Source organism: Streptomyces sp. NBC_01237 (assembly GCF_035917275.1).
GTDB lineage: Bacteria > Actinomycetota > Actinomycetes > Streptomycetales > Streptomycetaceae > Streptomyces.
This window is the reverse complement of sequence record NZ_CP108508.1, coordinates 7,106,904-7,164,574: the sequence shown is the minus strand read 5'-3', so window position 1 is coordinate 7,164,574 and position 57,671 is coordinate 7,106,904. Positions and strand designations below refer to the sequence as shown.

General features: G+C 71.2%; 47 protein-coding genes and 3 pseudogenes (2 of these 50 cut by a window edge). 27 read left to right on the top strand and 23 right to left on the bottom strand.

Annotated features, from left to right (window positions below):
* The 6 genes from OG251_RS31800 to OG251_RS31775 all read right to left on the bottom strand — a co-directional run.
* On the bottom strand, positions 1-1,095 hold the 5' portion of the coding sequence (locus OG251_RS31800) for a glycine C-acetyltransferase (protein ID WP_073719135.1). 99 nt of this gene lie to the left of the window's left edge; the window shows 1,095 of its 1,194 coding nt (coding positions 1-1,095); the start codon lies at positions 1,093-1,095; its stop codon lies off the left edge, out of view.
* 17 nt (positions 1,096-1,112) lie between these two features.
* Entirely contained in the window at positions 1,113-2,141 is a 1,029-nt protein-coding gene (gene tdh / locus OG251_RS31795) for an L-threonine 3-dehydrogenase (RefSeq protein WP_326680326.1), read from the bottom strand.
* Positions 2,142-2,380: 239 nt separating this feature from the next.
* On the bottom strand, positions 2,381-4,687 hold the full coding sequence (locus OG251_RS31790; RefSeq protein WP_326680325.1) for a protein kinase domain-containing protein: 2,307 nt from the start codon (positions 4,685-4,687) through the stop codon (positions 2,381-2,383).
* Position 4,688: 1 nt separating this feature from the next.
* Positions 4,689-6,989 carry a bifunctional serine/threonine-protein kinase/ABC transporter substrate-binding protein gene (locus OG251_RS31785; protein ID WP_326680324.1) on the bottom strand — a complete coding sequence of 767 codons (2,301 nt, stop codon included), beginning with the start codon at positions 6,987-6,989 and terminating at the stop codon, positions 4,689-4,691.
* A 10-nt stretch (positions 6,990-6,999) separates the two neighbouring features.
* The gene (locus OG251_RS31780; protein ID WP_326681480.1) at positions 7,000-7,833 is read right to left on the bottom strand and encodes a hypothetical protein; all 834 of its coding nucleotides are present in this window, start codon (positions 7,831-7,833) and stop codon (positions 7,000-7,002) included.
* A gap of 440 nt (positions 7,834-8,273) precedes the next feature.
* Positions 8,274-9,119 (bottom strand): alpha/beta fold hydrolase, encoded by an 846-nt coding sequence (locus OG251_RS31775; protein ID WP_326680323.1) that lies wholly within the window; start codon positions 9,117-9,119, stop codon positions 8,274-8,276.
* Between the two features lie 431 nt (positions 9,120-9,550).
* Between OG251_RS31775 and OG251_RS31770 the strand changes: the two genes are divergently transcribed.
* Together OG251_RS31770 and OG251_RS31765 are read left to right on the top strand one after the other, a co-directional pair.
* Positions 9,551-12,490 carry a family 16 glycoside hydrolase gene (locus OG251_RS31770; RefSeq protein WP_326681479.1) on the top strand — a complete coding sequence of 980 codons (2,940 nt, stop codon included), beginning with the start codon at positions 9,551-9,553 and terminating at the stop codon, positions 12,488-12,490.
* A gap of 369 nt (positions 12,491-12,859) precedes the next feature.
* Positions 12,860-14,125, top strand: a pseudogene (locus OG251_RS31765) (MFS transporter); the annotation flags it as partial.
* Between the two features lie 58 nt (positions 14,126-14,183).
* On the opposite strand, the pseudogene OG251_RS31760 reads toward OG251_RS31765, so the two are convergent.
* From OG251_RS31760 to OG251_RS31730, 7 genes and pseudogenes are all read right to left on the bottom strand, one after another.
* A pseudogene (locus OG251_RS31760) lies at positions 14,184-14,285 on the bottom strand (hypothetical protein); the annotation flags it as partial.
* A gap of 48 nt (positions 14,286-14,333) precedes the next feature.
* Positions 14,334-14,501: a hypothetical protein gene (locus tag OG251_RS31755; protein WP_326680322.1), complete on the bottom strand. Its 168-nt coding sequence runs from the start codon at positions 14,499-14,501 to the stop codon at positions 14,334-14,336.
* A gap of 156 nt (positions 14,502-14,657) precedes the next feature.
* Positions 14,658-16,175 (bottom strand): FAD/NAD(P)-binding protein, encoded by a 1,518-nt coding sequence (locus tag OG251_RS31750; RefSeq protein ID WP_326680321.1) that lies wholly within the window; start codon positions 16,173-16,175, stop codon positions 14,658-14,660.
* Between the two features lie 9 nt (positions 16,176-16,184).
* A complete protein-coding gene (locus OG251_RS31745; protein ID WP_326680320.1) occupies positions 16,185-17,012 on the bottom strand; it encodes a methyltransferase domain-containing protein in 828 nt (275 codons plus the stop codon).
* Positions 17,009-18,277, bottom strand: coding sequence for an ATP-grasp domain-containing protein (locus OG251_RS31740; protein ID WP_326680319.1), 1,269 nt, complete (start codon positions 18,275-18,277; stop codon positions 17,009-17,011). The genes OG251_RS31745 and OG251_RS31740 overlap by 4 nt, the downstream gene beginning before the upstream one ends.
* A gap of 420 nt (positions 18,278-18,697) precedes the next feature.
* Positions 18,698-19,159 (bottom strand): ATP-binding protein, encoded by a 462-nt coding sequence (locus OG251_RS31735; RefSeq protein ID WP_326680318.1) that lies wholly within the window; start codon positions 19,157-19,159, stop codon positions 18,698-18,700.
* Positions 19,160-19,442: 283 nt separating this feature from the next.
* Entirely contained in the window at positions 19,443-20,381 is a 939-nt protein-coding gene (locus OG251_RS31730; RefSeq protein ID WP_326680317.1) for a LysR family transcriptional regulator, read from the bottom strand.
* A gap of 116 nt (positions 20,382-20,497) precedes the next feature.
* On the opposite strand from OG251_RS31730, the gene OG251_RS31725 reads away from it, so the two are divergent.
* From OG251_RS31725 to OG251_RS31680, 10 genes are all read left to right on the top strand, one after another.
* Complete coding sequence (locus tag OG251_RS31725; protein WP_326680316.1) at positions 20,498-21,412, top strand: NAD(P)H-binding protein; 915 nt, start codon at positions 20,498-20,500, stop codon at positions 21,410-21,412.
* Complete coding sequence (locus OG251_RS31720) at positions 21,402-21,767, top strand: darcynin family protein (RefSeq protein WP_326680315.1); 366 nt, start codon at positions 21,402-21,404, stop codon at positions 21,765-21,767. The genes OG251_RS31725 and OG251_RS31720 overlap by 11 nt, the downstream gene beginning before the upstream one ends.
* Positions 21,768-21,910: 143 nt before the next feature.
* Positions 21,911-22,333 (top strand): hypothetical protein, encoded by a 423-nt coding sequence (locus OG251_RS31715; RefSeq protein ID WP_326680314.1) that lies wholly within the window; start codon positions 21,911-21,913, stop codon positions 22,331-22,333.
* A gap of 492 nt (positions 22,334-22,825) precedes the next feature.
* Positions 22,826-23,881 carry a MarR family transcriptional regulator gene (locus tag OG251_RS31710; protein ID WP_326680313.1) on the top strand — a complete coding sequence of 352 codons (1,056 nt, stop codon included), beginning with the start codon at positions 22,826-22,828 and terminating at the stop codon, positions 23,879-23,881.
* Between the two features lie 153 nt (positions 23,882-24,034).
* Complete coding sequence (locus OG251_RS31705) at positions 24,035-24,901, top strand: helix-turn-helix domain-containing protein (RefSeq protein ID WP_326680312.1); 867 nt, start codon at positions 24,035-24,037, stop codon at positions 24,899-24,901.
* Entirely contained in the window at positions 24,898-25,143 is a 246-nt protein-coding gene (locus OG251_RS31700; RefSeq protein WP_326680311.1) for a DUF397 domain-containing protein, read from the top strand. Before OG251_RS31705 ends, OG251_RS31700 begins: the two co-directional genes overlap by 4 nt.
* A 165-nt stretch (positions 25,144-25,308) precedes the next feature.
* Positions 25,309-27,732, top strand: coding sequence for a GTPase-associated protein 1-related protein (locus tag OG251_RS31695; protein WP_326680310.1), 2,424 nt, complete (start codon positions 25,309-25,311; stop codon positions 27,730-27,732).
* 129 nt (positions 27,733-27,861) lie between these two features.
* Positions 27,862-30,141, top strand: coding sequence for a hypothetical protein (locus tag OG251_RS31690; protein WP_326680309.1), 2,280 nt, complete (start codon positions 27,862-27,864; stop codon positions 30,139-30,141).
* Positions 30,142-30,154: 13 nt separating this feature from the next.
* Entirely contained in the window at positions 30,155-30,703 is a 549-nt protein-coding gene (locus OG251_RS31685; protein WP_326680308.1) for a hypothetical protein, read from the top strand.
* A gap of 196 nt (positions 30,704-30,899) precedes the next feature.
* On the top strand, positions 30,900-31,370 hold the full coding sequence (locus OG251_RS31680; protein WP_326680307.1) for a hypothetical protein: 471 nt from the start codon (positions 30,900-30,902) through the stop codon (positions 31,368-31,370).
* A 33-nt stretch (positions 31,371-31,403) separates the two neighbouring features.
* Here OG251_RS31680 and msrB read toward each other — a convergent pair whose 3' ends face one another.
* The 4 genes from msrB to OG251_RS31660 form a co-directional block, all read right to left on the bottom strand.
* On the bottom strand, positions 31,404-31,811 hold the full coding sequence (msrB, locus tag OG251_RS31675) for a peptide-methionine (R)-S-oxide reductase MsrB (RefSeq protein ID WP_326680306.1): 408 nt from the start codon (positions 31,809-31,811) through the stop codon (positions 31,404-31,406).
* A gap of 10 nt (positions 31,812-31,821) precedes the next feature.
* Positions 31,822-33,216 (bottom strand): UDP-N-acetylmuramate--L-alanine ligase, encoded by a 1,395-nt coding sequence (gene murC, locus OG251_RS31670; RefSeq protein WP_326680305.1) that lies wholly within the window; start codon positions 33,214-33,216, stop codon positions 31,822-31,824.
* A gap of 75 nt (positions 33,217-33,291) precedes the next feature.
* Positions 33,292-33,744, bottom strand: a complete 453-nt coding sequence (locus OG251_RS31665; protein WP_326680304.1) for an indole-3-glycerol phosphate synthase — start codon at positions 33,742-33,744, stop codon at positions 33,292-33,294.
* A 170-nt stretch (positions 33,745-33,914) separates the two neighbouring features.
* Complete coding sequence (locus OG251_RS31660) at positions 33,915-34,766, bottom strand: pyrimidine reductase family protein (protein WP_326680303.1); 852 nt, start codon at positions 34,764-34,766, stop codon at positions 33,915-33,917.
* Positions 34,767-34,803: 37 nt separating this feature from the next.
* On the opposite strand from OG251_RS31660, the gene zapE reads away from it, so the two are divergent.
* The 5 genes from zapE (at position 34,804) to OG251_RS31635 (ending at position 40,637) form a co-directional block, all read left to right on the top strand.
* On the top strand, positions 34,804-35,895 hold the full coding sequence (zapE, locus tag OG251_RS31655; RefSeq protein ID WP_326680302.1) for a cell division protein ZapE: 1,092 nt from the start codon (positions 34,804-34,806) through the stop codon (positions 35,893-35,895).
* Between the two features lie 83 nt (positions 35,896-35,978).
* Entirely contained in the window at positions 35,979-36,404 is a 426-nt protein-coding gene (locus OG251_RS31650) for an OsmC family protein (RefSeq protein WP_266812738.1), read from the top strand.
* A 365-nt stretch (positions 36,405-36,769) separates the two neighbouring features.
* Entirely contained in the window at positions 36,770-38,146 is a 1,377-nt protein-coding gene (locus OG251_RS31645; protein ID WP_326680301.1) for an alkaline phosphatase PhoX, read from the top strand.
* Between the two features lie 174 nt (positions 38,147-38,320).
* Complete coding sequence (locus tag OG251_RS31640; protein ID WP_326680300.1) at positions 38,321-39,745, top strand: nucleobase:cation symporter-2 family protein; 1,425 nt, start codon at positions 38,321-38,323, stop codon at positions 39,743-39,745.
* 55 nt (positions 39,746-39,800) lie between these two features.
* On the top strand, positions 39,801-40,637 hold the full coding sequence (locus tag OG251_RS31635; RefSeq protein WP_326680299.1) for a polysaccharide deacetylase family protein: 837 nt from the start codon (positions 39,801-39,803) through the stop codon (positions 40,635-40,637).
* A 67-nt stretch (positions 40,638-40,704) separates the two neighbouring features.
* Here the strand turns inward: OG251_RS31635 and OG251_RS31630 are convergent, their stop codons facing one another.
* The 3 genes and pseudogenes from OG251_RS31630 to OG251_RS31615 form a co-directional block, all read right to left on the bottom strand.
* Positions 40,705-40,896 carry a hypothetical protein gene (locus OG251_RS31630; RefSeq protein WP_326680298.1) on the bottom strand — a complete coding sequence of 64 codons (192 nt, stop codon included), beginning with the start codon at positions 40,894-40,896 and terminating at the stop codon, positions 40,705-40,707.
* Between the two features lie 860 nt (positions 40,897-41,756).
* Positions 41,757-42,620: pseudogene (locus tag OG251_RS31620) on the bottom strand (ABC transporter ATP-binding protein); the annotation flags it as partial.
* Positions 42,621-42,633: 13 nt separating this feature from the next.
* Positions 42,634-43,308, bottom strand: coding sequence for an AIM24 family protein (locus tag OG251_RS31615; RefSeq protein ID WP_326680297.1), 675 nt, complete (start codon positions 43,306-43,308; stop codon positions 42,634-42,636).
* A gap of 92 nt (positions 43,309-43,400) precedes the next feature.
* On the opposite strand from OG251_RS31615, the gene OG251_RS31610 reads away from it, so the two are divergent.
* The 4 genes from OG251_RS31610 (at position 43,401) to OG251_RS31595 (ending at position 47,647) form a co-directional block, all read left to right on the top strand.
* Positions 43,401-44,141, top strand: a complete 741-nt coding sequence (locus tag OG251_RS31610; protein WP_326680296.1) for a peptidyl-tRNA hydrolase — start codon at positions 43,401-43,403, stop codon at positions 44,139-44,141.
* A 182-nt stretch (positions 44,142-44,323) separates the two neighbouring features.
* A complete protein-coding gene (locus tag OG251_RS31605; protein ID WP_326680295.1) occupies positions 44,324-45,715 on the top strand; it encodes a DUF692 domain-containing protein in 1,392 nt (463 codons plus the stop codon).
* A gap of 6 nt (positions 45,716-45,721) precedes the next feature.
* Entirely contained in the window at positions 45,722-46,795 is a 1,074-nt protein-coding gene (locus tag OG251_RS31600; RefSeq protein ID WP_326680294.1) for a TIGR04222 domain-containing membrane protein, read from the top strand.
* Between the two features lie 78 nt (positions 46,796-46,873).
* Complete coding sequence (locus tag OG251_RS31595; RefSeq protein ID WP_326680293.1) at positions 46,874-47,647, top strand: TIGR04222 domain-containing membrane protein; 774 nt, start codon at positions 46,874-46,876, stop codon at positions 47,645-47,647.
* Positions 47,648-47,898: 251 nt separating this feature from the next.
* Here OG251_RS31595 and hemQ read toward each other — a convergent pair whose 3' ends face one another.
* Together hemQ and hemG are read right to left on the bottom strand one after the other, a co-directional pair.
* A complete protein-coding gene (gene hemQ, locus OG251_RS31590; RefSeq protein WP_326680292.1) occupies positions 47,899-48,627 on the bottom strand; it encodes a hydrogen peroxide-dependent heme synthase in 729 nt (242 codons plus the stop codon).
* Complete coding sequence (gene hemG, locus OG251_RS31585) at positions 48,624-50,192, bottom strand: protoporphyrinogen oxidase (RefSeq protein WP_442818388.1); 1,569 nt, start codon at positions 50,190-50,192, stop codon at positions 48,624-48,626. The genes hemQ and hemG overlap by 4 nt, the downstream gene beginning before the upstream one ends.
* Positions 50,193-50,319: 127 nt before the next feature.
* Between hemG and OG251_RS31580 the strand changes: the two genes are divergently transcribed.
* Together OG251_RS31580 and OG251_RS31575 are read left to right on the top strand one after the other, a co-directional pair.
* On the top strand, positions 50,320-51,336 hold the full coding sequence (locus OG251_RS31580) for a DUF4349 domain-containing protein (protein ID WP_326680291.1): 1,017 nt from the start codon (positions 50,320-50,322) through the stop codon (positions 51,334-51,336).
* A gap of 42 nt (positions 51,337-51,378) precedes the next feature.
* Positions 51,379-52,761 (top strand): FAD-dependent oxidoreductase, encoded by a 1,383-nt coding sequence (locus OG251_RS31575; protein ID WP_326680290.1) that lies wholly within the window; start codon positions 51,379-51,381, stop codon positions 52,759-52,761.
* 120 nt (positions 52,762-52,881) lie between these two features.
* On the opposite strand, the gene hemE is transcribed toward OG251_RS31575, so the two are convergent.
* Positions 52,882-53,955 (bottom strand): uroporphyrinogen decarboxylase, encoded by a 1,074-nt coding sequence (gene hemE, locus OG251_RS31570; protein WP_073719340.1) that lies wholly within the window; start codon positions 53,953-53,955, stop codon positions 52,882-52,884.
* A 92-nt stretch (positions 53,956-54,047) separates the two neighbouring features.
* Between hemE and OG251_RS31565 the strand changes: the two genes are divergently transcribed.
* The 4 genes from OG251_RS31565 to OG251_RS31550 all read left to right on the top strand — a co-directional run.
* Complete coding sequence (locus OG251_RS31565; RefSeq protein ID WP_326680289.1) at positions 54,048-54,707, top strand: DUF3000 domain-containing protein; 660 nt, start codon at positions 54,048-54,050, stop codon at positions 54,705-54,707.
* Between the two features lie 209 nt (positions 54,708-54,916).
* Positions 54,917-55,579, top strand: coding sequence for a helix-turn-helix transcriptional regulator (locus OG251_RS31560; protein ID WP_033300087.1), 663 nt, complete (start codon positions 54,917-54,919; stop codon positions 55,577-55,579).
* A 115-nt stretch (positions 55,580-55,694) separates the two neighbouring features.
* A complete protein-coding gene (locus OG251_RS31555) occupies positions 55,695-56,969 on the top strand; it encodes a ribonuclease D (protein WP_326680288.1) in 1,275 nt (424 codons plus the stop codon).
* Positions 56,970-57,337: 368 nt separating this feature from the next.
* On the top strand, positions 57,338-57,671 hold the start of the coding sequence (locus OG251_RS31550) for a thiolase family protein (RefSeq protein WP_326680287.1). It continues 896 nt past the right edge of the window; 334 of the gene's 1,230 nt are visible here — the first part of the coding sequence; its start codon is at positions 57,338-57,340; its stop codon lies beyond the right edge, outside the window.

Here is a 57,671-nt window from a genome sequence, read left to right as displayed (position 1 = left end):
CGCGCCGTCGGGGACGACCGGGTACGAGAACCCGATCACGTACACACCGCGCTCCAGGAGCAGTTCCGCCATCCGGCCTGCCTTCGCCGCGTCCCCGATCATGACGGGGGCGATGGCGTGGTCGCCGGGCAGGATGTCGAAGCCCTCCTCGGTCATCCGGGTACGGAAGAGCGCGGTGTTGGCGTTCAGCTGCTCGCGCAGGTCACCGGCGGACTCCAGCAGGTCGATGACCTTGAGGGAGGCGGCGGCGATGACCGGGGCGAGGGAGTTGGAGAAGAGGTACGGGCGCGAGCGCTGGCGCAGCAGCGCGACGATCTCGGCGCGGGCCGCGACATAGCCGCCGGACGCACCGCCGAGCGCCTTGCCGAGGGTGCCCGTGATGATGTCGACGCGGTCCATGACGCCGTGCAGTTCGGGGGTGCCGCGCCCGCCGGGTCCGACGAAGCCGACGGCGTGCGAGTCGTCGACCATCACCATGGCGTCGTAGCGGTCGGCCAGGTCGCAGATCTCGCGCAGCGGGGCGACGTATCCGTCCATGGAGAACACGCCGTCGGTGACGACGAGCCGGCGCCGGGCTCCGGACGCCTCCTTGAGCTGCTGCTCCAGGTCGGCCATGTCGCGGTTGGCGTAGCGGAAGCGCTTGGCCTTGGAGAGGCGGATGCCGTCGATGATCGAGGCGTGGTTGAGGGCGTCGGAGATGACCGCGTCCTCGGGGCCGAGCAGGGTCTCGAACACGCCGCCGTTGGCGTCGAAGCAGGAGGAGTAGAGGATCGTGTCCTCCTGGCCGAGGAACGACGACAGCCGCTGCTCCAGCTCCTTGTGGACCTCCTGGGTGCCGCAGATGAAGCGGACCGAGGCCAGCCCGTAGCCCCAGCGGTCCAGCGCCTCGTGGGCGGCGGCGACGACCTCGGGGTGGTCGGCGAGGCCCAGGTAGTTGTTGGCGCAGAAGTTGAGCACCTCACCGGGACGGCCGCCGGAGGTGACGGCCACGGTGGCGGACTGCGGGGTGCCGATCACGCGCTCGGGCTTGTGCAGCCCGGCGGCCCTGATCTCGTCGAGGGTGGTGCGCAGGTCGTCGCGTACGGAGTCGAACATGCGTGAATCCTTAGGGTTCAGGAGGTCCAGTCGAGGATGACCTTGCCGCCGAGACCGCTCGCGGCGTCGTCGAAGGCCGCTTCGAAGTCGCGGTAGTCGTACCGTCCGGTGATCACGGGGGCGAGGTCGAGACCGCCCTCCAGCAGTACGGACATGGCGTACCAGGTCTCGTACATCTCCCGGCCGTAGATGCCCTTGATCGTGATCATCGAGGTGACGACACGGGACCAGTCGACGGCGAACTCCTCGGACGGCAGTCCGAGCATGGCGATCCGGCCGCCGTGCGTCATGTTCGCGATCATGTCGCGCATCGCCTCGGGGCGGCCGGACATCTCCAGTCCGATGTCGAAGCCCTCCCGCAGCCCGAGGTGGCGCTGCCCGTCGGCGATGGTCTCCTCGCCGACGTTGAGGGCCAGGCTGACACCGACCTTGCGGGCCAGTTCCAGCCGGGCCTCGCTGACGTCGGTGATGACGACGTTGCGGGCGCCGGCGTGCCGGGCGACGGCCGCGGCCATGATCCCGATGGGGCCCGCGCCGGTGATGAGGACGTCCTCGCCGACCAGCGGGAAGGACAGCGCGGTGTGGACCGCGTTGCCGAACGGGTCGAAGATCGCGGCGATGTCCAGGTCGACGGGGACTCGGTGCACCCACACGTTGGCGGCGGGCAGTGCGACGTACTCGGCGAACGCCCCGTCGCGGCCGACGCCGAGCCCGAGGGTGGAGCGGCAGAGGTGGCGGCGTCCGGCGAGACAGTTGCGGCACTTCCCGCAGACCAGGTGGCCCTCGCCGCTGACCAGGTCGCCGACCTTGATGTCGGCGACATCGGCGCCGAGTTCGGCGACCTCGCCGACGAACTCGTGGCCCAGGACGAGCGGGGTGCGCACCGCCTGCTGCGCCCAGCCGTCGTAGGCCCGGATGTGCAGATCGGTGCCGCAGATGCCGGTACGCAGGACCTTGATGAGTACGTCGCCCGGGCCGATCTCCGGCTCCGGGACGTCCATCAGCCACAGACCGGGCTCGGCCTTCTGCTTCACGAGTGCCTTCACGGCTGCGGCTCCCTGCACGTGGTACGCGGTGGTGGATGCCCCGGGCCGGGGCGGCGTCGAGGCAGCCCGCGGCCCGGGGAAGTCGAGAGGGACGGCGGAGCGGCGCTGAGCCGGGCACGGACCGGGGCGCACGTGGGTGGCCACCGCACATCGCCCTGCCGCTGCCGTCACGGAGAAATCTGCCGCACCCCGCGCCTCAGGTCCATCGAGGTTTTCTTAAGCGCGGCCGCAGCTCCGCTTCACACCTCGCCGTAGGGGCCCAGGAACACGGGCCGCCCGGACGCGATCCGGTAGAGGAAGATCCCGTTGTCGAACCGCACCGCTCGGGTGTCGTGGAAGGACAGGGCACGGACGATGCCCCGGTACCGGGTGCGGAACAGCCGCTGGGCGATCCCGCCGCGGTCCGCTCCGGTGGCGCTGGTGGTCTCGGCGGCAGCGGCGATCAGTCCGACCGCGTCGTACGCCTCGGCGGACCAGATGGCGGGCGGCGCCCCGTAGCGCTTTTGGTGCGCGGCGGTGAACTTCTTCGCGGCGGGGAGCGCCAGGGGGTCGGCGTACGCCTCGGCGAAGACCCATCCTTCGGCGGCCTTCCCCGCCTTCTTCAGGAAGGCGGGAGCGAGGACGGGACCGGCGCTGACGCGGGTGCCGGTGAACCCGGCGGAGGTGAGGGCGGTGGCGCAGCGCGCCGCCCGGGTGGGTGAGCCGCCCGCGTACACCACGGCGTCCGCCTTCGCGCCGACGACCGCCCGGGCCGCCGGGCCGAAGCCCTGCCCGGCGGCGACGGTGCGGGTGGTGAGGGCGGCTCCCGCGACGGGTGCGTCGCTGAAGATCTGGCGGATGCCCCAGCTGCGCCGCGGGTCGTCCTCGTCGGCGATCAGGATGATCCGCTCGGCGGGGCGGGTGTGGATCAGGTAGCTGATGAGGCCGATGCCGAGGCTGTCGTCGAAGGGGCGGGTGACATACAGGACCGGGCTCGCGAAGAAATCGGCGGTGGTGGAGCCCGCCGCGACGACGACCATGGCCAGCCGTGCCTTCTTGTAGCGGGCGACGACGTCTTCGGCGGTGACGTCGGCACTGGGTCCGATGACCGCGAGGACGCGGGGATCGGCGGCCAGTCGGTCGGCCGCCCGGCGTGCTCGGGCCGCGTCCCCCGCGTCGTCCTCCGTGCGCAGGGCGAGCCGGAAGGGCGCGCCGGTACGGGAGTTGTGGTCGGCGACGGCGAGCTGGACGCCCCGCTGGTGCGCGAGGCCGGTGGCGCGGCCGGGTCCGGTGAGGTCGGCGTGCAGGCCGAGCGTGTACGTGGGGCGGTTCGCGGTCCTGGTCGACGGGCCGTTCACCTGGCCGCGCCGCCGGGCCATCCAGGCGGCGGTGCCACCGCCCGCGAGGAGGACGGCTCCGGCCGCCGAGGCGGCGAGCAGGCGCCGCCGCGAGGGGCCGGGTGCCGCCCCGGTGCCGGGCGCCACCGGGGCGGGCGGGGTCTCGGGGTCGGGCAGCGCGAGGGCGAGGGCCGCGCGCTCGGCGATCAGCGCGGGCAGCCCCGCCGGCATCCAGCGGTCCGCCTCCGCCGCCGGGTCCGGATGCGAAGGGTCCGGAGGGTCAGGATACGAAGGGTCCGGAGGGTCCGGAGGGTCCGGAGGGTCCGGAGGGTCCGGAGGGTCCGGAGGGTCCGGAGGGTCCGGAGGGTCCGGAGGGTCCGGATGCGAAGGGTCGGGATGCGCCTGTCCCGGGCGCGCCTGTCCCGGATACGCCTCGTCGGCCAGCGCCCGGTACACCTGGTCGGCGGTCGGCCGGGCGGACGGGTCCTTGGCCAGGCAGGCGGCGGTGAGGGCGCGCAGTCCGGGCGGCAGGCCCCGCAGGTCCGGTTCCTCGTGCACCGTACGGAACAGGACCCCCGCCGCCGCACCGTCGCCGAACGGGCGCCGCCCGGTGGCCGCGTACACCAGGACGCAGCCGAGCGAGAAGACGTCGCACGCCGGTCCGACGGGCCCGGCCGACGCCTGTTCGGGGGCGAGGTAGCCGGGCGTGCCGATCACCGCATCGGTCGCGGTGAGCGCGGTGGCACCCTCGTGGCGCGCGATGCCGAAGTCGATGAGCCGGGGCCCGTCGAGGGCGAGGAGCACATTGCCGGGTTTGACGTCGCGGTGGACGAGCCCCGCCCCGTGCACCGCGACGAGGGCCGCCGCGAGCCGGGCGCCGAGTGCCCGCACGGTGGCGGCGGGCAGGGCGCCCTGTGTCCCGATCGTCTCGGCGAGCGAGGGGCCGGGCACGAACGCGGTGGCCAGCCACGGTTCCCGGGCCTCCGTGTCGGCGCCGGTGACCGGCACCACCCATGGCCCGGTGATCCGCGCGGCGGCCTCGGCCTCGCGGCGGAAGCGGGCCCGGAAGCCGGGGTCGGCGGCGTGCTCGGCGCGGATCACCTTCACCGCGGCGAGCGCGCCGCCCGGCGATCTGGCCAGGTACACCACGCCCATGCCGCCCGCGCCGAGCCGGACCAGGGTGCGGTACTCGCCGATGACGCGCGGGTCGTCCGAGGTGAGCGGCTTCATGTCAGGTCGTGGGCTTCGGGGCCGCGCCGAGATAGCGGTAGCGGCCGTTCTCGACACGGTAGAGGTGGGCGTCCTGGCCCACCAGCGCCTGCCTCTTGTCGAAGGCGTAGGTGCGGGAGATTCCCTCGTACGGTGAGGCGGCGATCTCGGCGACGACAGCGGCCCGGCCGGGCCGCACGGGGCGGCGGGCTTCCGGCGAAGCGCCGGTGCTCCCCGACGCCTTCTTCCCTTCGGCCTCCTCCGGCTTCCCCGACGCCTGCTTCCCCTCGGTCCCCTCCGGCCCCTCGGTCCCGTCCGGCTTCCCCGTCGGCTTCCCCGTCGGCTTCCCCGTCGCCTTTCCTCCACGGGCGAGGGAGACCAGCGCCTGGGCCACGAGCCCGGCCACGTCGTACGCCTCGGCGGCCCACGGCGCGGGCTCGGCGCCGAAGCGCGCGCGGTGTGCGGCGGTGAACTCCTTGGCGGCGGGCGCCGACGCGTCCGTGTACGGGGAGATGAACTCCCACCCGGTGGCCGCGGCTCCGGCAGCCGCGAGGAAGTCCGGTCCCATGACGGTGTGCTGGGCGATGCACGGCCCCTTGAACGAGGTTCCGGCGAGCGCGACGGCCGTGCGGGCGGCTCCGGCCGCGTCACCCGCGTAGAAGATCGCGTCGCTCCTGTGCGCGACCATGTCCTCGATGACCGGCGCGAGGTCCCTCGTCCCGGCGGGCACCACGCGCGGATAGGTGGTCCCGGTGGTGAGGGTGGGGGTCATCAGGTTGGTCGCGTAACCCACCTGGTAGGCGGACTGCCCGCCGGAGCGGTCCATGAGCACACCGAGGCGCTCGACGTCGGGGCGCAGCAGGAGCCGGTTGACGATCGGCGCGGAGAGCGCCCCCCAGGACGGAGCGGCCTGGAAGAACGACTTCTTGGACCTGGGGGCGTACGCCATCGCCAGTGACGACACCGTGAGCACCGCCAGCATCGCCTCGTCGTAGGCGGGCAGCGCCGCTCCGGTCGCGGCGTCACCGGTCGGGCCGATCACCGCGAGCACGTCCGGGTCGCGTGCGAACAGCTCGGCGACGCGCGCCGAACGGGCGGCGTCCCCCCGGTCGTCCAGCGCCTTCACGATGAGCGTGAAGGGCTTGTTCCCGCGGGAGTTGAACCGCTCGACGGCGAGCCGGACGCCCCGTTCCTGGGCCTTCCCCCTCGCTGCTTGAGGGCCCGTCAGGTCGGCGTGCACGCCGATGATCCAGTCCCGCTCGCCGGACCCGCCCCGCTTCGGGGCGTCCTCGGTGTCCTCGCCCGCCACCTGTACGGCGGCGTAGGCGGTTCCGGCGAGACCCACCGCCGCGACGGAGGTGAGGAGGAGGAAACGCCGTCTGTCGGGACGGGCGGGCGCCACGGGCTCCTCGGCCACGGTGGCGTCGATGTCCGGCAGTGCGAGCATCGCGGCGGACCGGTCGGCGATCAGCCGTACGACGTCCTCGGGCAGCCACTCGACCGACCCGCCCGGTACGTCCTCGGCGATGCGCGCGTCGAGCTGTGCCGCCGTCGGCCGCTCCCCCGGGTCCTTGGCCAGACAGGCGGTCAGCAGGGTGCGCAGTTCGGCGTCGTCGATCCCGCCGAGGTCCGGTCGGTCGTGCACGGTGCGGTAGAGCAGGGCGTCCACGGCCCCGCTGCCGAACGGGGGCCGCCCGGTGGCCGCGTACGCGAGGAGGCAGCCGAGCGAGAAGACGTCACTGGCGGGTCCGGCGGTGGTGCCGCCCCCGGTGGCCTGCTCGGGCGAGAGGAAGCCGGGGGTGCCGACCACGAGGTCGGTGGTGGTCAGCGCGGTGGCGTCGGCGGCCCGCGCGATACCGAAGTCGATGAGGCGGGGACCGTCGGCGGTGAGCAGGACATTGCCCGGCTTCACATCGCGGTGGACAAGTCCGGCCTCGTGTACGGCGGTCAGGGCGCGGGAGAGCAGCCGGCCGAGCACCCTGACGCTGCGGGCGGGCAGCGGTCCGCGCCGCGCCACGGCGTCCGAGAGCGCGGGTCCCGGCACGAACGCCGTTGCCAGCCACGGGCGTTCGCCCTCGGTCTCCGCTCCGGTGACCGGGACCGCCCACGGACTGTGCACACTGCGGGCCGCCGCGACCTCGCGGCGGAAGCGGGTACGGAAGTCGTCGTCCCCGGCGTACTCGGGCAGGATCACCTTGATGGCGGCGAGCGCCCCCGCTTCCGTACGCCCCAGGTAGACGACGCCCATGCCGCCCGCTCCGAGGCGGCCCAGGAGCCGGTGCCCGCCGATGTGCGACGGGTCCGACGGCCTCAGTTCGTCCATCAGGGGTGCCTCAGCTCTGCTTCTCGATGGCGGATTCGAGCCGGACCAGCATGGCGGCCTGCGCCTGGGTGACCAGGTCTTCCAGCTCCTTGTCGGTGCGCCCCTTCGCCCCCTTGCCGGTCACCGCGACGGTGAACTGAAGGGTCTGCGCCTGCTGCCAGGCATAGGGGTGCGGTCCGCCGAGCTCCTCGCTCTGGAACTGTCCCGTCTCGGCCAGCGAATCCTCGGAGTTGCTCTGCGTGCTCTCGCCCTGGAGCAGCGCGGCGGAGATCATCGAGCCGATGAGTTCCCCTTGCCGCAACTGCTGGGTGGGGCAGCGCATCGTCTCCTCCAGGGACTCGGCCATCTCCCACTCCGCGTCCTGCCGGGTGCGGTGCACGGTGACGACGGCCGCCAGCCGGACCGGTCCCCTGCCCTTCGCCGCGGGCACCTCGAAATTGCGGGTGACGGTGGCCAGGACGTTGCGCGCGGGCTTCTGCTGCGCCCAGACGCAGTCGGCCCCCAGGACGGGCCAGGTGGCCGGGTCGCTCTCGTACGGGCTCCGCTTCACCACTCCGGGGCCGAAGCTGTCGGGCTCGGCGATGACCTTGTCGATGAGGGCGAGGGCGGCGCTCCGGTTCTTCGGCAGCCTGGCCGGGTCGGCGTCGACGAGTGCGGAGGAGGGCGCGGGTCCGGATGAGGGGGCGGACGGTGAGCCGGATGCCGATCCGGACGGTGAATCGGCGGCCGATCCGGACGGTGAGCCGGATGCCGGTGAGCCGGATGCCGGTGTGCCCGATGAGCCCTTCCCCTGCGCGTCCGACTCAGCGCCGCCGCCGGAACACCCTGCCAGCAGCAGGGGCAGAAGCAACAGGGGAGCTCCGTACCGGAATCTGTGTAACGGACCGTGAAATATCACGAGTTACCACCCTCACCTCATCGACACCGCAGCGATCATACGATCGCTTGGCGGCGTCGTCCGGGGTGGTACCGAACTGTTGCACCATCAGGACTCGGATACAGGGACGTTACGGAAACAGGACGCCTCCGGGCCCGCGAAGGCGTTGACGTCGGCCGGAAGCCGGGCCCGCGCGGGCGTCCACCGGAAGCCGGGACAGCCGGAAGCCAGGACAGCCGGAGCCGGGACGGCCGGGGTCGGTCCGGACCCGCCCGGCGCCCGCCCGAAGCCGGGACAGCCGAATGCCGGAACGGCCGGGATCGGTCCGGACCCGCGCGGCGCCCGCCCGAAGCCGGGACAGCCGATCCGGGCCCGCTTCGGGCGACGCCCGGAAGCCGGGACAGCGTCTACGCTCCGCCGTCACCCTCCAGGAACGCCCGGATGTGCGCGGCGAGTACGACGGGCTGATCCTCCGGAATGAGCGTGTAGCTGTCGGCCACCTCCACCAGCCTCCCCTGTGGGAGGAGGTCCGCCAGCCGCCGCCCGTGCTCCGGCGGCATGACCTTGTCCTCGGCCGCCCATACGACGAGGGCGGGCCGGTCGAACGTGCGCAACGCCTCGGCCCAGCGCAGGAGTTCCGCCTTGGGTGGCACTCCGAGGACGTAGGTGCGCAGGTCGCGCCGGATCTCCCGCGACGACCACAGCGGACGGAACCAGGCGTCCATCACCTCTTGCGGAACGGGCCGCTTGGTCATCCATCCCCAGGTGACGGGCAGCCGCCGCATCGGCGTGAGCTTCAGCAGGGCGAAGGCGGCCATCAGACCTCCGGGCACCTTGGCCGCGGCGTACAGATTGCCGCCGGGCAGTCCGGGCGGGAAGTTGTCGAACGCCTCGCAGGACGTGATGACCAGCTTCCCGATCCGCCGGTCCCGTCCGTCCGCGACGAGGGCCTGTGCCCCGCCCCAGTCGCTCATGACCAGGGTGACGTCCTGGAGTTCGAGTGCGTCGAGGAACTCCGCGACGATCCGGGCCACCCCGAGGACCGACAGGTCGGCGTCGGGGCGCATGGGCCTGCGGTGACCGCCGAGAGGGAGGGTCGGCACGACGCACCGGAAGCCGGAGCGGAGTTCGCCGACGACATGGCGCCACAGCGAGCCGTCCATGGCGACGCCGTGCAGAAGGACCACCACCGGCCCGTCGCCACCCGTGTCCTCGTACTCCACCACACCCGCGGAAAGCAGCACTTCGGTCATGGCCCCAACCTAGGGCCTCCGCTTCCCTCCCCGCACTTCTCCCACCCGGACTTTGAACACTGTGGTGACAAAGCATGGACGGCACGAGCAGAAGCCTCCTACTCTGTCCGGCGCAACCGTCGGAGTTTCGCTCAGGTACGGCGCCACAGGAACGCACTGATCGAACGATCACCCGGACGCTCACGGGTGACCCGCACCCATCGCCACTACACGCTCCTCGTCCCGGGGGGCCAGGAGGCAGGATGAATCCACGGCTGTACCAACGCTTGCGCAGTCGCCTGACGGGGCTGCTCGTCCTCTCGTTCCTCGTCGGCGGCTTCGCCTCGTCGCCCGCCGCCGCCGACGGGCCATCGGTCACCGGTGGCATGTCATCGGCCGCGTCCGACATGTCGTCGACCGCCGGTGACATGTCACCGATGACCGCGACCGGCATGTCACCGGTGACCGCCCACGCGTCACCGGCCACCGCCGAACCTGCGGTCCCGGCCGAGCTCCCGCCGCAGGAACCCGGTGTCACACTGCGCGTCTTCGACGTACAGGTACCGCTCGGCAAGTTGTGCGACATCAAGACCGGACAGACCCCGAACGTCGACAAGCTGATGCCGACGATCGACTGGAGCGCGGCCGGGGACTTCGGCTTCGAGGACCGCTTCGTCACCCAGGTGACCGGCAACATCGACGTCCCGCAGACCGGCGCGTACACCTTCCGGCTGACCAGCGACGACGGATCACGGCTGCTCATCGACGGCAGCCCGGTCATCGATCACGACGGTCTGCACGGCGCGGACCCCAAGGACGGCACGGTCACCCTGGAGGCGGGCCACCACTCGCTGCGCATCGATCACTTCGACCGCACCGGTGGGCAGCAGATCACCCTGGCGTGGAAGCCACCGGGCGCCGCGGACTTCGCGGTCGTACCGAACGCGGTACTGAGCACGGACGCCGACGTCGTACGGGTCACGGCACCGGGCCGCAAGGAGTGCGAGGGCGTCCTCGACTCACCGGGCGACGGGCTGCCCCTGAACGCGGTGCACCCGGACTACACCCTCACCGATCTCCGCCCCCCTGGCTTCGAGCCGCAGGTCACCGCCATGGACTGGCTGCCGGACGGCCGGCTGGCCGTGACCACCTGGGGCGGCAGCACCAACACCGCGGGCGAGGTCCATCTCCTCGACAACGTGCGGGGGAACACCGACCCCGGCAAGGTGACGACCAAGAAGATCATCGGCGGCCTCAAGGAGCCGATGGGCATCAAGGCCGTCGACGGCAAGCTGTATGTGTCCCAGAAGCACGAGCTGACCGAGCTGAGCGACACCGACGGCGACGACGTCATCGACGAGCGGCGGACCGTCGCGACATGGCCCTACGGCGGAAACTTCCATGAGTTCGCCTTCGGACTGCTCTACAAGAAGGGCTTCTTCTACCTCAACCTGTCGGTCGCCATCAACTACGGCGGCGCGACGACCGATCCCCAGCCGGCGAAGAACCGCGGCTCCACGATCAAGGTGAACCGGAAGACCGGTGAGGTGTCATACATCGCCGGTGGCCTGCGTACCCCCAACGGCATCGGGTGGGGGCCGAAGGGCGACATGTTCGTCCTGGACAACCAGGGCGGCTGGCTGCCGTCGTCGAAGCTCCTCCACATCAAGCAGGACCGCTTCTTCAACCACTACACCAACCCGCAGGGCCCGTTCGACGCGAAGCCGGTGACCAAGCCGGTGCTGTGGCTGCCGCAGAACGAGATAGCGAACTCGCCCAGCACCCCGCTCCAGCTGACCGAGGGGAGGTTCGCCGGGCAGATGCTCTTCGGTGACGTGACGTACGGAGGCATCCAGCGCGCGTACCTGGAGAAGGTCAAGGGCGAGTACCAGGGTGCCGTCTTCCGCTTCACCCAGGGCCTGGAAGCCGGGGTCAACCGGATCAGCATGGGCCCGGACGGCGCGATCTACGCCGGTGGCCTGGGCGCGGGCGGCAACTGGGGCCAGGAGGGCAAGCTGACGTACGGGCTCCAGAAGCTCTCGCCCAGCGGCGACAGGGCGTTCGACATCCTGGCCATGCGGGCGAAGCCGGGCGGGTTCGAGCTGGAGTACACCCAGCCGCTCTCGGAGGAGACGGCGGCCAAGCTGGCCGCCGGCTACCGGGTCCAGCAGTGGCACTACGTACCGACGCCGGGTTACGGCGGTCCCAAGGCGGGCGAGGAGACCCTGTCCGTACGGTCGGCCACCCTGTCGCCGGACCGCAAGAAGGTCACCCTCGACATCCCCGGCCTGAAGTCCAACCGCGTGGTGCACATACGCTCCCCCCGCCCCTTCAGCTCGGTGAGCGGCGAGCCCCTGTGGAGCACGGAGGCGTGGTACACGCTCAACTCCCTCCCCGGCAAGCAGCCTCCGGCCACCCAGTACGAGGCGGAGGAGGCGACGCTGACGGGCGGAGCCGGCTTCAACACCGACCACCCCGGCTACTCGGGCAGTGGATTCGTCGACAAGTACGGCGCCGAGGGGGCGTCGACCACCTTCGAGGTCGACGCGGCGAAGGCCGGGACGTACGACGTCGGCCTGCGCTACTCCAACGGGCCGAACCCCTTCACCGGCACCAAGAGCCTGAGCGTGTACGTCAACGGCGCCAAGGTCCGGCAGACGAGCCTGCTGTCCACCGTCGACTGGGACACCTGGTCGACGCGGAACGAACCGCTGCCCCTGCGCGCCGGAAGGAACACCGTCACCTACCGGTACGACGGTGGCGACACCGGCCATGTCAACCTCGACCTGATCACCGTCCACCCCAAGGGCGCCCGCATCCCCCTGTTCGTCGGATCGGACCGGGCGGCCTGGCAGCACCCGGACGGCCGGGCGGCGGGGTGGCCGGTGACCGGTGACGGATCGATGGAGGTCTCCGGCGGCGACATCCGCACGAAGCAGGGATTCCAGGACTTCAGGGCGCACGTCGAATTCTGGCTCCCGAACCTCCCGCCGGACGTCACCGGTCAGAACCGCGCCAACAGCGGCGTGTACCTCCAGGAGCGGTACGAGGTCCAGATCCTCGACTCGTACGGTGACACCACTCCCGCCGACAACGAGGCCGGGGCGATCTACACGAAGAAGGCCCCGGACGTGAACGCCGCGACGGCGCCGGAGACCTGGCAGACGTACGACATCACCTTCCGCGCGGCCCGATTCGACGCGGAGGGCAAGAAGACCGCCGATGCCCGCGTCACCGTGGTGTGGAACGGCGAGAAGGTGCACGACGACGTGGCGGTCGACGGGACGACGGGCGGCGGCGCGGCCGAAGGTCCGACGGCGGGGGCGATCCGCCTCCAGGACCACGGCAGCAAGGTGCGCTACCGCAATGTCTGGGTGGAGCCGCTGACGTAACCCTGCGGAACGCACCCGGGCCCGTCACACCTGAAATGTCACGTGTGATGCCCCGCCAGGCCCGTCACACGTGACATTTCACGTGTGACGGGCCGTCGCCGTAAACGGCTTCTCCCCCGGACGGCCGCTGGGTAGCCTGCGGAGCGGAACAGAACATGGCCCCCGAGGAGCTGAGATGCCCGGTTACCCGAGCGCGCGTTGACGTTCTAGGCCGCGACCGGCCTGTCATCGCGTGCTGCCCTTGATCTGCGGCACAGCGAACCTCCCCGCCCCACGTATCGGCGTGCGTGCACGGACCCATCCGGCATGCGCCGAGTGGCGGGCTTCTTCGTTCAGCTCTTTCAGCAGCTCAAGGGGTCCCCTGTGCCTGTGCCTTCCAGCTCTCCCTCCAGCTCTCCTGCCCGCCCCGGCCTGTGGCGCGATGCCGACTTCCGCAGACTCTGGGCCGGCCAGACCGCCTCACAGCTCGGGGCGCAAGCCGCTCAGGTCACGCTGCCGCTCGTGGCCGTGGTGGCGCTCAACGCCGATGCCGGCCAACTCGGAGCGCTGCGCGCGGTGCAGCAGGTGCCGATCCTGCTGTTCTCGCTCTTCGTCGGCGTGTGGGTGGACCGGCGGCGGTCCCGCAACGTGATGGTGTGGGCGGACTTCGGCCGCGCGGTGCTGCCCGCCGCCCTTCCGGTCGCCTGGCTGCTGGGCGTGCTCGGGATTCCGTTGCTGCTCATCGTCGCGTTCCTCGTCGGCGTACTCACGGTGTTCTTCGATGTGGCCTACCAGGCGTCGCTCGTACGTCTGGTGGAGCGCGACCGGTTGATGCAGGGCAACAGCGCGCTTGAGGGCAGCAGATCAGCGGCGCAGATCGGTGGCCCCGCGCTCGGCGGCGCGATGGTGTCTCTGCTCTCGGCACCGTTCGCCGTCCTGGCGAGCACGTTCTTCTTCGTCCTGTCGTTCCTCTCGATCAAGCGGATCCGGCGCCCCGAACCCCTGACTCACCACGTCAAGCGTCCTGCGCGCGTAGGGCGGCAGATCCGGGAGGGGCTCCAGTTCGTCGTCCAAGACGCCTCGTTGCGGTCCGTGGGCATGTGCTCGGCAGGTTTCCAGTTCTTCTTCGCGGGCCTGATGACGGTCTATCTGCTCTTCCTGTCCCACACGCTGCACCTGCCGGGTTCGTCCGTGGGCCTGGTGCTCGCGGCGATGGGACCGGGTGCGCTCCTGGGTTCGGTCCTGGCCGCCAGGCTGCCTGCGAGGTTCGGCTACGGCATGGTCCTGGTCTCCTCGGCCGCGCTCGGCGACGGCGTGATGCTGTGCGTACCCGCACTGAGCGGCTCGTCTCCCGCGACGGTCCCTCTGCTCATGGCGGTCAACTTCGTCTTCGGCGTGTTCAGTCAGCTGGTCGATGTCACGGTCACGGCCGTTCGGCAGGCCATCACGCCGGTCCGGATGCAGGGACGCGTCGTCGCGACGATCGATTTCGTCGGCATGGGACTGACCCCGCTCGGCTCACTGCTCGGCGGCTTTCTGTCCGCCCGGTGGGGATTGCGTACCGGCCTGCTGGTGACCGCCATCGGACTGCTTGTGTCCCCCCTCCTGATGGCCTTCTCCCCGCTCGCCCGCCTGGGCAAGGAACTGCCGGAGCCGCACGCCATTCGGTCAGGTGAAGCAGGAGGTCGGCGTCCTGAGCGGCGGCGATCGGGTCATCGGCGTAGTCGAGTGCGGGATGGAGCTTGCGGGCGCTGTCCAGGGCCTTGGGGTCGCTGGCGGTGACGCTGGCGCCGAGCTCGTGGAGCTTCTGGGCCACGGCGAGGGCGGGCGAGTCCCGGATGTCGTCGGTCCCCTCCGGGGCCGGTCAGCCCGCCCCGAACAGCGGTGCCAGTACCAGGAGTGTGAGCATGGCGAGGACGATCAGGGCCCAGCCGAGGGGGCCCGTGGTACGTCGTCCCGACCGACGCCCCTGAACGTACTCCGGAACCGGAACCGTCAGTGCGGCCCCGCTGTCCCGCTGGTCACCGACCATGGCCGCGACCTCCTCGTTCCCTGTCCGAGCCTGATCCGGGGACCAGTCTGACAGGGCCCGCACGGTCGCGGGCCACGGGGAACGGGTTCTTCGGTCCCCTATGGGTATGAGTGGGCGGTGCGGCGCGAGTTCGTGGGGACAGGCCGAATCGTGCGCTCAGGAGGTAAGCAGACCTGGTGGGGCCGATGCCACGCCGGTGGAGGAATCGGTGGCGATCGCCGCGGCGATCGCTTCGCTGCGCCATACGAGCATCGGTACGCCGGACATGTAGTAGTGGGTGCCGCTCGTGAGGTGGCCCAGGGCGAGAAGCGACCGCTGGGGCCTACCGCCCCGGTCGACGAGCCGTCCGGTTTCCGGCTGTACGCGCAGGCCACCGTCCGGGTGCCGTTGTCCGCACCCGTTGCGGGTCAGCGAGTCCATCAGTTCATGGGGCGTGGCTGGGTGGGCCGTCGGTGCCGCGGTTGCGGCGGCGATCACGAAGTCGGCCTCCACCGTGCGATGTTGCGCTGTGACCAGGAACCCCTGCTTCGCGGGCGTGACCTTCTCAAGGCCGCGTAGGACTTGCAACCGACCGTTGTCGGCCAGCTCAAGGAGTGTGCCGGCGGTCGCGGCGGGCATGGGGGACGTGAAGCTGGTCCACAGTCGGTGGTAGCGGCGGAAGAACTGCTGCCGATCGCTGGGGGGCAGAGTCGGCCACCAATGGTGCACGGTGGTGATCAGAGCCCAGGTGGTGACCTGGAGCCAGTCGACGTCCCGTACGTGTTCCCGGTCGGTGAGTTGTCGGCGTACACGGCTCAACCCCCAGTCCGCCATGGATGTCTCGGCGGCGATCTGCCCCGGCGTGGCCCCGGCGCGAAGTGCCTCTGTCCGGGCCAGAGCGGCCACCATGGACAGCCGAAGAGGTGAGGACGAGCGCTCAAGCCGGTCCCGGACGATCTCCGGAGTCATCACCGTCGGCCGCCCGACCTGTCGTGGTCGGCGCACGGCGGCCAGGATGCCGTCCCGCGAAAGCAGTGTGATCGTCCCCTGATGTCCTTGGGCCCGCAGTCCCAGGACGGCGTCGACAGCGGTGAGCCCGCAGCCGATGACGGCCACGGAGGCCGACGGATGAATGGTGTCAAGAGTGGACGCCACGGGATAGGGCCGCGTGATGTAGGACGGGTGACCAGCGAGTCCGTAGGGGTCGTAACCGGACGGGTCTCCGACGCACAGCACCGCGTAGTCGCACGGGACGGTGGCCCCGTCCTCCAGGCCCACCAGTGCCTTGTCACCGTCGGGCGCGACGCTCACGACGCGTCGGCGCAGCCATGTGACACGCCAGGCGGCACCCGTCAGGTCGTCCAGGGTCCGGGAGAGGGTTTCCTCCAGGTAGCGGCCGTAGACATGCCGCGGTGGAAAGGTTTCCTGCGTCCACAGGTTGGGAGCACCGCTCCCGTCGTGGTGACGGGCGACCCAGCGCTGTGCGTGCTCCGGATCGTTCGGGTCCAGCGTCATCATGCCGGGTGGGGCGTTCACCACGATCTCGTCACGGTCCATCCGGTACGCGCTGCCGCGCCACAGCTGGTCCGAGGGCTCCACGATCACGAGGTCGACGTTCCGGGAACCGAGTGCGCGGGCGAGCGCCATGACGAGACATGCCGCGGCCGTGCCCCCGCCCACAATGCAGATACGCATGCGCAGCTCCTAGGCTCTCGGGGGCGCCGTACGGGCGGACGGCGCCCTGCGAGCCAGCGCGAAGCGGTAGGTGATGCTGCCGACGAACCCTTCGTCCTGTGCCCTGCGTCGCGCTTCGTCCTTCAGCGAGCGGGCCAGGTCCTTGCCGATCATCCCGCTGTCGAGCATCGTGTCCACGCCTCGGTCGATGATGGTGTACGCGTAGGCCGGGTGCGCGGCTGTGTAGACATGGGCACCTGCCTGCGTGAGCTGGAAGCCCGCCGTCTCCAGCAGGCGCGGGAGGGATCGCAGGTCGTGCGTGTTCACGACGTACTGTGCACGCCAGGCGGCCACGCAAGCGTTCAGCGGATCGTGCGGGCCCAGCGAGAAGTCCGTCGATGCGTAGTCGCCGTCGAGTACGGCTATCTGTCCTCCCTGGCGGCACACCCTGTGTGCCTCTTGGAGCACCGAGCGGATGTCCGGAGTGTGGCTGAGCAGCGTGTACATGAGGACCAGCGGGAACGACTCGTCGGCGAACGGCAGCCGATGCGCGTCGGCTGCCAGGAGCCTGAGGTTCTCCGCTGTTCCGTTCGATCGGCGAGCCATCCTCAACAGGTCGACGCTGTGGTCGATGCCGACGACTGTGGCGGTACGCGCCCGGTCGCAGAGGTCGGTGAGCAGTTCACCGGAACCACAGCCGATCTCCAGCAGCGGCCCGGCGGTGACATCGACGGACGTGAGGAAGCGCTGCAGCATCCGGTACTGATCCGGGTCCTGCCTGCGGGAGTGCAGTACTGATGCGACCTGCTGTGTGGTCTCGCTGTCACACGTGGCCAGCGAGGAGAACACGTCGTTCATCTACAGCCACTTCCCGTGGTCGGTGCAGGCGTGACGCGGAACAGGGCCCCTTCGTCCTCCAGTCTGCTCAGCGCCTCAAGAGACTGCCGGACCACGGCCTCCTCGGGATGGACGAAGTAGACGATCCCCGTCTTGCCCTTGGTCAGGGTGCTCTTCCGGATCGCTTGCCCGACGCACGGCAGTCCCTGCACGCTGTGGAAACCCGGGAGCCGACGTACGGATGACAGTCCTGGCACCGCCGCAAGGACTCCGGACTCCCAGCAACGTACGAACGCCTTGCCCATCACCTGCGGCGGGGCGTAGGTGTGGGAGAAACGGGCCTTGAACGAGGCCGGGTCGCCGAGACTCTCCGCCAGTAGGTGCTGCTGGCTGCTGCCGAACGCGGCGAAATACGGATCGGGGTGGAGCACCGGCCCCAGGATGCGCGCATTGACCTCGATGAGGCGCGGGCCGTCGGAGGTGAGGCGCACGTCCGCATTGGCGGCACCGTGGCGAATGCCCAGAGCGTCCAGGCAGTCGAGGGTGTAGGACACCACGTCCCGCTCGGCTGCCCCAAGGCTCGGGCAGCTGACGTTGTACCGGCGCACCGGAAGGCCGTCGAGCTCCTCGATGACATTTCGTGCCACCTCACACACCACATGCCGGCCGTCCAGACTCACCGTCGTCACCACGTACTGCTCGCCCGGCAGATACTCCTGTACGAAGATCTTGTCGTTCGACAGGCCCACGAGGTTCATCTGTTGGTGGATGTCCAGGAAGTGGGCCACCGCCGCTGTTTCCGTCCAGCACACCCTGCAGCCGTCGCTGCCGGAGCTCTGGCTGGGCTTCACGACCACAGGAAGCCCAAGGCGCCGCAGTGCCCTGGTCAGGTCGTCCACCGTTCCCACCACGGCCTGCCCCGCGCAGGGCACGCCGGCCCTGCGTAGGGCTTCGCCCATCAATGCCTTGTCCCGCCGCGCGGCGGCCGTATCGTCCTCGTTGCGCGGCAGGCCCAGTGCCTCCGCAAGGTCATGGGCCAACGCGACGCCGAACTCGCTGCCGGGAACGACGTGCCGGACACCCCGCCGGCGCAGTGCGGCTACCGTGTCCGCCATGTTTTCGCTCGTGATCAGAACAGGCGCGCTCGCGTCGCTTCCGGCTGTTCCTGAGAAGCGTTTCTGGTAGACGTGTACGCGGTCCTGGCCACGTTCCCTGAGGGCGGAGGAGAGGAAGACGCCGCTGGAAAGGGGGTCGACCAAAGCGATCATGGTGGTCCTCTTGCTCACGAGGGTGATGGAAGCGCTGTTCGCCTCAGCGGTGGCTACCCAGGCGGGGTGTGTCGGTGGTCCTTTCCTAGGTGACGCGGCATCAGCCCCACTCGACCGCAGCAGATCACAGGCTAGGAAGGCTGGAAGAGGCCGATTCGGCAAAGCGTCCAACAAGCCATGGAACAGACCGGAAACGCTCCCTTGACTTTCGATCCTGCCGTTGGCGAGAAGGCCCTCGCCCTTTACAACACGCCTGATTCGACAGGGAAGTGACCGCGGATCGCGGCCGGACATCATTGACGCGTCGGCGTGCGAGGGCAAGGGCGGCTTGCTTGGGAGCCTTGCCCTCCTTCGTCTTCCGGTCGTCGTACGCCTTCGGCACGGGGCAGAAGAGCAGGGCGAGACGGGCAAAGCGGAACGAGGAACGGGCAACGGGCGTCAGTACAGCAGGTCCAGTTCCGCGCGGACCGTCTTGCCGGGCGGGACGCGGTCGATCACCTCCCACCGGTCGGCCAGCGCCTCGACCAGGATCAGCCCTCGGCCCGTGTCCGCGTCGGCCGAGGGCGGCGCGAGGTGTCCGGGGCCCGGCGGGCGGCGTTCGCCCCGGGTGTCGGAGACCTCGATCCGCGGGGTGCTGCGGGCGGGCCCGGACGGGGCGAGGGTCAGCGTCACCTCGAAGTCACGGCCGGGCACCCGGCCGTGAGTCGCGGCTTTGGCCGCCGGCTCGGCGACCAGCAGGGCCGCGGTGTCGGATACGTCACCGGCGTACGGGATTCCCCAACTGTCCAGCGCCTCAAGGGCCAGGCGCCGGGCCAGGCGGGCCCCTCGCGGGGTGGAGCTGAAGCGCTGGGTGAACTCACGAGCGGTCACCGAGTGGGGGGTGGTCGGGGCTGCTTCCATGCCAGGAGCGTGGCGCCACGACGCCCTGTTTCACCAGATCGGAAGGGCGTACGCGAGGTCGGCGTACGAGTACGGCCGCGGTACACCGAGGGGCGGATGACAGCGTACGAGCCGGCCCGGAGTTCCTTTGGGCGCCGCCGCGCTCCCGGCCACGGTACGGGTCGAGGCCGTGCTCCCGGCCACGGTCCTGCCGGGCCGGTGTCCGGGCGCCGGATCGCGGCCGGGCACCTGTCCGGGCGCCAGGGTATGCGCGGACCGGCGCCGTGGTCCTGTTCTCTCTCCCTCAATCCTCCCTGGCCGGACGGAGCACCCGGCGTACGGCACCGCGCAGCCACTGGTGGGCCCCGTCGGCGGTGTGGCGCGGGTGCCAGGCCATGCCCATCGTCAGTGGTGGGAGCGGCAGGGGGATGTCCAGCAGGCGCAGTCCCAGCGCGTGCGCCGCGTCGTTGAGGGGTGAAGGGGGGTCGCCCGGCAGCGCGGTCGGCACCAGGCAGACCGTGTCGCCGGCTGCGGCCAGCGCCATCGCCGCCAGATGTCCGGGCAGGACGGCGGTGACCTTTCTGCTGAGCCCCTGCTCGGCCAAGGCCGCGTCCAGCGGGCCGGTGAAGCGTCCCCGGCGGCTGACCACCACATGCTCGGCCGCGGCCAGCCCGGCGGGCGTCAGGGTTCCTTCGGCGAGCGGGTGCCCGGCTCTGACACCCACCGCCATCCGCAGCGTGACCAGCTCTTCGACGCGGGTCTCCGGGTCGACGTGGTCGATGGCCCCGATCTCCAGATCGATCCGGCCTTCGCGCAGTGCGGGGCCCGCCTCCCACTCCTCGGCCAGCACCCGTAGCGAGACACCCGGCGCCCGGCGGCGGGCCAGCCCGAGCAGTCCCGGCGCCAGTGCCGCGCCGACCAGGTCCGACGCCTGGACGGTGAAGGTGCGCCGCAGTGCGGCGGGGTCGATCCCTCCGCTCGGGGTGAGCAACGCCTCCAGCCGGCGCACCACCGCGGCGGCCTCGTCCCGCAGTTCCTCGGCGCGGGGTGTGGGCACCATCGCCTGTCCTGCCCGCACCAGCAGCGGATCCTGGAGCACCCGGCGCAGCCGGGCCAGGGTGCGGCTCATCGCCGCGGGAGAGGTGCGCAGCCGCGCGGCGGCACGGGTGACGCTCTGCTCGGTCAGCAGGGCGTCGAGGGCGACGGCGAGATTGGCGTCGAGGTTCGGGACTGGGCCGCTCATCGGCATTATTCCGTTTCGGGCAATGATTGGTTGCTGAAGTTCCCATTGTGGCAAAGCGGTTGGGGTCATCACGATGAAGGGGCCGTACCGATCCGACACAGACCACGAGGTTTTTCATGATCGTCATTACCGCCCCCACCGGGAACATCGGCCAACGGCTGCTGTCGCTGCTGGTCGAGGCCGCGCCCGCGCACGGAGAGGAGTTGCGCGTCGTGGTCCGTGATCCTGCGCGGCTCCCCGAGGCCGTGCGCGGACGGGTCGAGGTGGTCGTCGGCTCGCACGGCGATGCCGCGACCGTCGAGCGCGCCTTCGCCGGGGCCGACGCCGTCTTCTGGCTGGTGCCGCCGGATGCCTCGGTCACGCCCGACGAGGCGTACAGCGGCTTCACCCGCCCGGCCGCGCGGGCGTTCGCCGCCCACGGCGTCGGCCATGTCGTCGGCGTCTCGGCGCTCGGCCGGGGCACCCCGCAGGCCGCACAAGCCGGGCTGGTCACCGCCTCCCTGGCCATGGACGACCTGATCGCCGACTCCGGCGTCGCCTACCGCGCCCTGGCCAACCCGTCCTTCTTCGAGAACCTGCTGGAGGAGGCCGACTCGATCCGCGACAACGGCGTCTTCACCGACACCGTCGCCGCGGACCGTCCGGCTCCGCTGGTGGCCGTCGCCGACATCGCCGCGGCTGCGGCCGGGCTGCTGCTGGACCGCTCCTGGTCCGGCGTCGGCAGCGTTGCGGTGCTCGGACCGCAGGACCTGTCGCCCGATGACCTGGCCCGCATCATGACCGAGGAGCTGGGACGACCGGTCCGCTACCGGCGCCGGCCGCTCGACGAGCTCCGGTCCGACCTGCTCGGTCACGGTCTCAACGAGGCGTTCGTCGAGGGCATGGTCGACATGAAGCGCGCCAAGGACCGGGGCCTGGACTCGGGCGTCGACCGCTCGCCGGCGGGCCCGGCCACCGGATTCGCGCAGTGGTGCGCGCAGACCCTCAAGCCCGCCGTTCTCGCCGCCCCGGAGGCAGTCGATGCCCGCTGACCGAACCGAGCCGCCGGTCACCGCGTTCATGCTGGTGAAGACCACGCCCGAGTGGCTGGCGATGACCGTGCCCGAACGCGTCCATGCCTTCACCACCCAGGTCGTCCCGGTGATCGAGGCCCGCACCCACGGCGTCCGCTCCCGCTTCTACGACACGGAGTTCTACTCGGCGCGGGTCACCGACATCTGGGTCTGGGAGGCGGACGACCACGACGCCTACCGGCTGCTGATCGACGCACTGCGCGAAACACCCTTCTGGGACCGCTACTTCGACGTCGTGGACCTGCTCGTGGGCACCGAGAACGGCTACGCCCGCACCTACGGCCTGGAGCCGGTGACCAGCTTCGCCACCTGACGTTCCTCCCCGGCCCATCCATCCGGCTCGGCCCGTGGACTCCCACGGCCGAGCCGGGTGGCGACGGTGGTGCGGTGAGCAGGTGCTGGTAGTAGTCGGGCATGACAAGTGCTCTGTGGACGCCCGTACTTTCGATGATCGGTGTGGCTGTGGGAGGTGGGCTGACGTATCTGACGCAACGCACGACACAGCGGGCGGCCGACCGGACCGAGGAGCGGAGAAGGGCTGCGACGCTGGCGGAGGAGCGACGTGCCGAGCAGATCAGGACCGTGTTGGAGTTCGTCCGGTTCGCGCTTGAGGCCGAGGGGGTGGCTCATGCACGGCCGCCCCGATGGGAGGTGGATGATGAGTGGTACCGGACGGCCCGGCCGACGGTGGACAGCCTGCGCATAGCCGAGAAAGGCGTCCAGTTGCTGTGCGCTCCTCGCCTCCATATACCGACGACGGCCTACGCCCTCGCCCTGAACCAGGCGGTCTGGCAGGAACACGACGGGGTGAGTGTGACCCAGCGCCTGGAACCGTTCAAGGCGGAGTTCCTCGCCGTCGCACGCAGTGGTCTGGCCTGACGCCGTACGTCACAGCCACTCGTTGATGGATGACGGCGACAAGGACGGTGGCTTCGCAGCGGCCGCACGAGTACGCACGGTAAGCAAGGGTCGTAACAGAGCGTAGTCGTACGGTGGTTGCGGCACGGCCCTCGGGCATCACCGCCCGACGCTCGGGGCCCGAAGCTCGGGATGCGAGGTTCGGGAACGGCTCCCTCACTCTTTCGTGTGTACGCATCCCCGCGCATTCCCCGAAGCTCGGGACCCGGGACGCGGGCGTCGGGACACGGGATGCGAGGTTCGAGCTCCCTCTACAACCGAAGGTAAAAGAAAGGGGGTTGGGGAAGAACCACCCCACCCTCCCTACCCGTCTCGGCGAGCAAGTAGGACTAATCCGGACCGACTTGCGGTGCCTCATCGCGCCTGCTTACGGTGCCGACACAACCAAACGACCCCGACACGGTGTTAGCGCACCGGCCGGGGTCTCACCCCAAGATCAGGAAAAGTGATCTCGTGGCTTCAGAGAAGCTTAACGTCGCGCTGCCCGCGCCCGCATCCGCGCCCCCGAACCCGATGGCCAAGCCCGGTTACGGCAAGCGATCCACCCCCGGCCAGGCTCCCCGCCGCGCCGATGACTTCCTGTTGCTGCCCGAGCGGGAGCGCTACATCGCCGCCTTCGTCGACCGGCTGCCGGACGGCGCCGCGATGAACGTGAAGACCCTCGCCAAACAGCTCCCCCTCTACGGCCAGCAGGCCATCAGCACCGCCCTCACCGCCCTCTCGGTCGCGGGCCACCTGCGCAGGGTTCGGCGCCCGGTGGGTGAGGGCGAGCAGGTCCGCTGGGTCTTCCGTACGTTCTGGTCCCGCACCGCCCGTGACAACGAGTGGTGGACCGCGTACCTCTCAGACGAGAGCGCCCCCTCAGCCACTCCCCCGCCGCAGTGGATGCCCCCGCCGCCGATCGAGGAAGCCCCTCCGCCTCCAACGCCCCCGACGCCCGCGACGCCCGCGCAGGAAGCCCCGCCCGCAGCCGAACCCCAAACCGCCCGCACCCCGGACAGCAACTCCCCCACCTCCCCCGCCCCGGAATCCCCCTCCCCCGCCTACCTCGCCCTCGCCCGGCTCGGCCGTACCGATCCCCGTCTCGCCCTCTCCGCCGCCGACTGCGCGTCGCTGGAGGAACTGGCCGCCGCCTGGATGGCACGAGGTGTGGGTACGGACTACCTCGTCCACGCCCTCACCTCCGGCCTCCCCGCCGTGGTCGACGTCCCGCGAGGTTTCGTCCGCCGTCGCCTGCGCGACAAGATGCCGCCCCACCTGCCCGCCACCGCTACGACAGCCGTCTCCCCGGCCACCTCACCGGAACCGGCACGCCGGACCATGGTCGAGTGCACCCGGTGCGGAGTGCCCGGCCGCCCCGAAGCCCTCCCCGACGGACTCTGCCGCGCCTGCCGCACCGCCCCCTCCGGCGGCCCCGAGCCCACCCACGAACCGGCCGCCGAAGCCATCGCCGCGCGGGACGTCCACGCACTCGTCGGTCACCTGCGCGTCCTGACGAGAATCCCGTGACCATGACATCCCGTCATGCGCTCTGCCCAGATCCGGGACCCGTACGCTCCGTCAGCGTACGGGTGCACACGGTGGACAGTACGGATCACGCAACGTGACGATGGCTCCGTCGAGTTGGGTGCGGTTGGGGACAGGCGCGAGAGGTGAACGGGTATGACGGACATCGCGGGCGGTACGGGTGGAATGACCGGCGGGGCCACGGGCGGAGGCGGGGAACCGGAAGCCACCGACAGCCTCAAGGCGTTCGGGGAGGTCGTCAAGGCGTTCCGCAAGCGGGCCGGACTGACACAGGAGCAGTTCGCGCCGCTGGTGCGGTATTCGGTGCCGACGATCGCCTCCATCGAGCAGGGCCGCCGCTTCCCTCCGTCGGCGTTCGTGGACCGGGCGGAAGAGGTACTGGACGCGTTCGGCGTGATCAGGGCAGCGGCCAAACACCTCGCACGGCGTCCGGGGCTGGCCAGCTGGTTCCGGCTGTGGGCGCGACTGGAGGCGGAGGCGCTCAGCCTCAACACGTATGAATGCCGGTTGATTCCGGGACTGTTGCAGACGGAGGCGTACGCCCGGACGCTGTTCGTGAACCAGCTCCCGCCGCTGGACGACGAGCAGATCGTGGCCCAAATGGCGGCCCGGACGCAACGGCAGCGGTTGCTGCACGAGCGGCCCAACACCGCCTACAGCTTCATCGTCGAGGAGCACCTGTTCCGGCGGCATACGGGCGGACCGGAGGTCACCCGTGAACTCATCGACCATGTCGTCGAACTGGCCGATCGGCGCAACGTCGAGATTCAGCTCATGCCACTGGTACGTCATGATCATGCAGGCTTGCACGGCCCCATGCAGCTCTGCGAGACCCCGGACCACCGCTGGTTCGGCTACTCCGAGGGTCAGGAGAGCGGGCAACTCATGTCCGACCCCAAGGTGGTCAGCATCTACCTCATGCGATATGCCAGGATGCGTTCACAGGCTCACTCCCTGAAGTACTCCCTGAGCCTGCTGCGGCAGATGCGAGGAGCGCTATGACCATCACAGACCTGTCCTGGTTCAAGAGCAGCTACAGCAGCGGCTCCGGTGATTCCTGCGTCGAGGTCGCCCTCTCCTGGCGTAAGTCCAGCTACAGCGGCGGTTCCGGTGACTCTTGTGTCGAGGTCGCCACCTGCCCCGGCACCGTGCACGTCCGGGACTCCAAGATCACCGAGGGCCCACAGCTCGCCCTCTCCTCACCCACCTGGACGACCTTCGTCGCGTACGCCGCACAGGGCTGATCCACGGTCAGGTGGGCGGGCCGGGTCCGGGCAGCGGCGGCAGTCCGCTGCCCTGTTCCCTTGATAGCGTCGCCCCCACGCGGCTGCGGACTTCCCCCCGACCCGGTCGCGGGATGGGTGGTGGGCACGGGGACCGGTCGCGGCAGGGACGATGAGGGCTGACAGATGAGCCTTGAACAGTTGCACTACACCTCTGCCGCGCCGGGGGACGAGGGCGCGAGCGGCCGGTTCACCTCCGTGGGGTCCGGAATTCCGGCGGCCCTGCTCACGGAGATCGAGCCGTATCTCGGGTACGAGCTTCCGGGCGAGGCGCCCTATCTGCCGACCGACGACGAACTGCGCTCGCTGCCCCAGTCCTTCAGCTGTACCGCCCTGTCCGACGGAAGCCGACTGGTCTGCCGCACGGTGCCGGTACGGGGTACGGGCTCCGCTCCCGTACGGTTCCACGCGCACGCGGTGCATCTGCCCGCAGGGGCGCGGCTGCCGGGCGACCGGCAGCCGATCGAGGCGTGGCGGTCCCCCCGCTGGGTGTCCGTGACGCCCGGCGGCGCGATACCCGACCCGCTCAGCGCCCTGCCGCCGGGCCCCGGGGCCGTACGCGAGGGGCTGGGCGACTTCGCCGTCTCCCGCACGCCGTGGCTGGCCGCCGTCTTCTCCGATCTGCGCCGGGTGAGCGAGGAGGGACCGGGATCGCCGCCGGTCGTCCTCGTGGAGCGGCAGAGCGCCGATATCGCCCGGTGGGTCGCGCTGGCCGGGGCCGCGCTGCCGAGCGAGAGCGCGGAACAGCTGACGTTCACCACGTATACCCGGCGGCCGGGCGCCGCACCGCACCGCGTCGTGGGCGTGCTGCCGCAGGACGCGCGGGCGTTGGGCGACGACGGATTTCGCGTGCACACGTGTTCCGGGTCGCGCCCACCGGTGGTCACGGACGATGCTTGGGCGGAGACCGCCGCCCGGATCTGGCGGAGTCGGGCGCCGGAGCTGTTCCGGGAGGCGAGCGAGCTGCCCGGTGAGCCCTTCGCCGCCGGTCCGCCTGCCGTGATCGCCCTGTGCGCGGGCATAGCTCTCGGCCCCAACGAGCGTGCCGCTGCCGCCGACTGGACCGCAGAGCGGCCCTATGCCCTGGACGCCGGGCGCACCCGGCAACTGGTGGAAGCGCTGACCGCCCCGGAGGTCGATGGCCGCACCGGCCCCGAGTTCGACGCGGTGGGGCGGCTGTTCGGCGCCCTGGACGGTCGTGCTCCCGTCAGTACGACCGCGCCGCTGGCCGCAATGCTGGTCACCGAGGCGGTGCGCGGCGGTAACGGCTCGCTGGAACTTCCCCGCCGGGCCGCCTTCGCCGGGCCGGAGGGCGAGGCCATCGCCACCACGCTCGGCCCGGAGATCCTGGCCGAACTGTCCGCCGCCGGTACGGGTACCGGTGGTGATGTGGCACGGACCGTGCAGCTGCTGCGGGTCGCCCGGCTGCTCGACGTGGACTGCGCGGAGCTGCTGCCCACCGTCGTACGCCGGCTGGCTCCCGCGTTGCTGACCGATGAGGGGGCCCAGGAGTTCGCGCCCACCCTGCTGGAACTGCTGGACGAGCAGTTCGACGTCCGTACGGCGTTGCTCGGCGCCCTGGACCGGATCGCGCCGGACGACCCGGGGGCGGTGGAACGGCTGCTGGAGCGGGTGGCGCTGCCGTTCACCGGGTCGCAGGCGTTGCCGCACCTGCGGATGTGCGCCGAGGCGGGCGGGGCACGGGCGACCCTCGGCGGGGACCGGGCGGCCGTGTGGCACCGGGTGCTGCGGGCGGCCGGGATGTCGCCGTTCGCCGAGCCGTTGGTGCTGCGGACCGCCGTGGGCCTGGTGTGGGGGGACCGCGCCCCGACGGTCGGTGAGGCCCGTCTGCTGCTGGACGCGGCCACGTCGGACTCGCACCGTACGGCCGGTACGTGGTCGTGCCTGGTCGATGCGGCGCTGGGGGCGCCCGCCGACGAGGAGGACGCCGCCGCGTTCGCCTATGACCTGCTGCGCGGCTTCCCGCAGGAGATCGGGGGCCGGGTGCGCGGGGCTCTGCTGCTCCTGGACTTCGCCCGCGAGATACGGTCCGGAACCGCCGAGCCCGGCTGGGCGGAGCGGGCCCGGTCGTTGTGCGCACTGGCCGAACCGGTGGAACCGGCGGTCCGGGACCGCGCGTTCGGGGCCCTGACCGAACAGCTCCTGGCCCCGGACCGGCCCGAGGCGGAGCTGTACGCCTTCGTCCACAGCGACGACGGCGACCTCGTCGCGGCCTACGACCGGGCGGCCCGCGCGGAGGCCGTCGGCCGACGCCTGAGGTCCGAACCCGCCTACGCCGCGGACTGCTTCAACGTATGGACCTCCTACCCGCACGCGGGCCGCTCCTGGACCACGACCGCCTCCGCCCTCCTCAACGACGTACTGCGCCCCGCCGTGCGCGCCCAGTCCCCGGCCGACGTCGCACGGATCGAGGCAGCGGTCGGCCACGCCGGAAGCAGCGGCCGGGCCGACGCCTTCCGCGACTGGAACCGCTCCAGCACCCTCGGCCGCCTCGGCCGACGGATCGCGGGCCGCGTCCGCCGGGGCTGAGCCTGGCCGGAATTGCGTGGGCACGACGGCTGAGACATTGCACATGCGTACGCCGATCGCGATGCCTCGATAGGCTGACGCGCGGCGGCGACGCGCCCATCCGTCACCAAGCGGCCGCCGGGGGGATACGTGCTGCAATTCGACGACGTCGTCAACGCGCCGGTCGGGAAGTTGAAGACGGCTGCTGACGACTGGGCCGCAATGCTGTCCAAGCTGGAGCAGCTTGCCGAAGACGCCCGAACCGGGATGAAGGCCAAGGCGGACAAGGCGGAGTGGGAAGGCGTCAACGCGGGCGTCACCAAGTCCTTCATCGCCAAGACCGCCAAAGAGTTCGAGGACGCGGCGGCGCAGGCCCGGGGCATCAAGTTGCTCCTTGCGGATGCACACACATCGTTCAAGTCAGCCAAGGACGAACTGGTCAGGATCAGGGACAACGATGCTCCTGCGGCAGGGGTCGTCGTGAGCGCGACGGGCAAGGTGTCGCCCCAGCACGACCTGGAGACCGACACGGCGGCACGCCACGATCCGGACTACTCGGAGGCCCTGCGTAAGCAGAAGGCCGCTGTCACCTCCTGGCAGACGAAGATCGACCGCATCGTCGAGGACTGCTCCGACGCGGACGAGTCCCTGAAGCTGGCGCTTGAGGCCAATGTGAAGGACGAGCACGACTTCAGCGCCCCCGAGTACTCCAGCCTCGACGCGGAGCAGGTGGACCGCGCGGCGGCGTTGATGAAGCAGGCGACGGGGGAAGGCGGCACCGCCCGCAACGCCGAGGCGCTGAGGAAGCTCGAAGAGGTCATCGACGACAACCGCGACGATCCGGAATTCGCCACCGGCTTCTACCGGAAGCTGGGGGCGGAAGGAACCCTTGAGGCGTACACGAGGATGTCGTTGGACGCCACGTCCCTCGGCCCCGCCGGCAAGGACAGGGCCGCCATGGTCGGCAACATCCAGAACGACATGGGCGCGATGCTGGGCCTCGCCACCACCCCGTCGACACCGAATCATCTGGACGCGACCTGGACCACCCAGCTCATGAAGGCGGGCCGCAAGGAGATCGACGTTTCGGGCTTCGCCGGGGTCAACACCAAGGTGTACGGCTACCAGGCCCTGGGATCGCTCCTGCGGGAAGGCACGTACGACAAGCAGTTCCTTACCTCGGTCGGCCGCGACATGATCGCCATGGACAGGAAGAACCCACAGATCTGGTCCGAGAACCTGCCGTACGACCAGAACATGGCCATCAACCTCGACGGCGAGGGCGGCCGGGGATTCAATCCGGTCACCGGCCTCATGGAAGCGCTGAGCAAGAACCCCGGGGCGTCTTCGGAGCTCTTCAACGAGAACATGCGTGACGACACCAACAAGGACGGCATCGTCACCCTCTCGGACAAGGAGACCGGGGGCAAGAAGGCAGAGAGCGTGGTCGATTACCTGCTCGACAAGAATGCGACGTCGGACTGGTACGACACCGCTGTCGGCGGCGAGTCCACCCCTGGTCAGACGGCCATGGGCAATGCCTTGGAAGCGGCCGTCACGGGACGCGTACCCGGTGACGACGAAGCTCCGCCGGTGCGGCACACCAAGGATATGAGTCAGGTCATGGAGAAGGTCGTCGAGAAGATCGGCACCAATCCTGAACTGGTGTCGGCCGAGGCGGGCGACCCACCCGGCCCGCTGAGCGCCCTCGCCCCGCAGTTCGGCGCCATGGCCGCCGAATACATGCCGGACCTCCAGGCGACCGCCGAGAACGCGGCCGGCCAGATCAAACCGATCGGAGTGCCCGCCGAATTCGACAAGGCCCTGATGGCCCGCTTCCTCGGATCGGTCGCCCAGGACCCCCAGGCGTACGGCGCGATCTCCCACGCCCAGCAGGCATATACGACGGCGCTCGTGAGCGATGCTTTCCAGCATCCCGAAAAGCATCCCGACATGGGTGAGGCGGTGAGGAATGCCGTTCACCCGGGAGGCGAGATCGCGGGCATGATGACCGAGGCGCGAGCGCACGCGGTGCACGAACTCAAGACGCATGAGGAGTCGGAGTACAGCGAGGGCGTGGCAGATAACGCCAAGTGGACGAATCGCGTCATTGACCTCGTAGGGGGAAAGTACCTCGAGATGATTCCTGTGGGGGGCGACGTGGTGACCTGGATCCAGGAAGATGTCGCTGACGCCGTAGTGAAAAGCGCGGAAGATGACAAATCGGATGCGGCGCGTATCGAATCAGGCTCGGGCTACGTTCAGGCCGAGGGAGCAGCCAAGACAGCATCCGCAAATGCTGTAGCGGCTGCGGGAAAGGCAGCTGGAATGACCCCGGACGAATACAGGGACTACCAAGGGACTGCCTCCACAGCCACTGCGGCTGCGCATTCCACCGGCCGCGACCTGGTGGCCTCGACCTCTCGATAAGGACATGTCACCCATGCGTAAGATCGCGAAGGCCATGGCAGCTACCACCGCATCCGTCATCCTGGCTACGGGCACAGCCGGGTGCTCCGAAGGTGAGAGCAAGTCCGTACCCGAACTACCGAAGCAGTTCTGTTGGGGCGCCTTCACAGCGAAGGAGGTATCGCCACTTCTTCCCAACGGAGACAAGGCCACACTGCGGATGGATCCGTTTTACTTTTCTGAGCGAGTGCGGCAGACGAGTTGTCGCCTGTATATCGATGGAAACCAGGGATTCGATGCGGTAGCACGCCTTGAGGACACGAAGGATCTCATCGAATGGAGCTCGTGGGACCCCGCTGATCCCGATCCCATCAATGTGGGCGAGAAGGGAATCGTCCGGGACAATGGCGCAGCGACCTACTTCGCCTGCAAACCCACCGCCAATTCGGGCCCCTCCCTGGGAAAGTACCTGGAGCTACGCATCGAGGTGCGCGCATCGCCCGACAAGGACGAGCGCCAGACGATGCCGAAGTTGCTGGAGAAGTTCATGGCCTTCGCCCAGAAAGAACTCAAGTGCACCTGACCCGGCGCTGACGCGAACCCGGAGAACGGGCCAGGCGGTACCGGTGGGGCGACCGGGATCGGCGCCGTGCGCGGTATGTCCACGGGTCCCCGTCCCGGAATCACTCCGGGGCGGGCCGTGCGGCGGATGCGGGTACCTTAGGAGTACCGATCTCGTGGGCCTCCTGGCGGGCTGCGTGAACCCCAGGAGGAGCAGCATGACGACCAACCGCGGACGCAAGGACGTGATCCGGGACCGGATGGCCGCCACCGGCGAGTCGTACAACGTCGCCGCCCGCAATCTCAAGGCCATGAAGGACATGGGCGCCACCCGAGAAGCGGTGCTCGTGCAGCGCTGGCGGCCCGCGGACTCCCTCGATGTGCCGTGTCCGTGCGGTGGGACCTGTGAGCCGGGCGAGAAGTGCGGTCACTGTCATGCCTGGCACCTGCATGTGAAGCGGTATCCGGGCAGCGTCACGGACGTGGAGACCTGGGCCGACCGGTACGAGTGCACCGGCTGCTCGTCCTCGTACACCCTGACCGTGCGCCTGGCGGGGCGCCCGTGGGGCGTCGCCGAGACGGTGGTCCAGGGCGGGTCGGCGCAGGAGGTCGTCCGGGCGCGGGTGTTCCCGGGGGTCATTCACCCGCTGCTGCGCTCCGAAACGGCGGAAACCGCCGAGGCGGAATGATCCGGCCCCGGCGGTTTCGGCTGTCGGAAGGTGTCAGCTCTCGTCCGGCGCCAGGGTCAGCGAGATCGAGTTGATGCAGTAGCGCTGGTCCGTGGGGGTCGGGTAGCCCTCCCCCTCGAAGACATGGCCCAGGTGCGAGCCGCAGCGGGCGCAGCGCACCTCGGTGCGGACCATGCCGTGGCTGCTGTCCTGGATCAGCTCGACCGCGTCCGTGTCCTTCGGGTCGTAGAAGGACGGCCAGCCGCAGTGCGACTCGAATTTGGTGTCGGAGCGGAACAGCTCCGCCCCACAGGCCCGGCAGGAGTAGACGCCCGCCGTCCTGGTGTCGGTGTACTCGCCCACGAAAGCGGGCTCGGTGCCGGCCTGGCGCAGCACCGCGTACTCGGCGGGCGAGAGCTCCGCCCGCCACTGCTCGTCCGGCTTGTCGACGTCGTACGACACGTCCCGCTCCTCAGCTCGACAGGTGGTCCAGGATCTGCGGGCCGAGGTCGGTGACGTCGCCCGCTCCCATGGTGAGAACGAGATCGCCGGGCTTCGCCATTCCCGCGACGACCTCGGGAATCGTGGTCTTGTCGTGGACGGCGGTCACGTCGGCGCCCGCGGTCTTCGCCGCGTCGATGATCAGGGCGCTGGTGATGCCGGGGATCGGGTCCTCGCGGGCCGGGTAGATGTCCAGGACGACGGACGCGTCGGCCAGGGCCAGGGCCTGGCCCATCTCGGTGCCCAGCTCCTGGGTGCGGGAGAAGAGGTGGGGCTGGAAGACGACCAGGAGGCGGGCGTCGGCGGCGGCGCCGCGCATGGCCTCCAGGTCGGCGGTCATCTCGGTGGGGTGGTGGGCGTAGCTGTCGATGACCTGGACGCCCGCCACCTCGCCCTTGAGCTGGAGGCGGCGCTTGACCCCGGTGTACTTGCCGATGGCCGAGGCGAGGTTGTGGGCCGGGATGCCGAGGGCGACACCGGCGGCGAGCGCGGCGACCGCGTTGTGGGCGTAGTGGCGGCCGGGCACGGAGACGGTGAACGTGAGGTACTTCCCGTTCAGGACGACCGTGACCTCGCTGGTCAGACCGCGCGGGGTGACCTTGTGGACGCGGACGTCGGCGCCCTCGGACTCGCCGTAGGTGACGACGTTCAGCGTGGAGAGGTCGCGCACCCGCCGGGTCAGCTCGACCGCGCCGGCCTGGTCGGCGGCGATCACCAGGGTGCCGCCGGGGACGACCTTGCCGACGAAGGTCTCGAAGGACTCGTAGATCTCGTCCATCGACGCGTAGTTCGCGTGGTGGTCCAGTTCGACGTTGAGGACGATCGCGACCTCGGGGTCGTACTTCTGGAAGCTGCGGTCGCTCTCGTCCGCCTCGGCGACGAAGATGTCCCCCTCGCCGTGGGTGGCGTTGGTGCCGGGGCCCTCCAGGTCGCCGCCGATGGCGTACGAGGGGTCGAGGGACAGCTCGGACAGGGCGACGGCGAGCATCGACGTGGTGGTCGTCTTGCCGTGGGTGCCCGCCACCGCGATGGCGCGCAGGCCCTCCATCAGGGCGGCCAGCGCGTCGGACCGGTGCACCACCGGGATGGACAGCTCGGCGGCGCGGACCAGCTCGGGGTTGTCGGCGCGGATGGCGCTGGAGACGACCACGCAGGACGCGTCGTCCGCCAGGTGAGTGGCGGCGTGCCCGATGTGGACGGTCGCCCCCAGCGCGCGCAGGGCCTCGGCGGTGGGCGACTCCTTGGCGTCGCTGCCCGCCACCTTCGCGCCGCGCTGGGCGAGGATCTTCGCGATGCCCGACATTCCGGCGCCGCCGATGCCGATGAAGTGCGGCCGTTCCATGGCGGCAGGAATACCGGGTGCCATGCGCGTGTCTCCCAGGGTCGGTGCGAATTCGGCGCGAGCCCGGTGCGGGCCCGGCGCGAGTAACGGCCCCCCAGCCTATTCGCTGTGCGCGAAGAGCTTGAGCACCGGTACGCCGACCTTGTGACGGGCCCGGGAGGCCCAGTCCCGGTGGAAGAACTCCTCCACGTAGTGCGGGGCGGTCAGCACGATGACCTCGTCCGCCCTCGCGTCGTCCACCACGGACTTCAGTTTGTCCAGGGGGTGATCCTCGATCACCTGTCCGACCGCTTCCGAACCGGCCGTGCGCAGGGCCCGGAGCGAGAATTCGAGGGCCAGTTCGGCGGGCTCCCGGGCGTTCCTGCCTTCCGGTTCCTCACTCTCGCGGGCCGCGTCCTTCAGTTCCCCCATGGCCACGTCGTCGATCGCGCGCAGCAGTACGTCGGCCTGGTCGCCGCGCGGCTGCATCAGGACGACGAACGAGATCCGTTCCTCCCCATGGAGGGTGGTGACGAAGTCCACGTCCTCGGGAGTGAGGGGCTTCTCGATCATCAAAACGCTTGTGAACACGACAGGCGCCCTTCCACTTCGTCTCATCGACCGTCGACGGTCGCTGCTGAAACCATCCTTCCCCGCGTTCCCACGGGGTCTGCTGGAGTAAGTGTGCCCACCCGAAGCAAAGCGGAACGACAAATTCCGCTAAGTGTCAGATCCGATAAGGGTCAGATCCGACGGTAACGAGTGAAGAGGAACCCGGCCTCTTCCAGGAGCGACGCCAGGGCGAATCGTTCCGGCACCGCCACCGAGGGGCCGCCCGCGATCCGCTGGGCGTCCCCCGCGGTGAGCATCGGGGAGAGCGTCAGACACATCTCGTCCAGTACGCCCGCCGCCACGAACTGCCCGAGCAGCCGGGGCCCGCCCTCCGTGAGCAGCCGGGTCAGACCGCGGTCCGCCAGTTCGCGCACGGCCCTGACGGGGTCCACCCGGGCGCCCTCGCCCGCGATCACCACCTCGGCGCCCGCCTTCCGGGCCGCGTCGATACGGGCGGGCGGGGCCCCGGCACCGGTCAGCACCAGGGTCGGCACCAGGGGCTCGGTGAAGAGCGGCAGCGAGAAGTCCAGGTCCATGCTTCCGCTCACCACGGCGATCGCGGGCGCGGGGCCCTGCCCGGCGGCGGCCCGCCGGGCCGCGAAGGCGTCCCTGGCCCGCGCGGGCCGGTACCCCTCCAGACGTACCGTTTCCGCACCGGCGATCACCACATCGGCCAGCCCTCGCAGCGTGCCGAAGATCCGCATGTCCGAGGCGCAGGAGATGCCCTGCGAGCGGCCGTCGTGCTGGGCGGCCCCGTCGAGCGTGGAGACCATGTTGGCGCGCAGCCAGGGGCCGTCCTGCTCGGGATAGGCGTAGGCGTCGGCCAGCTCGTCGAGGGTCCACTCACGGTCGCGGGCACGGTCGTGACCATGGCCGTGATCGCCGCTCCCGGCGTGCGCGCCGGTGGCCGCCGGGCCCGTCGCCCGGGTCGTCGGGGCCGTCGCGCCGGTTGTCAGGTCCGTCACAGGGAACAGGCTTCGCATGCCCTGCAGTCTGGCATGACGCTTAAGGTGGACCGTTGTGTCGTCCTCCACCGCCGTTCCGGGGCAGAGCCCCATAGCTGAAACGGCCCCGCTGTCCCTGTGCGCCCGCGAGCCGCACGTCCCCGCCGACCGTCTGGTCGCGGAGATGGTGCCACCGCCGCGCTTCGACTCGGTGCGCTTCGATACGTACGTACCCGACCCCAACCAGCCGAGCCAGACCGAGGCGGTAACGGCGCTCGCCGGGTTCGCCGCCGGGCTCGGCGGGGCGCACGCCACGGGGGCGGGGAAGCGCAAGTGGTTCAGCAAGAAGCCCGCGGCGCCGACCGGACCGCGCGGGGTGTACCTCGACGGTGGTTACGGCGTCGGCAAGACCCATCTGCTGGCCTCGCTCTGGCACGCCACGCCCGCCGCCCCGTCACTGAAGGCGTTCGGCACGTTCGTGGAGCTGACCAACCTCGTGGGCGCGCTGGGCTTCCAGCAGACCGTGCGGACGCTCAGCGGTCACCGGCTGCTGTGCATCGACGAGTTCGAACTGGACGACCCGGGCGACACGGTGCTGGTGTCCTCGCTGCTCAGCAGGCTGGTCGAGGCCGGGGTGGCACTGGCCGCGACCTCCAACACGCTGCCGGGCAAGCTCGGCGAGGGCCGTTTCGCTGCCGCCGACTTCCTGCGCGAGATCCAGGGCCTGTCCTCGCACTTCCGCCCGCTGCGCATCGACGGCGAGGACTACCGGCACCGGGGGCTGCCCGAGGCCCCGCCGCCGTACTCCGACGAGCAGGTCACCGCGGCGGCGTACGCCACGCCGGGCGCCGCCCTCGACGACTTCCCCGGACTCCTCGACCATCTGGCCCGGGTCCACCCGAGCCGGTACGGCGCGCTGACCGACGGGCTCACCGCGGTCTGCCTCACCGATGTCCGGCCGGTGCCCGACCAGTCGACGGCGCTGCGCCTGGTGGTACTCGCGGACCGGCTGTACGACCGGGAGGTTCCGGTGCTCGCCTCCGGCCGGCCGTTCGACCGGCTGTTCAGCGAGGAGATGCTGAACGGCGGGTACCGGAAGAAGTACTTCCGGGCAATCTCCCGGCTGACAGCACTGGCGCGTGACGCGAAGGGGCTGGTGGCGCAGTAGGTTCGGGGGCGTACACCCGAGAGGTACAAGGGCGTGCCTCGTACGTCCCGTACAACCGCGCACACCGTTTGAAGGGATCCAGCATGGCTACCACGCGTCAGGCGCACACGGTCTGGGAAGGCAACCTGATCGAGGGCAAGGGCGTCGTCACCTTCGACTCCTCCGGCATCGGCGAGTACGAGGTCTCCTGGCCCTCGCGCGCGGAGAAGGCGAACGGCAGGACGAGCCCCGAGGAGCTCATCGCGGCCGCGCACTCCAGCTGCTTCTCGATGGCGCTGTCCAACGGCCTCGCCACGGCCGGTACCCCGCCGACCCGGCTGAACACCAAGGCCGAGGTCACCTTCCAGCCCGGTACCGGCATCACCGGTATCCACCTCACGGTCGAGGGCGAGGTGCCCGGTCTCGACGAGGCGGGCTTCGTGAAGGCCGCCGAGGACGCCAAGGCGAACTGCCCGGTCAGCCAGGCGCTGACGGGCACGACGATCACCCTCACGGCTTCGCTGGCCTGACGGCCACCCCGCGTCGCGGCGGGCTCCGGCCCGACGGCCTCTCCGTCGGTGGCGGCTCCGGCCTGAGGGTCCCTCCGTCGCGGCGGCTTCGGCCTGACGGTCGCTCACAGGGCGGCCCCGGCGTGACACGGCCGCCCTGGCCTCTTGGTCCGACGGTCGTCGCCGTCGTGGCCGCCCCGCGCGGCCGGTGAGGGGTCTCCCGGGGCCGACAGGTCCCGGGAATCCCTCCCGGGCCACCGGTCACCGGAGTCCCCCGTGCCACCGGGACACCACGGGGCACGATGGCACGCCTGGTTCCCGTGCCTCATCACGCGTGGTACACACATGCGAGTCACTTCACCTGTCCGCCAACAGGGAGTTGCCTCATGACCTCAGCACCACGACGTCTCGCCACCCGACGACAGGTCCTGGCCGGCAGCGGCGCGACCGCCGCCTCGGTCGCCTTCGCCGGGGCCTTCTCCGAACTCTTCGCGGGGACCGCCGCCGCACGGGGACACAGCGGCTACGGGCCCCTCGTCACGGACCCGGACGGCCTGCTCGATCTGCCGAAGGGCTTCCGCTACCGGGTGCTGTCACGGGAGGGCGACCCGCTGCGCTCCGGCGAGGGCCGGGTACCCAGCAACCACGACGGGATGGCCGCCTTCGCGGGCCGTCACGGCCGTGTCCATCTCGTCCGCAACCACGAGAACAGGGTCACCGGCAAGATCGGTGTCCCGACCGTCGAGGGCCTCACCTACGACCCCATGGGCAAGGGCGGCTGTACGGCCCTGGAGCTGGACGGCCGCAACCGAGTGCTCGGCGAGCGCGTCGCCATCGCCGGTACGGCGGTGAACTGCGCGGGCGGCCCCACCCCCTGGAACACCTGGCTGACCTGCGAGGAGACCGAGGACAAGGCCGGGACCAACGGGTACACCAAGGACCACGGCTTCATCTTCGAGGTGGACGGCGCCGATCCGCGCCGCACCGGGGCCGTCCCGCTGACCGCGATGGGCCGCTTCCAGCACGAGGCCATCGCGGTCGATCCGAGGAACGGGGTCGTCTACGAGACGGAGGACGCGTTCGACAAGCCGTTCGGGCTCTTCTACCGCTTCCTGCCCGAGAAGCCGCTCGGCGGCACCGGTTCGCTGCGGGCCGGCGGTGCGCTGGAGGTCATGCGGGTGCCGGGTCTGGCCGATCTCTCCGCCGTCCAGGAGACGGGTGCGAGCTTCGACCGGATCGAGTGGGTTCCCGTACCCGATCCGCTGGCCGCCGAGACCCCGATCCGGCTCCAGGACTTCGGGCCGAAGGGCATCACCCACGCCCAGAAGCTGGAGGGCTGTTACTGGGGCGGCTCGTCCGTCTACTTCGTCTCCAGCTTCGCCCGCCACTCGGAGGGCTCCGCGGCCGACCACTTCGGCCAGGTGTGGCGGTACGAACCGAAGAAGCGCCGGCTCACGCTGGTCGTCGTCTTCGGTCCCGACACCGACATCCAGCTGCCCGGCGAGTCCCCGGACAACATCTGCCTGGCCTCCGACGGCGGGCTGATGGTGTGTGAGGACGGGGGCGGTGCCCAGCACGTCCTCGGGGTGACGCGCCGCGGCGAGGTGTACGCCATGGCGCGCGGTTGGCAGAACATCGGGACGCCCGAGGAGCCTGAGTGGGGCGAGTTCGCGGGCGTCACCTTCTCCCCGGACGGCGGGACGATGTTCGTCAACTGCTACACGCCGGGCACGACGTTCGCGGTCACCGGGCCCTGGCGCTGAGCGGGCCGGGGCCCGGGCGGGCCGCCGTGGCGCTGACCGGCTGAGCCCTCACCGGGGGTGGCGCGGATCGCCCGCGCCACCCCCGTAACCGCGGTGTAATCGAACGGCCGCACGCCCTCAAAGAACGCCTGGCTCAATGCTCTCCACCGCTGGGACCAGCACGGAGGGCATGTCATGGACGATTCACCGCAGCCTCGGGACACACATCCTGTCGACCGCCGCCCGCCCCTGGGGAAGCTGGCGGCCTTCGGCTTCCAGCATGTGCTGATCATGTACACGGGCTGTGTCACCGTGCCGCTGGTCTTCGGGGCGGCGGCCGGACTCCCCACCTCCACGATCGGTCTGCTGATCAACGCGGATCTGCTCGTCGCCGGTCTGATCACCCTGATCCAGAGCCTCGGCATCGGCAAGGTCTTCGGCATCAGGCTGCCGATCGTGACCGGCGCGACCTTCGCCTCGGTGACGCCGATGATCCTGATAGCGGGCGAGTACGGCATGCAGGCGGTATACGGGTCGATGCTCGCCGCCGGGCTCTTCGGGCTGCTGATCGCCGTGCCTTTCGCCCGGCTGGTGCGGTTCTTCCCGCCGCTCGTCAGCGGGGTCGTGATCACGGTCGTCGGGCTGTCCCTGATCGGGGTGGCCGCCGGAATGATCACCGGCAACGATCCGGAGGCGGCGGACCACGCCTCGACGACCCGGCTGGCGCTGGCCGCCGGGGTCATCGTCTTCATCGTGCTGTTCGCCCGCTTCGCCCGCGGCTTCGCCGGACAGATCGGCATCCTGGTCGCGCTCGTCTTCGGCACGCTGGCCGCGATCCCGCTGGACCTGACCGACTTCTCCGGGGTGTCCGACGCCGACTGGGTGGGGCTGGCCGCTCCGTTCCACTTCGGGGCGCCCGAGTTCCCGCCGTCCGCGGTGATCTCCATGTGCGTGGTGATGCTGGTGATCTTCACCGAGTCGACGGCCACGATGATGGCGGTGGGCGAGGCCACCGGACGCCCCGTCACGGACAGGGACCTGGCCCGCGGACTCGCCGCGGACGGGCTGTCCGGTGTGCTCGGCGGCACCATGAACTCCTTCATGGATACCGTCTTCACCCAGAACATCGGCCTGATCCGGCTGACGAGGGTCTCCAGCCGCTACGTCACGGCGGTGGCGGGCGGCATGCTGGTGCTGCTCGGACTGATCCCCCGGCTCGGCGAACTGGTGGCCGCGCTGCCCGGTCCCGTGGTGGGCGCGGCCGGTCTGGTCCTGTTCGCCACCGTGACCATGGTCGGCGTCAACACCCTGCGCCGGGTCGACCTGGACCGGGGCCACAACATGACGATCGCGGCGGTGGCGCTGGGGGCGGGGCTGCTGCCCGAGGTCTCCGAGGGCATCTACGACGGCTTCCCGTCCTGGGCGCAGATCGTGGTGGGCAGCGGCATCACGAGCGCCGCGTTCACGGCGTTCCTGCTCAATCTGTTGTTCCACCACACCTCTTGGGGACGTGGTACGCCGAAGGCGGGCGGGGAGTCGCCGGAGCAGGCGGGCGGGGAGCTGCCGGAGCAGGCGGGGTCGGCCGAACGAGGCATCCGGAGCGCCGTGAACATCTCCTGATCATCACATCAGTTACTTTCCGTCAGTGACCCTATTTGAACGGAAAGTTACGCGTTTGACCGCTCTGACCCTTCTAGGGGTGGTACTCGCCGGTTGCGGTACCCCTACCGACTCCGGTACCGAGGCGAACCCGGCGCACGCCCCCTCGCACACCTCCTCGGTCGCGCCCCCGCCGGCTCCCTCGAAGCCGCCCACGCTCGCGCCGGGTCCGGCCGGCCGGACACCGGTCTTCGAACGGGGGCTGCCCCGCGGTCGAGGTGACAAGGTCGTGGCACTCACCTTCGACGCCGACATGACGGCCGATCAGGGATCGCGGGCGGCGGCGGGCGAGCAGTTCGACAACCCGCCGCTGATCGCGCTGCTGCGCCGCCTGAAAGTTCCCTCGACCGTCTTCATGACCGGGCGCTGGGCCGAGGAGTACCCGGAGCAGGCGCGGTCCATCGGCACGGACGCGCTGTTCGAGATCGCCAACCACTCGTACAGCCACCATGCCTTCGCCTCGCCCTGCTACGGCCTGCCGGTGGTGGACCGGGACGGGATGCTCGGCGATGTGGAACAGGCCTTCGCCTCGTTCCGGAAGGCCGGGGCGCGCAATGTGGTGCCGTACTTCCGCTTCCCCGGCGGCTGTTACGACGACGCGTCGCTGCGCGCCCTGGCACCGGCGAAGGTGACGGCGGTGCAGTGGGACGTCATCAGCGGCGACGCGTTCGCCACGGACGCGGACGCGGTGGCCGAGCAGGTGCTGGACGGGGTGCGGCCGGGGTCGCTGGTCGTGATGCACTGCACGCGCAGCGCGGCACCGGTCACCGAGGAGGCCGTACGGCAGGTCGTGCCGGAGCTGCTCAGGCGCGGCTACCGCTTCGTGAAGGTCTCCGAGCTGATGCGCGACTGAGCCCGCACGGGAGCCGGACCGGCGGGACCGAAGCGGGCAGGGCCGGAGAAGAGCGATGGGGCAGCGGTCAGCCGGAGCAGGCCGTGCGGCCCGCTTCCTGCCACTCGCAGACCGGGCACAGGGTGGCGCCGCGGGTCGACTCCGGGTACTCCGTCGGCTCGCGGCACAGCACGCACTCGGCATACGGAGGGCCCACGGCGGCCTGGCCGGGCGCCCGTACCAAGGCCGGGGCGGGAGTCTCGCAGTACGCATCGTCCATGGGTACGAGCGTACGGGCCGGCCGCGCCCGCCGGGGAATTGCGGGGCACGCGCCCGTGGTCACCCGCGCCGCGCGGCCGACCGGCAGACGAGGAGGGCCACCGCCGCCGCGAGAACCGCCGCCCCGAGCAGCGGCACGCCGGGCACGGGGACCGAGCCCGTACGCGATCCGGAGACCAGCGAGGTCACCGCGTACTTCGCCGGTGAGCCGCTGGTGACCAGGGCGAGCAGGACGCCGAGAACGGTGGCCGCGAGGGACCAGCCCCGGCGGTTCAGCAGCGGCCGGGTGCACATCGCGCCGACAGCCGCTCCCAACAGCGCGCAGCAGAGGACGGCGAGCAGCCCCGCGAGTGCGGCGGCCGGCAGGGGGATGTCGGTGGTGCGGTCGTTGGTGACCGGCGCGCTGACCAGGGTGACGACCATGGCGGCCACGGTACCGAGGGCCGCCGCGCACCCCGTGGCGGTGAGCAGCGAGGCCAGCTGGACCCGCCCCGGTCCGGCGGCCGCCGCGGCGACGGTCCGGGCGGCGTCCGGCTCCTGGGTGGCACAGAGCTGGACGAACCAGGCGGCCACCGGCAGCAGTACGGCCGCCGTCCATCCGAGCGAGTCCAGCACGGGCTGCCCGCTCTGCACGCCGATGCCGAGGGTGGCCGCGTAGAGGAGGACCGGGGCGAGCCAGCGCTGAGAGCGCAGGAGCAACGCGGTCTGATAGCGGAGCAGCGCGGTCATCGTGCCTCGGGACGGGAGGGGGCGGAGTCGGGCGCGGTCATCGTGTCGCGGGACGGGAGAGGGGTGCCGGGGTCCGGGTGCGGGCGCGGTCATCGTGTCGCCGGGCTTGAAAGGGGTGCCGGGGACCGGGTCCGGGTGCGGGTCCGGCACCGCTGCCACCAGCCGGATGTGCCAGGGCGGGTGGGCCATCAGGAGCGCCCGCAGCAGGGCGTCCGAGTGCGCGGCCCCGACGGTGAGCCGCACGGTTCCGGTGGTGCCGGGGGCCGGTTCGCGGGTGGGCGCGCCCGGCAGTCGGGCGGGGAGCGGGGCGCCGGAGGGGCCGGTGGCCTCGATCAGGACGCGCGGTCCGGTGCGGTCGGGGCCGGCCCTGTCCGTCACCGGTGCGACGGTGTTCCCGACCACCCGGAGCGTGAGGTCCACCGAGGCGGCGAGCCGGCGCGGGTCGTGATCGACGAACACGACGGTGGCTCCCGCGCCGACGCGTTCGGCGACGGCCCGGTCCAGCTCGTCACGGGCGGCGGTGTCCAGCCCGGTCCATGCCTCGTCCAGGACGAGCAGGTCGGGTTCGGCGAGCAGTGCCTGGGCGACCGCGACCTTCTGGCTGGTGCCCTTGGAGAGTTCGGCGAGCGGGGTACGGGCGTGCCCGGCGGCACCGAACCGCGTCAGCCAGGTCTCGGCGCGGGCGGCGGCCTCCGCGGTACGCAGGCCGTGGACACGGCCGAGATGGACGAGGTAGCCGGCCGCGGTGAACGGCAGCGCCACCGGGAAGCGCTCGGGGACGTAGGCCGTGCGCGGACGCCGTCCGGTGATCCGGCCCTCGGTGGGGGCGTCGATCCCGGCGAGCAGCCGCAACAGCGTGGACTTGCCGGTGCCGTTGGCGCCCTCCACGCGGACCAGGGCCCGCGCGGGCAGGTCGAGATCGACTCCGCGCAGCACCCACGGTCCGCCGAGGCCGTAACGGCGTCCGACGCCCCTCAGGTTCGGACCGCTCCCCATGTGCCGGCCGGTCTCAGTTGGCCGTCTTCTCGGGCTTGAGCTCGCTGGGCCGTACGATCACGAACCCTTCGCCCTGGAGCATCAGCTGCACGGCCTCGCCGGAGCCGCCGCGCACCATGGAGCCGAAGCTCTGCGAGCGGTGCAGCGAGGTGGAGAGCTGCTCGCTCCATCCCACGACCGCGTCCGTGTCCACGTACACCGGCTGCTGCCCGGTGACGGGGATCACTATCGGGTTGCCCTCGCACATCAGGCCCAGCTTGCCGTAGCCGCTGAAGACGCTGTTGAAGAGGCCGCCGCCGGTCATTCCGGCGCCCTTCACGGTCTTGATCTCATACGTCAGGCTGGCGTCGAAACAGAGGACGTTGCGGCCGTTGATGGTCAGGACGTCGCCCTGCTCCATCTCCACGATGAAGCAGTTGGCCGCCTCGTGGGCGAACCATGCCTCGCCCTGGCCGCGGACCGCCATGAGCGGCAGCCCCTCGCCGGTGACCGCGCGCTTGAGCATGCCGCCCAGGCCCTGGCCCTTGCGCTCGAACTGGAGGTTGCCGCGGTAGGCGATCATCGATCCCTGGCGGGCGTGCATCTCCCCGTTGACGGCGTACTTGATCGATTTGGCGTTCTGCAGGGTCATACCGGGGGCGGTGGCCTGCTGGGCCATGTGCTCGCTGGAAAAGAGATCGCTCTTCATGCGCAGCATCCTCACCCGGAGCATGTCATTCCGCCAAGAAGCGTGATTCCTCCGCCGGAATTCCGGGCGCGGGGGCCTGGCAGACTGGGACGGTGAGCAGCAACGACACCCCCGCGCCCGATCCCGCCACGACCGCCCCGGACAGCCCGTTCCGGACCGAGCCGACCTCCCGCGACGAGGCACCGCAGTTCGTGCTGCCGCTCGTGCTGCATCTGGAGAAGACGGACCCGCCGGCCCGTACCGACGCCCTGCGGACGGCCGCCCGCGCGGTGCTCACGATCCTGTCCGACGAGCGCTCCCTGGGCGAGGGCGAGTGGGCGCAGGAGATGCGGGACTGGCAGGACGCCCGTATCCGCAAGGTGGTGCGCCGGGCGCGCGGCGCGGAGTGGCGCAAGGCGTCCGCGCTGCCCGGGATCACGGTGACGGGCGAGGGCGCCGAGGTACGGGTGTTCCCGCCGGTGCCGCTGGACGGCTGGCCCAAGGAGCTGGCCAAGCTCCAGGTTTCGGGCACGGACCTGGACGACCCGGAGCCCCCGGCCGCACCCGACACGACGGGTCCGGTGCTGTGGCTCAACCCGGAGGTGGACATGTCGGCGGGCAAGACCATGGCGCAGGCCGGGCACGGGGCGCAGCTCGCCTGGTGGGAACTGTCGGACACGGAGCGCAAGGCGTGGCGCGAGGCCGGTTTCCCGCTCGCCGTGGCCACCGCCGACGCGGAGCGCTGGCGCCGGCTGACCGTGAGCGGTCTGCCGGTGGTGCGCGACGCCGGGTTCACCGAGATCGCCCCGGGGTCCTGCACGGTGGTCGCCGACCATCCGGCGCTGCGCCGCTGATCCGCCGGTGCCGCCCCTCCCGGCCCTGCGGCCCACCCCGCGGGAGGCGGGCGGTGCCGGGAGGGACCGCACCGGAGCACGGGACGGGGAACCTCAAATCGACCTCTGAACGTCCCTGTGTTCGGATTCACCACCGCCTGCCGGGGCCATTACCCCTGCACGGGATGGACAAGGGGGACACCATGAGGCTGGGAATCGGTATCGGCTGGCGGCCCGAGATCGCCGACGCCGTGGAGGCGCTGCCGGGCATCGACTGGGTCGAGGCGGTGGCGGAGAACCTCTGCGCCGACCATCTGCCCGACTCCCTGGTACGGCTCCGCGAGCGCGGCGTCACCGTCGTGCCGCACGGCGTCTCCCTGGGCCTGGGCGGCGCCGACCGCCCGGACGCGGGGCGGCTCGCGGACCTGGCCGCGCGGGCGGAACTGCTCGGTACGCCGCTGGTGACGGAGCACATCGCGTTCGTTCGGGCCGGGGGGCCGCTCACCGCGTCGCCGAGGCTGGAGGCGGGCCATCTGCTGCCGGTGCCGCGGACCTGGGACGCGCTGGAGGTGCTGTGCGAGAACGTGCGGATCGCCCAGGACTCGCTGCCCGTGCCGCTGGCCCTGGAGAACATCGCGGCGCTGATCTCCTGGCCGGGCGAGGAACTGACGGAGGGGCAGTTCCTGGCGGAGCTGGTCGAGCGCACCGGGGTGCGGCTGCTGATCGATGTGGCCAATCTGCACACCAACCACGTCAACCGCGGCGAGGACCCCGCGAAGGCGCTCGACGAGCTGCCGGTGGAGGCCATCGCGTACGTACATGTGGCGGGCGGCGTCGAGAAGGACGGCGTCTGGCACGACACGCACGCCCACCCCGTGACACGGCCCGTCCTGGACGTGCTGACCGAGCTGCGCTCACGGGTCGACCCGCCCGGTGCGCTGCTGGAGCGAGACGACGACTTCCCGCCCGCGAAGGAGCTGGCGGACGAACTGACCACGATCCGCGCCACCCTGAAGGCGGCAGCCGCGACAGCCACGGCGTCCCCGAGGGACACAGCGGCGCCAAAGGCAGCGGACGCCCCGTACACGGTGGCGCCGAGGACGGCGACGGCCGTGGGCGGATCTGCTGCCCCGAAGGACCCGGACGTCCCGTCGGCCCCCCGGCCGGTGCGGACCGGCTGCGCCCCTGCGGTCCGGGAACGCGCCGCCCTCGCCCAGACCGCGCTGCTCTCGGCGCTCGTCGCGGGCACTCCCGCACCCGAGGGCTTCGACCAACGGCGCCTGGGCGTGCAGAGCCGGGCGCTGGCCGCCAAGCGGGCGGGGGTGGTCGCCAAGGTCGCGCCGGAGCTGCCGGAGATCCTCGGCGCCGACTACCGGGACACCTACCTCGCGTACGCCATGACCCGGCCCATGTCCGCCGGATACCGGCGTGACGCGCTCGACTTCGCGGAGCAGCTGCTGATCGCGGGCCGGCCGGCGGACGCGGCGGCCAGGCGGCGGCTGACCCACTGGTGGCAGGACCGGGCGGCCCCCCGCCCGCCGCGCCGTACCACCCGTCTGGTCCGGGCGGCCCGTGCCGTCCTCGTGGGGAAGTGATCCGTCATGAACGTGTTGGCTCTGCTGCTGTCCCTCGCGGTGGCCGTCTCCTCGGTGCTGCTGCTGACGAGGACACGGCGTGACCGCGGCCGGAGGCGGCCCACGGACGTCTTCGTTCACGACCTGTACGAGGCGGCCTTCCTGAACGGCGGCCCGGCCCGAGTGGTGGACACCGCGCTGACCGCCCTGTACACCGACGGACGCCTGATCATCGGCGGCCCCGGCATCGTCGCCGTACAGCGGCCGGAGGCCCGTGACCCGGTCGAGCGGGCCGTGCTCTCCACGCTGGCCGACGCACCGAACGGGGCGCTGCACACGCTGCGGGACGCGGTGATGCGGCATCCGGCGGTGCAGGAGGTCGGGGACGGGCTCGCCGCCCGCGGTCTGCTGGTCTCCCCCGAAGAGACCCGGCCGCGCCGCCGCTGGGGGCTGATCCAGGGGCTGAGCTGCCTCGTGGCCGTGCCGGTCTCCCTGATACTCACGTTCGTCCAGTACGCGGTGCACGACGGCTACGCGGACTATCCGGTCCCGTTCTTCGTCACGATGCTGCCCGCGATGCTGATCGGCGGCGTGCTCGGCCTGCTCGTCACGTTGACCGCCCGTAGCCGGATCACGAAGGAGGGGCTGCGGGCCGTGCACGCCTACCGGTCCGCCCACGCCTATGTGATGAGCCCGGCCCATCTGGTGGCCACGATGGGACTGGGCGCGCTGCCCGATCCCGTGCTCCAGGGGCAGTTGCTGGCCGCGGCACGGTTCCGCAGCGGGAACCGTCGGTCGGCGTCGTTCCGTACGGCTTCCGGTGCCGGTGCCCCGTCCCACTCCTCCGGTACGTCGGACGTCCTCGCCGCGACGGTGTGGTGTGCCGGTGCGAGCCCCGGCGGTGCGAGCTGCGGGGGCTCGACCGGGGGCGGCGGGCACAGCGGCGGTGGCGGAGGTGGAGGTGGAGGCTGCAGTTCGGGTACGAGCTGTGGTTCCGGGTCCGGGTCCAGTTGCAGTTCAGGGTCCAGCTGCGGCGGCAGCAGCGGCGGATCGAGTTGTGGCGGCAGCTCGGGCGGCTCCAGCTGCGGCAGCAGCTCCTGACCACCCGTCGGACAGGCACCCGTCCGCATACTGAACAGGGCATGGCGCCCGGCCGCCTGCCTCGCATAGAAATCCGGCATGCTCTGGGTCATGTTCCTGCTGGTCGCGTGGGGCGCGGCGGCGATCTCCTGTGTCCGGCTCTGTCTCGCCTCCGCCCAGGCGGCGCAGCCTCCGGCCGACGTCGCGCGGGAACCGTCACGTCCTGAACTGAACCTGTACGAGACGGCTTTCCTGGCCGGCGGCCCGCACCGGGTCGCCGATCTGGCGCTGGTCTCCCTGCATCTGCGGCGGCGGCTGCTGCTCGCCCACACCGGCTGGGCGACCGTCGTCGATCCGGAGGGCGTGGACGAGGTCGAGCGGACCGTGATCCGTGCCATCGGCCCGGAGGGGCAGTCCCGGATAGCGCCGATACGGGCCGCGGCGGCCGCCGCCGACGCCGTGCGCACGCTGGCCGACCGGCTGGTCGCCGCGGGGCTGGCCGTGCCGCCCGGAACCCGCACGGGCATCGCGTCGGCGGTGCGGGCCGTACGCTGTTCGGCCGTGCTCGTGGTGGTGATGGGCGCCGCCGCCGTACTGATCCCGGGCCGGGAGCCGGGGTACGGCGGTCCGGTGCTGGCCTGGTTCGGGCTGCCGCTCGTCCTGACCCTGGGCTGTCTCGCCATCGCCAGGATCGAGAACCATCCGTACAGCCCGTGGGCCTCCCCCACCGGGCAGCGGTGGCTGGACTCGCTGCCCGCCCCGGTGCGGGGCGCGGACCGCGAACTGCTGGCCGCGGTGGCGGTGCGCGGCGTCCGTGCCGTGCGGGACCCGGCACTGAGGGCGGCTCTGACGGGCCGCCCGATGAACGCCTGAGCCATGAGCGGGAGGATGTGGGCACTCCCGTCGACGACTGCTGTTCGACGGCGGTCGAGCGGCGGCGGTTGAGCGGCGGCGGTTGAGCGGCGGCCTCTGTTCGGCCGCCTCGCCGGTCCCGGGAACGCCGCAGGCAGGCAGCCTGCGGCGAACCCGGAGCCGAACCCGGTGTCGCTGGAACGGCGGGCGGCACACGCGGTGCCGGTGCCCGTCGTCTGATCTTCCGGGTTGGGGTGGTCGGGAAACGCTGGCTATGCGAGCCCGGCCACCAGGTCTGCGACGGACTTCCTGCGTCCCGTGTAGAACGGCACCTCTTCGCGGACGTGCAGCCGCGCCTCGGAGGCCCGCAGGTGACGCATCAGGTCCACGATGCGGTACAGCTCGTCGGCCTCGAAGGCGAGGACCCACTCGTAGTCGCCGAGCGAGAAGGAGGCGACGGTGTTGGCGCGGACGTCGGGGTAGCCGCGGGCCATCTTGCCGTGGTCCGCGAGCATGCGACGACGGTCCTCGTCCGGCAGCAGGTACCAGTCGTAGGAGCGCACGAAGGGATAGACGCTGATGTAGTTGCGCGGCGTCTCGTCGGCCAGGAACGCCGGAACGTGCGACTTGTTGAACTCGGCGGGGCGGTGCAGCGCCATGTTCGACCAGACCGGCTCCACCGCTCGGCCCAGCTTGGTGCGCCGGAAGAGGTTGTACGCCTCCTGGAGCTCATCGGCGGTCTCGGCGTGCCACCAGATCATGAGGTCGGCGTCGGCCCGCAGACCGGACACGTCGTACGTGCCCCGCACGGTGATGTCCTTGGCCTCGAGCTGGTCGAACAGCTCCTGGACCTCGTCGGCGTAGCCCGCGCGGTCCAGGGGCAGCACATCGCGCAGCTTGAAGACGGACCACAGCGTGTAGCGGATGACCTCGTTGAGGTCCTTGGCCTTCTTGCCGGCGTTCGGACCCTTGCTTGATGTCGCAGTCTCAGGAGCACTCATACGGCTATTGTCCCGCCTCGCTCCGAGTGCCCCGAACCAGGGTCGACGTGGCGATGATCTCTCCCGTGATCGCCCCCGGCGTCCTCTCCCGCGCTCCCGTCGGTGACCGTTCCCGCGACCGCCGCTGTGTCCTCTCCCGTGCCTTCTCCCGTCAGGTCGTGGGCGAGCTCGTCCGCGGCCCGGTGCGCGCTCGCGACGCAGGCGGGGATGCCGACTCCGTCGTACACCGCCCCGCAGACCCGCAGCCCCGGCAGCTTCGCGACCTCGTCGCGGATGCGGGCGACCCGGTCGAGATGGCCGACCGGGTACTGCGGAAGGCCGCCGATCCACCGGGTGACCTCGGTGTCGAGGGGCTTCGCGGCCAGTCCGGTCGCCTCGGCGAGGTCGCGCAGCGAGACATCGATCAGTTCTTCGTCCTCGCGGTGCAGATGGTCCTCCTCGCCGTACCGGCCGACGGAGGTACGCAGGACGAAGAGGCCGGGCGCCGCGTCGGCCACCCACTGCCACTTGTTGCTGGAGAAGGTGGACGCCTTGATCGTGCGGCCGTCGACCGGCGGGACGAGGAAGCCCGAGCGCCCGTGCAGCGCGCTTGCCTCCCCGATGTCGGAGCGCCGGAACGCCAGGGTGATCAGGGCCATCGACGCGTACTCGACTCCGGCCAGTTCGGCGGAGGCGGCCGGGGACTCGGCGGCCAGCAGCGTGGAGGCGGACCAGGCGGGGGTGGCCAGGACGATGCCGTCGGCGGTGATCACCCGGGTGTCGGTGCGGACGTTCCAGCCCTCGTCGCCACGGGTGAGTCCGAGGACCGGGGTCGCGGTGAGGATCTCGCCGCCCCCGGCCCGTACGGCGGCGGCGACGGCGTCCGGCAGGGTACCGACGCCGCCGTCGATGCCCTGGAAGACGGGTCCGGTCTGCTGCCGGGCGGCGGCCCGCTCCTGGATGCGCCGCACCCCGTCGAGCAGGGAGCCGCCCTCCTTCACCACCTCGAAGAGCTGCGGTACGGCGGCCCGCATCGAGATCCGGTAGGCGTCACCCGCGTACACCCCGCCGAGGAGCGGTTCCACGAGCCGGTCCACGACCTCGCGGCCGAGACGGTCGGCGACATAGCTGCCGACCGCGACATCGTCGCCGACGGCGGTGGGGGTGAGGTCGCGCTCCTGGGCGATCCTGGCGAGGCCCTCCGGGGAGAGCACCCCGCCGAGCGCCGCCGGGTCGCCCGGCACGCCCATGACATGGCCCTTGGGCATCGGCCGCAGGGCGTCACGCGTCCATACCGAGGCGGTGGCGGTGGCGGGCGGCTGGAGGCGGTCACCGAGGCCGACGGCACGGGCCAGGCCGACCGCCTCGGGGCGCCGCGCGAGCATCGACTCGGCGCCGAGATCGACGCGGGTGCCCGCGATCTCCCCGGTCATGAGTTTGCCGCCGAGCCGCTCCGTCGCCTCCAGGAGCGTGACCCGCAGTCCGGCCAGGACCAGCCGGTGTGCGGCGGCCAGACCGGCGATGCCACCGCCGATGACGACGACGTGGCCCGTACGCGTGTTCACGCGCTGATGAGAACGCTGCATGGGTCCACTCTCTCAAACCCGTACCGAGTCATGACCGTGACCACTTCGAAACCGCTGACCGGCAACCCGCGCGGGGGGTCCGTACGTCGAACCGGCACCATCAACCATCGTCCTGGGGGGACCCGTTATGAAAACCGCAAGGAACACCTCTCGTCCGGGCACGCGCCGTTCCCGCGCGGTCCTCGCCACCGGGGCGCTCGTCGCCCTGCTCGCCGTCGGCGGCTGCGGCTCCGCGAGCGACGAAAGCTCCTCCGACACCAGCGCGGCGGGACTGCAGGCGCCGGACGCGGACGACAAGGCTGGTGGCGGGGAACAGGCCGCGGCCGGTCCGGCGGAGGACGGCGCGAAGTCCGCGGACGGCGCGAAGTCCGCCGGGAGGGCCTCCTCGGCACCGAAGGCGGGGGCCGCCGCCACCCATGTCATCCGCACGGCCACCCTGTCCGTCGAGGTGAAGAGCGTCCCGAAGGCCGTCGCTGCGGCCCGCGCCACCACGGAGGGCGGCGGGGGCCTGGTGGCGAACGAGAGCACCGAGCGGGTCGACGACACCCATGAGGTCTCGCACCTCGTGCTGCGCGTCCCGCAGGACCAGTACCAGGCGGTGCTGCGGAGGCTCGCGGGGTCCGGGAAGCTGCTGTCCCGCTCGTCGAACGCGAAGGACGTCACCGACGAGGTGGTCGACGTGGAGAGCCGGATCGCCACCCAGCGGGCGAGCGTGGCGCGGGTCCGGGCGCTGATGGACAAGGCCGAGAAGCTCAGCGACGTGGTCACGCTCGAAGGCGAACTGAGCAGCCGCCAGGCGTCGTTGGAGTCGCTGCTCGCCCAGCAGGCGAGTCTGAAGGACCGCACCTCGCTGGCGACGATCACCCTGGACCTCACCGAGCCGGAGGGGGCGGCCGAGGAGGCGGAGGACGACGGACCGGGGTTCCTGGACGCGCTGGGCGGCGGCTGGGACGCGTTCGTGACGACCCTCCGGTGGATCGCGATGGCGCTCGGCGCGGCGGCCCCGTTCCTGGCCGTCGTCGCGCTACTGGCAGTGGTCGGGCGCCGGCTGCGCGGCCGCCGGGCCCGCCGCGCCGCGGCCGTGGACCGGGCGGAGCCCGCACCGGACCCGACACCGGACACGGAGACCGCGCCGGCCCCCTGAGCGCCGTAGCGTGGGCCCCCGGAAACGGTGAAGGGACCCGGCATGACAGCGACGCGACTAGTGGTCATCGGCGGCGACGCGGCGGGCATGTCCGCCGCGTCGCAGGCCCGCAGGCTCAAGGGGCCGGACGAGCTGAGCATCGTCGCCTTCGAGCGCGGCCACTTCACCTCGTACTCCGCCTGCGGCATCCCGTACTGGGTCGGCGGCGACGTGGAGCAGCGCGACGACCTGATCGCGCGCACCCCCGAGGAACACCGGGAACGCGCCATCGATCTGCGGATGCGCACCGAGGTGACGGAGATCGACGTCGCCCGCGAGCGGGTGCGGGCGCGGGACCTGGAGAGCGGCGAGACGTACTGGACGGGCTTCGACAAGCTGGTGATCGCCACCGGGGCCCGGCCGGTGCGCCCGGCGCTGCCCGGTATGGACGCGGCCGGAGTCCACGGGGTGCAGACCCTGGACGACGGCCAGGCGCTCCTGGACTCCCTGGACCGGGCCACCGGACGGCGCGCGGTCGTCGTGGGCGCGGGGTACATCGGCGTCGAGATGGCGGAGGCGATGCTGAACCGCGGCTTCGAGGTGACGGTGCTCAACCGGGGCGAGCAGCCGATGGCGACGCTCGACCCGGACATGGGCGCGCTCGTCCATGACGCGATGGACGGTCTGGGCATCACGACGGTCAACGGGGCGGCGGTCACCAAGATCCTCACGGGTCCGGACGGCCGGGTGAGCGCGGTGGCGACGGACGAGGAGACCTACCCGGCGGATGTGGTGGTGCTCGGCATCGGTGTCGCGCCGGAGACCGCGCTGGCCGGGGCCGCGGGCCTGCCGCTCGGCCCGCACGGCGGTCTGCTGACGGATCTGTCGATGCGGGTCGTGGGTCACGACAGCATCTGGGCGGGCGGCGACTGTGTGGAGGTCCTGGACCTGGTGGCGGGCCGCACCCGTCATATCGCGCTGGGCACCCATGCCAACAAGCACGGTCAGGTCATCGGGTCCAACGTCGGCGGCGGCTACGGGACGTTCCCGGGCGTGGTCGGTACGGCGGTGAGCAAGGTCTGCGATCTGGAGATCGCCAGGACCGGGCTGCGCGAGAAGGACGCGAGGGCGGTGGGCCTGCGGTACGTCACGGCGACGATCGAGTCGACGGGCCGGGCGGGCTACTACCCGGGGGCGAGGCCGATGACGGTGAAGATGCTCGCGGAGTACCGCACGGGCCGGCTGCTCGGTGTGCAGATCGTGGGCCGGGACGGGGCGGCCAAGCGCGTGGACATCGCGGCGGTGGCGCTGACGGCCGGAATGACGGTCGATCAGATGACGGCGCTCGACCTGGGGTACGCCCCGCCGTTCTCCCCGGTCTGGGATCCGATCCTGGTGGCCGCCCGCAAGGCGAGCGCGGCGGTGCGCGCGGCGGGGACCGCCTGAGGGACGCGGGACGGGCGGGCCCGGCGTGACGCGCCTTGCACCGTCCGCCGGGCCCCGTCCGCGCGGCGCAGGGGCGCCCAGGGGCCTTCCCGAGGGTCCTGGGTGCCGGGGACGGACCTGCTACCGGGCGGTCTGCGTGTGGACGTACTCCACGAGCCGGGTCAGCGCGTCCGGGTCCATCGACGGCATCACACCGTGGCCCAGGTTGAAGATGTGGCCCTCCAGGCCCGCGGCCGCGTCGAGCACCTCACGGGTCTTCTCCTCCACCGCGGGGGTCGGCGCGAACAGCACCGCCGGGTCGAGGTTGCCCTGGAGCGCCTTGCCCGGACCGACGCGGCGCGCGGCCTCGTCCAGCGGGACCCGCCAGTCGACGCCGACGACATCCGCGCCCGCCTCGCCCATCAGGCCGAGCAGTTCGCCGGTGCCGACGCCGAAGTGGATGCGCGGGACACCGTGCGGGGCGATCGCGTCGAAGACCTTCGCCGAGGCGGGCAGCACCGAGCGGCGGTAGTCGGCGGGGGCCAGGGCGCCCACCCAGGAGTCGAAGAGCTGGACCGCCGAGGCACCCGCCCGGATCTGGACCTCCAGGAAGGCGCCGGTGATCTCCGCGAGCCGGTCGAGCAGGTCGGCCCAGAGCTGCGGGTCGCCGTACATCATGGCCTTGGTGCGCTCGTGGTTGCGTGACGGGCCGCCCTCGACCAGGTAGCTGGCGAGCGTGAACGGCGCCCCGGCGAAGCCGATGAGCGGGGTGGCACCGAGCTCGGCGGTGAGCATCCCGATGGCCTCGGTGACGTACGGGACGTCCTCGGGGGTCAGGTCGCGCAGCCGGGCGAGATCGGCGCGGGTGCGGATCGGCTCGGCGATGACCGGGCCGACGCCGGGCTTGATGTCGAGGTCGATCCCGATGGCCTTGAGCGGGACGACGATGTCGCTGAAGTAGATCGCGGCGTCGACCTTGTGACGGCGCACGGGCTGCAGCGTGATCTCGGTGACCAGCTCCGGCATCATGCAGGAGTCGAGCATCGCGATGCCCTCACGGACCTTCAGGTACTCGGGCAGCGAGCGGCCCGCCTGCCGCATGAACCAGACCGGCGTGTGCGGCACGGGCTCGCGCCGGCACGCCTTGAGGAAGGCCGACTCGTGGGTGGCGGAGGTCTTCGTCTGCTGGCCCGAAGGGCGGTCGTTGGCGCTCACACACAGAATCTTCGCACGCACGCGGAAGGAGCCCGGCCCCGCACGGGTGTCCCTCCCTGCGCCGGGCTCCGGTTCCGCCTACTCTTCCCGGCATGGCTCCGGCTCAGGGACAGTTCTCCGATCAATCCGATGGCGCTGACAGCAAGGACAGTGCGGACGGCAGTTCCGTCCCGCCCGCGTTCCGGTCGGCCGTCGACGCACTGCGCTCCGCGCGGCTCCGCCCAGAGCTGGAGGTGGAGCCGACCCGGCCGCCCCAGCGGCTGGCCCCGCACGCGTACGCGCTGGAGGCGGCGGTCGTCGACGGCGAGGACGATCTCGCCGACGGCCGTCTGGTGCTGCTGCACGATCCGGCGGGGCACGACGCCTGGCAGGGTACGTTCCGGCTGGTGACGCTCGTGCGGGCGGAGCTGGAGCCGGAGATGGCGGCCGATCCGCTGCTGCCCGAGGTGTGCTGGTCCTGGCTGACGGGTGCGCTGGAGGCGCGCGGGCTGTCGTACGGCGAGGCGGGCGGAACCGTGACGCGCGCCGGATCGCACTACTTCGGTGCGCTGGCCGCGCGCCGTCCCGCGACGCAGATCGAGATCAGGGCGTCGTGGACGCCGCGCGAAGGCCGGGGCGGAGTCCCGGACGCGGGGGCACACCTGATGGCGTGGGGTGATCTGCTCTGTCAGATCGCGGGTCTGCCGCCCTCGGGTCCCGCGGACGCGGCGGTGGTGACGCTGCCGCAGCGCCGCGGACCCCAGACTCCGTGACGCTCTGTCACATGAGTTCGTTCATTTACCGACTCTCTTTTCGTACAATCGATCGCATGTCCTATTTGCCCGAATTGTTACTCACCAAATCGTGATCTTCCTCTAAAGGAGGACGGGTCTGCTGCCGAAGAGGTCAATGACCCTTCAAGCACGGTTCGCCCCGGCTTCATCCCCGAGCCGGCCCGTCCCGCCACTCCCCAGGAGGCCTGGTGTCCGTTCTCCTCGAGCAGCCCGCAAGCCTGGTCGCCTACCGCCCGAACAAGCCGACGGCCATGGTCGTCGTGGCCGACCCGCGCGTCCGTTCCACCGTCACCCGCCATCTGTGGGCACTCGGAGTACGTGACGTCATCGAGGCGTCGTCCATCGCGGAGGCACGCCCCCGCGTCGGCAACCCGCGCGACATCTGCGTTGCCGACGTCCACCTGCCCGACGGTTCCGGGCTGACCCTGCTCTCCGAGACCCGGGCCGCAGGCTGGCCCAACGGTCTCGCCCTCTCCGCGGCCGATGACATCGGCGCCGTTCGCAACGCCCTCGCGGGCGGCGTGAAGGGCTACGTCGTCACCGGTACGCGCACCAACATCGGCCACCCCACCCGCCCCGGCGTCGCCCCGATCGGCGCCAATGCCGCCCGTATGCACCGCCGGCCCCCCGGCTCCCCGAGCCACCCGGGCGGCTACCGCGAACTGTCCGGCCGCGAGGTGGAGGTGCTCCGCCTGGTCGCCGAAGGCCAGTCCAACAAGGCCATCGGCGTCTCGATGGGCCTCTCCGCCCTCACCGTCAAATCCCACCTCGCCCGCATCGCCCGCAAGCTCGGCACCGGAGACCGCGCAGGAATGGTCGCCGTCGCCCTGCGGACGGGCATCATCCACTGACCCCTCGCCCGCCGGGACGTGCACGGATGCGCCCTCGGCTGGAATACGTGCATCGGCGCCCGTCGACGGAAGGTTCCGTCGACGGGCGCCGCGCATACACAGATACCCTTGACAGGTGACCGACGCCCAAGAGACCGCAGCAGACACTTCACTGCGAACCACCGGGGGCGCCCCCCCGGACGACGTCGCCCCGGCGCCGATCCCCTTGCTCGAACCGCGCGAGGGCATCCCTCCGGTGGTGGCGTCCGACGACGCCCTCGCCGAGGTGGTCGCGGCCTTCGCCGCGGGCACCGGCCCCGTGGCCGTCGATGCCGAGCGCGCCTCCGGCTACCGCTACGGCCAGCGCGCCTATCTCGTCCAGCTGCGCCGGGCGGGCGCGGGCAGCGCGCTGATCGACCCGGTCGGCTGTCCGGACCTGACGGCCCTGGGCGAGGCCCTGACCGACAGCGAGTGGATTCTGCACGCCGCCACCCAGGACCTGCCCTGTCTGCGTGAAATAGGCATGATCCCCACCGGGCTCTTCGACACGGAGCTCGCCGGACGGCTCGCGGGCTTCCCCCGTGTCGGCCTCGGCGCGATGGTCGAGAGCGTGCTGGGTTTCGCGCTGGAGAAGGGCCACTCCGCGGTCGACTGGTCCACCCGCCCGCTGCCCGACCCCTGGCTGCGCTACGCCGCCCTCGACGTCGAGCTGCTGATCGACCTGCGTGACGCCCTGGAGGAGGAGCTGGACCGCCAGGGCAAGCTGGAGTGGGCCCGGGAGGAGTTCGACGCGATCGCCTCGGCGCCGCCCGCTCCCCCGCGCAAGGACCCCTGGCGCCGCACGTCGGGCATGCACAAGGTCCGCCGCCGCCGCCAGATGGCGGTCGTACGGGAGCTGTGGAACACCCGCGACCAGGTCGCCCAGCGCCGTGACATCTCGCCCGGCAAGGTGCTCGGCGACGGTGCGATCGTCGAAGCCGCCCTGACGCTGCCGGCCACCGTGCAGGCCCTCACCGCACTGCCCGGATTCGGCCACCGCATGGGCCGTCGGCAGCTGGAGCAGTGGCAGGCGGCCGTGGACCGGGCCAGGGCCCTGCCGGACTCCGAGCTGCCGCAGCCCGGCCAGCAGGTGGCCGGTCCGCCGCCGCCGCGCTCCTGGGCGGACAAGGACCCGGAGGCCGCCGCCCGGCTCTCGGCCGCCCGTGCCGCGGTGTCGGAGCTGGCGGAGCGGCTGCACATGCCCCAGGAGAACCTGATCACCCCGGACACCGTGCGCCGGGTGTGCTGGGAGCCGCCCAAGAGCCACACCCCGGGCGCCGTCGAGGACGCGCTCGCCGGGTACGGGGCGCGGCACTGGCAGATCGAGCAGGTGGGCCCGATCCTGCTCCGGGCGCTGAGCGCCGGCGTCTGACCCCCTCGCCCGAACCTTTCTCCACAGCACCCCCGGCCCCCGGCCGGGGGTGCTGTGTTCGGTGGGTGCGAGGCCCGGCTCGGGAGGGCGGACTCCGGGCGGAACAGCCCTGAAGGGGGCACGGACCACGGATCCGCGACCGGAACGCCCATCACCGAGGGGCGAATTCACGCCAGGTTGCACGCGCTCCCGCTCTCCGCCGACGGGGCTCCCGCGCCCGGGTGCCGTGCGCCGGACCGGTGTGACCTTCGACGCTCCGGCCCCGGGGGGTGGGCAGTCTGGTTACCCGCAAGTAGCATGAGGGCAGGCGGCGCGCTTGTGGGCGTGCCCCGCAGCAGTGCCACCCCGCACCCTGGAGGAGAGCCATCGTGCCTCGTACCATCCGGGACGTCGTCTTCGTCGACGGCGTCCGCACCCCGTTCGGCAAAGCGGGCCCGAAGGGCATCTACCACGAGACCCGCGCCGATGATCTCGTCGTGAAGGCCATCCGGGAGCTGCTGCGCCGCAACCCGGACCTGGACCCCGCCAGGATCGACGAGGTCACCATCGCCGCGACCACGCAGATCGGCGACCAGGGCCTGACGCTGGGCCGGACCGCCGGAATCCTGGCCGGTCTGCCGCAGTCCGTCCCCGGCTACTCGATCGACCGCATGTGCGCGGGCGCCCTGACCGCCGTCACCTCGACGGCCGGCTCCATCGCCT

What these genes read in the sequence shown, in the direction of transcription:
- OG251_RS31790 (WP_326680325.1), bottom strand. Translation starts at nt 4,687, where the DNA reads ATGAAGCCGCTCACCTCGGACGACCCGCGCGTCATCGGCGAGTACCGC.
- OG251_RS31785 (WP_326680324.1), bottom strand. Translation starts at nt 6,989, where the DNA reads ATGGACGAACTGAGGCCGTCGGACCCGTCGCACATCGGCGGGCACCGG.
- OG251_RS31775 (WP_326680323.1), bottom strand. Translation starts at nt 9,119, where the DNA reads ATGACCGAAGTGCTGCTTTCCGCGGGTGTGGTGGAGTACGAGGACACG.
- OG251_RS31770 (WP_326681479.1), top strand. Translation starts at nt 9,551, where the DNA reads ATGTCACCGGTGACCGCCCACGCGTCACCGGCCACCGCCGAACCTGCG.
- OG251_RS31755 (WP_326680322.1), bottom strand. Translation starts at nt 14,501, where the DNA reads ATGGTCGGTGACCAGCGGGACAGCGGGGCCGCACTGACGGTTCCGGTT.
- OG251_RS31750 (WP_326680321.1), bottom strand. Translation starts at nt 16,175, where the DNA reads ATGCGTATCTGCATTGTGGGCGGGGGCACGGCCGCGGCATGTCTCGTC.
- OG251_RS31745 (WP_326680320.1), bottom strand. Translation starts at nt 17,012, where the DNA reads ATGAACGACGTGTTCTCCTCGCTGGCCACGTGTGACAGCGAGACCACA.
- OG251_RS31735 (WP_326680318.1), bottom strand. Translation starts at nt 19,159, where the DNA reads ATGGAAGCAGCCCCGACCACCCCCCACTCGGTGACCGCTCGTGAGTTC.
- OG251_RS31730 (WP_326680317.1), bottom strand. Translation starts at nt 20,381, where the DNA reads ATGAGCGGCCCAGTCCCGAACCTCGACGCCAATCTCGCCGTCGCCCTC.
- OG251_RS31725 (WP_326680316.1), top strand. Translation starts at nt 20,498, where the DNA reads ATGATCGTCATTACCGCCCCCACCGGGAACATCGGCCAACGGCTGCTG.
- OG251_RS31720 (WP_326680315.1), top strand. Translation starts at nt 21,402, where the DNA reads ATGCCCGCTGACCGAACCGAGCCGCCGGTCACCGCGTTCATGCTGGTG.
- OG251_RS31705 (WP_326680312.1), top strand. Translation starts at nt 24,035, where the DNA reads ATGACGGACATCGCGGGCGGTACGGGTGGAATGACCGGCGGGGCCACG.
- OG251_RS31700 (WP_326680311.1), top strand. Translation starts at nt 24,898, where the DNA reads ATGACCATCACAGACCTGTCCTGGTTCAAGAGCAGCTACAGCAGCGGC.
- OG251_RS31695 (WP_326680310.1), top strand. Translation starts at nt 25,309, where the DNA reads ATGAGCCTTGAACAGTTGCACTACACCTCTGCCGCGCCGGGGGACGAG.
- OG251_RS31685 (WP_326680308.1), top strand. Translation starts at nt 30,155, where the DNA reads ATGCGTAAGATCGCGAAGGCCATGGCAGCTACCACCGCATCCGTCATC.
- OG251_RS31680 (WP_326680307.1), top strand. Translation starts at nt 30,900, where the DNA reads ATGACGACCAACCGCGGACGCAAGGACGTGATCCGGGACCGGATGGCC.
- murC (WP_326680305.1), bottom strand. Translation starts at nt 33,216, where the DNA reads ATGGCACCCGGTATTCCTGCCGCCATGGAACGGCCGCACTTCATCGGC.
- OG251_RS31665 (WP_326680304.1), bottom strand. Translation starts at nt 33,744, where the DNA reads ATGATCGAGAAGCCCCTCACTCCCGAGGACGTGGACTTCGTCACCACC.
- OG251_RS31660 (WP_326680303.1), bottom strand. Translation starts at nt 34,766, where the DNA reads ATGCGAAGCCTGTTCCCTGTGACGGACCTGACAACCGGCGCGACGGCC.
- OG251_RS31650 (WP_266812738.1), top strand. Translation starts at nt 35,979, where the DNA reads ATGGCTACCACGCGTCAGGCGCACACGGTCTGGGAAGGCAACCTGATC.
- OG251_RS31645 (WP_326680301.1), top strand. Translation starts at nt 36,770, where the DNA reads ATGACCTCAGCACCACGACGTCTCGCCACCCGACGACAGGTCCTGGCC.
- OG251_RS31640 (WP_326680300.1), top strand. Translation starts at nt 38,321, where the DNA reads ATGGACGATTCACCGCAGCCTCGGGACACACATCCTGTCGACCGCCGC.
- OG251_RS31630 (WP_326680298.1), bottom strand. Translation starts at nt 40,896, where the DNA reads ATGGACGATGCGTACTGCGAGACTCCCGCCCCGGCCTTGGTACGGGCG.
- OG251_RS31615 (WP_326680297.1), bottom strand. Translation starts at nt 43,308, where the DNA reads ATGAAGAGCGATCTCTTTTCCAGCGAGCACATGGCCCAGCAGGCCACC.
- OG251_RS31605 (WP_326680295.1), top strand. Translation starts at nt 44,324, where the DNA reads ATGAGGCTGGGAATCGGTATCGGCTGGCGGCCCGAGATCGCCGACGCC.
- OG251_RS31600 (WP_326680294.1), top strand. Translation starts at nt 45,722, where the DNA reads ATGAACGTGTTGGCTCTGCTGCTGTCCCTCGCGGTGGCCGTCTCCTCG.
- OG251_RS31595 (WP_326680293.1), top strand. Translation starts at nt 46,874, where the DNA reads ATGCTCTGGGTCATGTTCCTGCTGGTCGCGTGGGGCGCGGCGGCGATC.
- hemQ (WP_326680292.1), bottom strand. Translation starts at nt 48,627, where the DNA reads ATGAGTGCTCCTGAGACTGCGACATCAAGCAAGGGTCCGAACGCCGGC.
- hemG (WP_442818388.1), bottom strand. Translation starts at nt 50,192, where the DNA reads ATGCAGCGTTCTCATCAGCGCGTGAACACGCGTACGGGCCACGTCGTC.
- OG251_RS31580 (WP_326680291.1), top strand. Translation starts at nt 50,320, where the DNA reads ATGAAAACCGCAAGGAACACCTCTCGTCCGGGCACGCGCCGTTCCCGC.
- OG251_RS31575 (WP_326680290.1), top strand. Translation starts at nt 51,379, where the DNA reads ATGACAGCGACGCGACTAGTGGTCATCGGCGGCGACGCGGCGGGCATG.
- OG251_RS31565 (WP_326680289.1), top strand. Translation starts at nt 54,048, where the DNA reads ATGGCTCCGGCTCAGGGACAGTTCTCCGATCAATCCGATGGCGCTGAC.